Origin of the sequence: Ornithinimicrobium jinqii, assembly GCF_045032595.1 — a bacterium.
Classification (GTDB): Bacteria; Actinomycetota; Actinomycetes; order Actinomycetales; family Dermatophilaceae; genus Ornithinicoccus.
Genome location: NZ_JBJFZS010000031.1, coordinates 1 through 55785, shown reverse-complemented (window position 1 = coordinate 55785; position 55785 = coordinate 1). Strand labels below are relative to the sequence as shown.

Annotated in this window: 53 protein-coding genes, 2 tRNA genes and 1 other RNA gene (1 of these 56 only partly in view); 41 read left to right on the top strand and 15 right to left on the bottom strand. The window is 73.3% G+C overall.

Translation table 11 applies throughout. From position 1 onward, the window contains the following. From ACI3ET_RS14355 to ACI3ET_RS14325, 7 genes are all read left to right on the top strand, one after another. Window positions 1–226, top strand: partial view of a cellulose synthase operon protein YhjQ/BcsQ gene (locus tag ACI3ET_RS14355; protein WP_405033750.1) — the end only. Its footprint begins 542 nt before the window's first position; 226 of the gene's 768 nt are visible here — the last part of the coding sequence; its start codon lies beyond the left edge, outside the window; its stop codon occupies window positions 224–226. Next, window positions 223–1320 (top strand): TadA family conjugal transfer-associated ATPase, encoded by a 1098-nt coding sequence (locus tag ACI3ET_RS14350; protein ID WP_405033749.1) that lies wholly within the window; start codon window positions 223–225, stop codon window positions 1318–1320. The genes ACI3ET_RS14355 and ACI3ET_RS14350 overlap by 4 nt, the downstream gene beginning before the upstream one ends. Further along, complete coding sequence (locus tag ACI3ET_RS14345; RefSeq protein ID WP_405033748.1) at window positions 1313–2077, top strand: type II secretion system F family protein; 765 nt, start codon at window positions 1313–1315, stop codon at window positions 2075–2077. The genes ACI3ET_RS14350 and ACI3ET_RS14345 overlap by 8 nt, the downstream gene beginning before the upstream one ends. Beyond that, window positions 2074–2697 carry a hypothetical protein gene (locus tag ACI3ET_RS14340; protein ID WP_405033747.1) on the top strand — a complete coding sequence of 208 codons (624 nt, stop codon included), beginning with the start codon at window positions 2074–2076 and terminating at the stop codon, window positions 2695–2697. Before ACI3ET_RS14345 ends, ACI3ET_RS14340 begins: the two co-directional genes overlap by 4 nt. A 155-nt stretch (window positions 2698–2852) precedes the next feature. Continuing rightward, a complete protein-coding gene (locus tag ACI3ET_RS14335; protein WP_405033746.1) occupies window positions 2853–3050 on the top strand; it encodes a DUF4244 domain-containing protein in 198 nt (65 codons plus the stop codon). Then, a complete protein-coding gene (locus ACI3ET_RS14330) occupies window positions 3047–3412 on the top strand; it encodes a TadE family type IV pilus minor pilin (protein WP_405033745.1) in 366 nt (121 codons plus the stop codon). Before ACI3ET_RS14335 ends, ACI3ET_RS14330 begins: the two co-directional genes overlap by 4 nt. After that, window positions 3409–3807 (top strand): Rv3654c family TadE-like protein, encoded by a 399-nt coding sequence (locus ACI3ET_RS14325; protein WP_405033744.1) that lies wholly within the window; start codon window positions 3409–3411, stop codon window positions 3805–3807. The genes ACI3ET_RS14330 and ACI3ET_RS14325 overlap by 4 nt, the downstream gene beginning before the upstream one ends. 62 nt (window positions 3808–3869) lie before the next feature. Here ACI3ET_RS14325 and ACI3ET_RS14320 read toward each other — a convergent pair whose 3' ends face one another. Both ACI3ET_RS14320 and ACI3ET_RS14315 read right to left on the bottom strand, forming a co-directional pair. Beyond that, on the bottom strand, window positions 3870–4265 hold the full coding sequence (locus tag ACI3ET_RS14320) for a LapA family protein (RefSeq protein ID WP_405033742.1): 396 nt from the start codon (window positions 4263–4265) through the stop codon (window positions 3870–3872). Window positions 4266–4417: 152 nt separating this feature from the next. Next, complete coding sequence (locus ACI3ET_RS14315) at window positions 4418–6757, bottom strand: DEAD/DEAH box helicase (RefSeq protein ID WP_405033741.1); 2340 nt, start codon at window positions 6755–6757, stop codon at window positions 4418–4420. Between the two features lie 172 nt (window positions 6758–6929). On the opposite strand from ACI3ET_RS14315, the gene ACI3ET_RS14310 reads away from it, so the two are divergent. Then, window positions 6930–9257, top strand: coding sequence for a sodium-translocating pyrophosphatase (locus ACI3ET_RS14310; protein ID WP_405033740.1), 2328 nt, complete (start codon window positions 6930–6932; stop codon window positions 9255–9257). Between the two features lie 108 nt (window positions 9258–9365). After that, window positions 9366–10790, top strand: a complete 1425-nt coding sequence (locus ACI3ET_RS14305; RefSeq protein WP_405033738.1) for a DUF7059 domain-containing protein — start codon at window positions 9366–9368, stop codon at window positions 10788–10790. 18 nt (window positions 10791–10808) lie between these two features. On the opposite strand, the gene ACI3ET_RS14300 is transcribed toward ACI3ET_RS14305, so the two are convergent. Beyond that, window positions 10809–11525 carry a hypothetical protein gene (locus ACI3ET_RS14300; protein WP_405033737.1) on the bottom strand — a complete coding sequence of 239 codons (717 nt, stop codon included), beginning with the start codon at window positions 11523–11525 and terminating at the stop codon, window positions 10809–10811. 115 nt (window positions 11526–11640) lie between these two features. Between ACI3ET_RS14300 and topA the strand changes: the two genes are divergently transcribed. Further along, window positions 11641–14394, top strand: a complete 2754-nt coding sequence (gene topA / locus ACI3ET_RS14295; RefSeq protein ID WP_405033736.1) for a type I DNA topoisomerase — start codon at window positions 11641–11643, stop codon at window positions 14392–14394. 9 nt (window positions 14395–14403) lie between these two features. Here topA and ACI3ET_RS14290 read toward each other — a convergent pair whose 3' ends face one another. After that, window positions 14404–15573, bottom strand: a complete 1170-nt coding sequence (locus ACI3ET_RS14290) for a trans-sulfuration enzyme family protein (RefSeq protein WP_405033735.1) — start codon at window positions 15571–15573, stop codon at window positions 14404–14406. Between the two features lie 132 nt (window positions 15574–15705). Between ACI3ET_RS14290 and ACI3ET_RS14285 the strand changes: the two genes are divergently transcribed. From ACI3ET_RS14285 to ACI3ET_RS14260, 6 genes are all read left to right on the top strand, one after another. Then, complete coding sequence (locus tag ACI3ET_RS14285; RefSeq protein ID WP_405033734.1) at window positions 15706–16218, top strand: Lrp/AsnC family transcriptional regulator; 513 nt, start codon at window positions 15706–15708, stop codon at window positions 16216–16218. A gap of 34 nt (window positions 16219–16252) precedes the next feature. After that, window positions 16253–17038, top strand: a complete 786-nt coding sequence (locus ACI3ET_RS14280) for a MerR family transcriptional regulator (RefSeq protein ID WP_405033733.1) — start codon at window positions 16253–16255, stop codon at window positions 17036–17038. 105 nt (window positions 17039–17143) lie between these two features. Beyond that, window positions 17144–17839 (top strand): dTMP kinase, encoded by a 696-nt coding sequence (tmk, locus tag ACI3ET_RS14275; RefSeq protein WP_405033732.1) that lies wholly within the window; start codon window positions 17144–17146, stop codon window positions 17837–17839. Beyond that, a complete protein-coding gene (locus ACI3ET_RS14270; RefSeq protein WP_405033731.1) occupies window positions 17836–18996 on the top strand; it encodes a DNA polymerase III subunit delta' in 1161 nt (386 codons plus the stop codon). The genes tmk and ACI3ET_RS14270 overlap by 4 nt, the downstream gene beginning before the upstream one ends. A gap of 22 nt (window positions 18997–19018) precedes the next feature. Next, a complete protein-coding gene (locus tag ACI3ET_RS14265; RefSeq protein ID WP_405033730.1) occupies window positions 19019–20629 on the top strand; it encodes an alpha/beta hydrolase in 1611 nt (536 codons plus the stop codon). Window positions 20630–20714: 85 nt separating this feature from the next. Further along, a tRNA-Thr gene (locus tag ACI3ET_RS14260) sits at window positions 20715–20791 on the top strand. Between the two features lie 84 nt (window positions 20792–20875). Here the strand turns inward: ACI3ET_RS14260 and ACI3ET_RS14255 are convergent. Further along, complete coding sequence (locus tag ACI3ET_RS14255) at window positions 20876–22423, bottom strand: DUF3352 domain-containing protein (protein ID WP_405033729.1); 1548 nt, start codon at window positions 22421–22423, stop codon at window positions 20876–20878. Between the two features lie 153 nt (window positions 22424–22576). Continuing rightward, entirely contained in the window at window positions 22577–23095 is a 519-nt protein-coding gene (locus ACI3ET_RS14250; RefSeq protein WP_405033728.1) for an inorganic diphosphatase, read from the bottom strand. Window positions 23096–23188: 93 nt separating this feature from the next. Between ACI3ET_RS14250 and ACI3ET_RS14245 the strand changes: the two genes are divergently transcribed. The 12 genes from ACI3ET_RS14245 to ACI3ET_RS14190 all read left to right on the top strand — a co-directional run bounded on the left by ACI3ET_RS14245 (window position 23189) and on the right by ACI3ET_RS14190 (window position 36767). Then, entirely contained in the window at window positions 23189–24736 is a 1548-nt protein-coding gene (locus ACI3ET_RS14245; RefSeq protein ID WP_405033727.1) for a D-alanyl-D-alanine carboxypeptidase/D-alanyl-D-alanine-endopeptidase, read from the top strand. Between the two features lie 69 nt (window positions 24737–24805). Then, the gene (locus ACI3ET_RS14240) at window positions 24806–25951 is read left to right on the top strand and encodes a zinc-dependent metalloprotease (RefSeq protein WP_405033726.1); all 1146 of its coding nucleotides are present in this window, start codon (window positions 24806–24808) and stop codon (window positions 25949–25951) included. Between the two features lie 13 nt (window positions 25952–25964). Continuing rightward, window positions 25965–27047 (top strand): tRNA lysidine(34) synthetase TilS, encoded by a 1083-nt coding sequence (gene tilS / locus ACI3ET_RS14235; protein ID WP_405033725.1) that lies wholly within the window; start codon window positions 25965–25967, stop codon window positions 27045–27047. A gap of 52 nt (window positions 27048–27099) precedes the next feature. Next, window positions 27100–27651 carry a hypoxanthine phosphoribosyltransferase gene (gene hpt, locus ACI3ET_RS14230; RefSeq protein ID WP_405033724.1) on the top strand — a complete coding sequence of 184 codons (552 nt, stop codon included), beginning with the start codon at window positions 27100–27102 and terminating at the stop codon, window positions 27649–27651. Window positions 27652–27949: 298 nt separating this feature from the next. After that, window positions 27950–29941, top strand: a complete 1992-nt coding sequence (ftsH, locus tag ACI3ET_RS14225) for an ATP-dependent zinc metalloprotease FtsH (RefSeq protein ID WP_405033766.1) — start codon at window positions 27950–27952, stop codon at window positions 29939–29941. Next, window positions 29919–30593 (top strand): GTP cyclohydrolase I FolE, encoded by a 675-nt coding sequence (folE, locus tag ACI3ET_RS14220; protein WP_405033765.1) that lies wholly within the window; start codon window positions 29919–29921, stop codon window positions 30591–30593. Before ftsH ends, folE begins: the two co-directional genes overlap by 23 nt. Before the next feature lie 47 nt (window positions 30594–30640). After that, the gene (gene folP, locus ACI3ET_RS14215; protein WP_405033764.1) at window positions 30641–31465 is read left to right on the top strand and encodes a dihydropteroate synthase; all 825 of its coding nucleotides are present in this window, start codon (window positions 30641–30643) and stop codon (window positions 31463–31465) included. Continuing rightward, window positions 31455–32345 (top strand): dihydroneopterin aldolase, encoded by an 891-nt coding sequence (folB, locus tag ACI3ET_RS14210; protein ID WP_405033723.1) that lies wholly within the window; start codon window positions 31455–31457, stop codon window positions 32343–32345. Before folP ends, folB begins: the two co-directional genes overlap by 11 nt. Next, window positions 32342–32845 (top strand): DUF3180 family protein, encoded by a 504-nt coding sequence (locus ACI3ET_RS14205; protein ID WP_405033722.1) that lies wholly within the window; start codon window positions 32342–32344, stop codon window positions 32843–32845. The genes folB and ACI3ET_RS14205 overlap by 4 nt, the downstream gene beginning before the upstream one ends. Window positions 32846–32878: 33 nt before the next feature. Further along, window positions 32879–33526: a class I SAM-dependent methyltransferase gene (locus ACI3ET_RS14200; protein WP_405033721.1), complete on the top strand. Its 648-nt coding sequence runs from the start codon at window positions 32879–32881 to the stop codon at window positions 33524–33526. A gap of 95 nt (window positions 33527–33621) precedes the next feature. After that, window positions 33622–34401: a VOC family protein gene (locus tag ACI3ET_RS14195; RefSeq protein WP_405033720.1), complete on the top strand. Its 780-nt coding sequence runs from the start codon at window positions 33622–33624 to the stop codon at window positions 34399–34401. Further along, window positions 34398–36767, top strand: a complete 2370-nt coding sequence (locus tag ACI3ET_RS14190) for an ATP-binding cassette domain-containing protein (protein ID WP_405033719.1) — start codon at window positions 34398–34400, stop codon at window positions 36765–36767. The genes ACI3ET_RS14195 and ACI3ET_RS14190 overlap by 4 nt, the downstream gene beginning before the upstream one ends. Before the next feature lie 11 nt (window positions 36768–36778). On the opposite strand, the gene ACI3ET_RS14185 is transcribed toward ACI3ET_RS14190, so the two are convergent. Then, window positions 36779–37882, bottom strand: coding sequence for an NADH-quinone oxidoreductase subunit D (locus tag ACI3ET_RS14185; RefSeq protein WP_405033763.1), 1104 nt, complete (start codon window positions 37880–37882; stop codon window positions 36779–36781). 79 nt (window positions 37883–37961) lie between these two features. Next, window positions 37962–38942, bottom strand: a complete 981-nt coding sequence (locus ACI3ET_RS14180; RefSeq protein WP_405033718.1) for an SAM-dependent methyltransferase — start codon at window positions 38940–38942, stop codon at window positions 37962–37964. Window positions 38943–38960: 18 nt separating this feature from the next. Here ACI3ET_RS14180 and ACI3ET_RS14175 point away from each other — a divergent pair, with 18 nt between their 5' ends. The 6 genes from ACI3ET_RS14175 (at window position 38961) to ACI3ET_RS14150 (ending at window position 44419) form a co-directional block, all read left to right on the top strand. Beyond that, entirely contained in the window at window positions 38961–40076 is a 1116-nt protein-coding gene (locus ACI3ET_RS14175) for a calcium/sodium antiporter (RefSeq protein ID WP_405033717.1), read from the top strand. A 49-nt stretch (window positions 40077–40125) separates the two neighbouring features. Continuing rightward, window positions 40126–41715, top strand: a complete 1590-nt coding sequence (locus tag ACI3ET_RS14170; RefSeq protein WP_405033716.1) for an AlkA N-terminal domain-containing protein — start codon at window positions 40126–40128, stop codon at window positions 41713–41715. Next, window positions 41712–42221 (top strand): methylated-DNA--[protein]-cysteine S-methyltransferase, encoded by a 510-nt coding sequence (locus ACI3ET_RS14165; RefSeq protein WP_405033715.1) that lies wholly within the window; start codon window positions 41712–41714, stop codon window positions 42219–42221. The genes ACI3ET_RS14170 and ACI3ET_RS14165 overlap by 4 nt, the downstream gene beginning before the upstream one ends. Window positions 42222–42333: 112 nt before the next feature. Then, window positions 42334–43758, top strand: a complete 1425-nt coding sequence (gene lysS / locus ACI3ET_RS14160; RefSeq protein WP_405033762.1) for a lysine--tRNA ligase — start codon at window positions 42334–42336, stop codon at window positions 43756–43758. Beyond that, window positions 43755–43946 carry a hypothetical protein gene (locus tag ACI3ET_RS14155; protein WP_405033714.1) on the top strand — a complete coding sequence of 64 codons (192 nt, stop codon included), beginning with the start codon at window positions 43755–43757 and terminating at the stop codon, window positions 43944–43946. The genes lysS and ACI3ET_RS14155 overlap by 4 nt, the downstream gene beginning before the upstream one ends. Before the next feature lie 134 nt (window positions 43947–44080). Continuing rightward, window positions 44081–44419 (top strand): histone-like nucleoid-structuring protein Lsr2, encoded by a 339-nt coding sequence (locus ACI3ET_RS14150; RefSeq protein WP_405033713.1) that lies wholly within the window; start codon window positions 44081–44083, stop codon window positions 44417–44419. A gap of 149 nt (window positions 44420–44568) precedes the next feature. On the opposite strand, the gene ligD is transcribed toward ACI3ET_RS14150, so the two are convergent. Both ligD and ACI3ET_RS14140 read right to left on the bottom strand, forming a co-directional pair. After that, window positions 44569–45417 carry a non-homologous end-joining DNA ligase gene (gene ligD, locus ACI3ET_RS14145; protein WP_405033712.1) on the bottom strand — a complete coding sequence of 283 codons (849 nt, stop codon included), beginning with the start codon at window positions 45415–45417 and terminating at the stop codon, window positions 44569–44571. After that, complete coding sequence (locus tag ACI3ET_RS14140) at window positions 45414–46397, bottom strand: ATP-dependent DNA ligase (RefSeq protein ID WP_405033711.1); 984 nt, start codon at window positions 46395–46397, stop codon at window positions 45414–45416. The genes ligD and ACI3ET_RS14140 overlap by 4 nt, the downstream gene beginning before the upstream one ends. Before the next feature lie 17 nt (window positions 46398–46414). Here ACI3ET_RS14140 and ku point away from each other — a divergent pair, with 17 nt between their 5' ends. Then, on the top strand, window positions 46415–47332 hold the full coding sequence (gene ku, locus ACI3ET_RS14135; protein WP_405033710.1) for a non-homologous end joining protein Ku: 918 nt from the start codon (window positions 46415–46417) through the stop codon (window positions 47330–47332). A 2-nt stretch (window positions 47333–47334) separates the two neighbouring features. Here the strand turns inward: ku and ACI3ET_RS14130 are convergent, their stop codons facing one another. From ACI3ET_RS14130 to ACI3ET_RS14115, 4 genes are all read right to left on the bottom strand, one after another. After that, window positions 47335–47985 (bottom strand): hypothetical protein, encoded by a 651-nt coding sequence (locus ACI3ET_RS14130; RefSeq protein ID WP_405033709.1) that lies wholly within the window; start codon window positions 47983–47985, stop codon window positions 47335–47337. Window positions 47986–48016: 31 nt separating this feature from the next. After that, window positions 48017–48113: signal recognition particle sRNA small type (gene ffs / locus ACI3ET_RS14125), an RNA gene on the bottom strand. A 111-nt stretch (window positions 48114–48224) separates the two neighbouring features. Continuing rightward, window positions 48225–48314 (bottom strand) — tRNA-Ser (locus ACI3ET_RS14120). Between the two features lie 60 nt (window positions 48315–48374). Beyond that, a complete protein-coding gene (locus ACI3ET_RS14115) occupies window positions 48375–49424 on the bottom strand; it encodes a zinc-dependent alcohol dehydrogenase family protein (RefSeq protein WP_405033708.1) in 1050 nt (349 codons plus the stop codon). Between the two features lie 113 nt (window positions 49425–49537). On the opposite strand from ACI3ET_RS14115, the gene ACI3ET_RS14110 reads away from it, so the two are divergent. From ACI3ET_RS14110 to ACI3ET_RS14100, 3 genes are all read left to right on the top strand, one after another. Further along, window positions 49538–50773: an arginine deiminase gene (locus ACI3ET_RS14110; RefSeq protein WP_405033707.1), complete on the top strand. Its 1236-nt coding sequence runs from the start codon at window positions 49538–49540 to the stop codon at window positions 50771–50773. Window positions 50774–50818: 45 nt separating this feature from the next. After that, window positions 50819–51214: a sterol carrier family protein gene (locus ACI3ET_RS14105; protein ID WP_405033706.1), complete on the top strand. Its 396-nt coding sequence runs from the start codon at window positions 50819–50821 to the stop codon at window positions 51212–51214. Between the two features lie 258 nt (window positions 51215–51472). Continuing rightward, complete coding sequence (locus tag ACI3ET_RS14100; RefSeq protein WP_405033705.1) at window positions 51473–51913, top strand: hypothetical protein; 441 nt, start codon at window positions 51473–51475, stop codon at window positions 51911–51913. Here the strand turns inward: ACI3ET_RS14100 and ACI3ET_RS14095 are convergent. Next, window positions 51835–52776, bottom strand: coding sequence for a response regulator transcription factor (locus tag ACI3ET_RS14095; protein ID WP_405033704.1), 942 nt, complete (start codon window positions 52774–52776; stop codon window positions 51835–51837). The two genes, ACI3ET_RS14100 and ACI3ET_RS14095, sit on opposite strands and share 79 nt — an antisense overlap. A gap of 131 nt (window positions 52777–52907) precedes the next feature. Between ACI3ET_RS14095 and ACI3ET_RS14090 the strand changes: the two genes are divergently transcribed. The 3 genes from ACI3ET_RS14090 (at window position 52908) to purF (ending at window position 55674) form a co-directional block, all read left to right on the top strand. Further along, complete coding sequence (locus ACI3ET_RS14090) at window positions 52908–53810, top strand: LLM class flavin-dependent oxidoreductase (RefSeq protein ID WP_405033703.1); 903 nt, start codon at window positions 52908–52910, stop codon at window positions 53808–53810. Between the two features lie 14 nt (window positions 53811–53824). Further along, entirely contained in the window at window positions 53825–54082 is a 258-nt protein-coding gene (locus tag ACI3ET_RS14085; RefSeq protein ID WP_405033702.1) for a hypothetical protein, read from the top strand. A gap of 89 nt (window positions 54083–54171) precedes the next feature. Then, window positions 54172–55674 (top strand): amidophosphoribosyltransferase, encoded by a 1503-nt coding sequence (purF, locus tag ACI3ET_RS14080; RefSeq protein WP_405033701.1) that lies wholly within the window; start codon window positions 54172–54174, stop codon window positions 55672–55674. Window positions 55675–55785: the final 111 nt, after the last annotated feature.

Genomic DNA, 55785 nt, shown 5'->3' with positions numbered 1-55785 from the left:
CGTGTCCGACCTGCTGGGACTGCCGCTGCTCGCACGCCTGGACCACGACCCCTCGGTGGCGACGGCGCTCCTCGAGGAGGTGGCGCCGGGCCGGGCCGAGGGAGCGGTGCGCGACGCCGCCGTGGCGGTGCTCGCGCTGGCGACCGGCGCGCGTCGGGGACTCACGTCAGGCAGGCGCGCCGACAACGGCACCGGGGACGAAGGACGCGGCGGTGAGGTGGCATGACGTCACCCTCGTCCCCGGTGGGTGGGGTGCCCGGCGGCCTCGCAGCCTCGCTGGGTCCGCTCGCCGGGCTCCTGGACGACCCGCGCGTGACCGACGTGCTCGTCAACGGTGGCACCGGGGTGTGGGCGGACCGGGGGCAGGGCGTCGAGGCGGTCGACGTCGCCCTCACCGACGAGCGCAGCGTCCGACGTCTGGCGGTGCGCCTGGCCGGGCTCGCGGGTCAGCGGCTCGACGACGCCAGTCCCTGGGTGGACGGGTTGCTGCCGGGCGGCGTGCGCCTCCACGCCCTCCTGCCTCCGCTCGTCGTGGGAGGACCACACGTCAGCCTGAGGGTGCCGCGCCGCGACTCACCCACCCTGGACGACCTCGCCCGCTGGGGTGCGCTCGACGCCACCTCGGTCGCCGTGCTGGAGGCGGTGGTCGCCCGACGGGTCTCCTTCGTGGTCACGGGCGGGACCGGTTCGGGCAAGACGACGCTCCTGGGGGCACTGCTCGCGGGGTGCGACCCCACCGAGCGCATCGTGGTGGTGGAGGACGTGCGCGAGCTGCGGGTCTCGCACCCGCACGTCGTGCACCTGCAGGGGCGCTGCGCCAACGTGGAGGGTCGCGGAGAGGTGACGCTCACGACGCTCGTGCGCCAGTGCCTGCGGATGAGACCCGACCGGGTCGTCGTGGGCGAGGTCCGCGGGGCCGAGGTGCGAGAGCTGCTCGCTGCCCTCAACACCGGCCACGAGGGCGGGTGCGGGACCCTGCACGCCAACGCGGCGGGCGACCTCGTGAGCCGGATGGAGGCGCTGGGGGCGCTGGCCGGCATGAGCCCGGCGGCGGTGCACGCCCAGCTCGCCAGCGCGATCGAGGTGGTCCTGCACGTGGCGCGCGACCCGGACGGTGCCCGTCGTCTCGTGGAGGTGGCGGTGCTGACCACGGACGAGCGCGGTCGCGTCGTGGCCGACCCGGCGATCAGTGGGTCCCCGGGTGCCTGGGTGGAGGGGCCAGGCTGGGCACGGCTGAGCTCGCGGCTGGGGCTGGGGCGTGGACGCCCCTGGGACGTCGCCGCTGGTGGCGAGCCCGTGGGCGGGGGGAGCGGTGAGTGAGGCCCTCGGCCCCGCCGGCGGGATCGCCCTGCTCCTCGGGGGGGCCGCAGCGCTGGCCGTCCTGCTGTGGCCGGCAGGGGACCGCGTTCACGAGGGGCGTCGGCGAAGACGGGCGGGGCGCGGCGGGAGGCGTGCTGGGAGGGGTGCTCCTCGTGGCTGGAGGGGCGAGCTGGAGGACCGCGTGCGACGGCGTGCACGGCATACCCCGGACGCGGGCGCAGGCGAGGTGCTCCTGCTCGACGGGCTGGCTGCCGCCCTGGAGGCGGGGCTGCCCACAGCGAGGGCGCTCCACCTGGCCCTCGAGGTCTCGCCCGGGGTCGACGCCGCAGGTCGGGGGTGGGAGGACCTCCGACGGGCGGCGCGGCACGGCCATCCGCTGGCCCCCGCCTGGGCGCGGCTGGCCCGCCAGACCGGGCGCCCGACCCTCGGCTCGGTGGCCCGTGCCTGGGCGGTGGCGTCCCGGTCGGGGGCGCCGCTGGCGTCGGCGGTGCGGACCAGCGCCGGCGCGGCCCGGGAGCGACGTCGGCTCGAGCGGGTTGTCGACGTGGCCACTGCCGGCGCCCGCTCGACGGCCACCGTCCTGGGACTGCTCCCCCTGGCCGGCGTCGGGCTCGCGGCCGTCCTCGACGTGCCCCCCTCCCGGCTCTACGGCACCCCAGCAGCGCTGGTCTCCGCACTGTGCGGACTCGTGCTCCTGGGGGTCGGCCACCTGGTGGTGCGACGCCTGGTGCGTCGGGTGCTGGACGGCATCGCATGACGGCGACGGTCCTGGCGGTGGCCGCCGCCGTCGCCGTGCTGACGTGGCCGGTCGGCGGTCCGGAGTGGACACCGGGTCGGCTGCGCGGCTCGGGCGTCGGGGGCACCGGCGGCCCCGTGCCGAGATGGAGACGGTGGGTACCGGGCGCGCGACCCAGGCGGGCCCCGTCACGCGCGGACGGGTCGCCGACGGCGCTCATGCCCGAGGTGCTGGAGCTCTACGCGCTGGCGCTCCTGGGAGGAGGGTCCCTCGCGGGCGCCGCCCGGTCGCTGGGGGCCTCGGTCCCCGGGGAGCTGGGTGCGGAGCTGGTGCGGATCGGTCAGGCCATGGAACGAGGTGAGGATGCCGAGGCCGTGTGGGGGGCGGTGGGACCGCACTGGTGGCCGGCGCGGCGCAGTCTCGACCTCGCTGCGCTCGCGGGTGTGCCACCGGGCGAGGCGCTGGTGGGCGCGGCGCGGGACCTGCGGCGGGACGCCGTCTCCGCCGTCGAGGTGGCCGCGGCGCGTCTGGGCGTGCGGCTCGTGCTGCCCCTGGCGCTGGCCTTCCTGCCCGCCTTCGTCCTGACCACCGTCCTGCCCCTGGTCCTGGCTCTGGTGCAGGACATGGGAAGCCTCCGGTGAGGCGGCTGTGCACAGGGCCGGTGCTGCGGGCCCGCCTGTCCACAGGTCCGGGCGAGGGTCTGGTCGACGACCGGGCACGACCTCAGGGTGGTGGCAGGCGGGCCACCGGGTCCGCGACCACCGGAGAACGACTCCGGGGAGAGAGGAGAGAAGTGATGAGGATCCGACGGTTCAGGACGGCTCTGACCCAGTGGAGGCAGCGGGCGGAGGCCGGCATGTCGACGGCGGAGTATGCCGTGGGCACGATCGCAGCGTGCGCGTTCGCCGCGCTGCTGCTCACCGTGATCAGGTCGGGCGCGGTCGAGGGGCTGGTCTCCACGGTGATCACCACCGCATTGTCGGTGTCGCTGTGAGCGCGCGCGGGCACCGGCGCCAGGACGCGGGGATGGCGACGGCCGAGCTGGCCATGGCGATCCCTGCCGTGGTGCTGGTGCTCGCGCTGTGCCTCACCGCCATGGCCCTGGGGATCGACCAGGTGCGCTGCGTGGACGCGGCACGCGTGGGCGCGCGCGCCGCGTCGCGCGGCGAGCCCGCCCAGGTCGTGAGGGAGCTGGCCGAAGGACGCGCGCCCACAGGCTCCACGGTGACGGTCGAGGCCGGCCCGGCCACCGTCACCGTCGCGGTCGTCGCCCCGCCCCGGGTCCGGCTGCTCCCGGCGGTCCCGGCCGCAGCTGCGTCGGCCGTGGCGGTGTGGGAGCCGGGAGCCGGACCGTGAGGTCGCGCACGGCGACGAGGCTGGTGCCGACACCCGACCGGGGTTCGGGGACGGTGCTGGCCCTCGGGCTGCTGGGCGTCCTCGGGACCCTGCTGCTGGCTGGGGTGCTGGTCGTCGCGGTGAGCGTCGGTGGTCAGCACGCACGCACCGCCGCGGACCTGGCGGCGCTCGCAGGAGCCGGACGCGCGGTCTGGGGTGTGTCGCAGGTCGAGGTGTGCGGCGTGGCGGCACAGGTCGCGCACCAGAACGGAGGGCTGCTGACCAGCTGCGAGGTCTCGTTCGGCCACGACTCGTCACCGGTGCCGCGCGTCGACGTCGAGGTCGTCACGCAGGTGGCGGGGCGGTGGACGCTGCGCGCCACGGCTGCGGCCGGAGGGGCCGCCGCCGAGCAGTGAGGCGCGGGATCAGCCCCTCACCGCCCCTGGTCGAGGGCGGTGAGCCTTCCCAGCGACTCGCCTCAGGGCGTGGAGCGCGGCGGCGGAGGCGTGGACGACGAGGTGGTGGGGGTGGTGCCGCGAGGAGCGGTGGTGCCGGGTGCGGTGGAGGGGCGGTCGAGGCTCGAGCGGTCCTCGGTGCGCGTGGCACGGCGGTCGGCGTCCTTGGCCTGCTTGCGCAGCTCGCGGACCTCGCGCGAACGGCGGGCCTTGGTGCGGGCACCGGCACCGGCCATCCAGAGGCCGAGGGCGGCGACGGCCAGGGTCGCGACCCCCGCGAGGTAGAGCCACAGCGGCAGCATCTCGATGTTGAGGATGCCGTAGTTGATGCTGACGGGATCCATGCCGCCGGTCGCCAGCACCATGTAGGCGATCACAGCAGCGGCCAGGAGGATGAGGAGGAGGCCGAAGATCAACATGGCGGACCTTTCGTGTCAGTCGTCGCGCCGGGGCGAGTGCCAAGGACGGCCCGCGCGCGAGGCAACGGTGCTCGTCGCAGGCTAGCCCAGGTCGGCATACGCGGCGACCCGATCGGGGCACGCGGCGACCGATCGGGGCACCCCGCTACCGGTCAGATCACCCGCGCCACGTCGACCGGACGCTCGCTGAGCAGGTGGGCGAGCACGGCGACGGCCCCCGCCCGGTCGAGGGGCTCGTTGCCGCTGCCGCACTTGGGTGACTGGACGCACGCTGGGCAGCCGGCCTGGCACGAGCAGGCCTGCACCAGGTCGAGGGTCGCGGTGAGCCAGGACGCCGCCTCGCGGAAGCCCCGGCGTGCGAAGCCGGCGCCGCCCGGATGGCCGTCGTAGACCATCACGGTCGGCAGCCCGGTGTCGGGGTGCAGAGCCGTGGAGACCCCGCCGAGGTCCCAGCGGTCGCAGGTGGCCAGCAGCGGCAGCATCCCGATGCTTGCGTGCTCGGCGGCGTGGAGCGCACCCGGCACGGCGTCCTCCCCGAGCCCGGCGAGGGCGAGCTCGTCCTCCGGCAGCGTCCACCAGACGGCCTGGGTCAGCAGGCTGCGCTCCGGCAGCTCGAGGGCGTGCGTCCCGATCACCTCGCCGGTCGGCAGGATCCGCTGGAACGAGGTCACCCGCGTGGTGACCTCGACGCGTCCGGTGTGCAGCCGCGCCGCACCCCACACCTCCTCGCCCTCGCGGGAGCGGACGGTGAAGGTGCTCTCGCTGCGGGCTCGCGTGGACCACCCCGGGTCACCGGCGACGACGAGCGCGACCGCCGCCTCGAGGTCGAGGTCGGTCACGACGTGGCGCTGGCCCTGGTGGACGTAGACGGCGCCGGCGTGCACCGTCGTCAGCGCCCGGTCCTCGTCGACGGTCCCCAGGACCCTGCCGCTGCGGGCGTCGACGATCTGGACCGCCTGGCCCGCGTCGCGCAGCTGCAGATGGTCCGACGGCCGCTCGGGGCGAACCCAGAACCAACCGGTCGGCCGGCGGCGCAGCACCCCGCCGGCGACGAGCTGCTCGGTCAGCGCCGGCACCGTCGGTCCGAACCACTCGACGTCGTCGCGGGTCAGGGGCAGCTCGGCCGCGGCGGCGGCGAGGTGGGGGCCGAGCACGTAGGGGTTCTCCGGGTCGAGCACGCACGCCTCGACGGGCGTCTCGAAGATCAGCTCGGGATGGGTCAGCAGGTAGGTGTCCAGCGGGTCGTCGGCCGCGACGAGGACGGCCAGCGACGGTGCGCCGCGCCGCCCGGCCCGCCCGGCCTGCTGCCAGAAGGAGGCCCGCGTCCCCGGCCACCCCGACATCACGACCGCGTCCAGCCCGGCGATGTCGATGCCGAGCTCCAGGGCGCTGGTCGCGGCCAGCCCCAGCAGCTGCCGGCCGCGGAGCGCACCCTCGAGGGCTCGGCGCTCCTCGGGCAGGTAGCCGCCACGGTAGGCCGCCACCTGTCCTGGCACCCCGGCGCCGCGCGCGTCGAGCTCGTCCCGCGTCCGTGACGCCACGACCTCGACGCCCTGCCGCGAGCGTGCGAAGGCCACCGTCTGCACGCCGGTCTCGACCAGATCGGCCAGCAGCGAGGCCGACTCCGCCACCGTGCCGCGCCGGCGTCCGTCGTCCTGCTCCGGCGGCTGCCACAGGGCGACGACGGTCTCGCGCCGCGGGGAGGCGTCCTGGGTGACGGCGACGACCTCCTGTCCCAGGAGGGCGCGGCCCAGGACCTCCGGCTCCGCCACGGTCGCCGAGGCGAGGACGACGGTGGGACGTGCGCCATACCTCGCGGCCACGCGCAGGAGGCGCCGGAGGACGGCGGAGACGTGCGCGCCGAAGACACCCCGGTAGACGTGGCACTCGTCGACGACGACGTAGCGCAGCGCCCGCAGGAAGGTCCGCCACCGTTCGTGACCCGGCAGCAGCGTGTGGTGGAGCAGGTCGGGGTTGGTGAGCACGTAGTGGGCGTGGTCCCTGATCCAGCGCCGCTCCTCGGTGGGCGTGTCCCCGTCGAGCGTGGCCACCCGGACACCCGGCACCGCCAGGGTATGGAGACGCTCGGCCTGGTCCGCGCCCAGCGCCTTGGTCGGGGCCAGGTAGAGCGCGGTCGCCCCCCGGCCCGTTCCCGAGCCGGTGCCGTCGCACAGCGCGGTGAGCACCGGCAGCAGGAAGCCCAACGACTTGCCGGAGGCGGTGCCGGTCGCGACGAGCACGTGCCGGCCCTCGTGGGCGAGCTCGGCGACGCGGGCCTGGTGCTCCCAGAGCGTGTCGATGCCCTCGCCGAGCAGGGCGGCCGTCACCTCGGGCGCGACCCAGTCCGGCCAGGGCACGACCCGTCCCTCGCGGGCGGGCAGCGTCCGGACGTGGACGAGCCGTTCCGCGCGCTGCCCCCGGGTGAGGTGCGCGAGCGCGGAACGGGGGTCGAAGCCCGGGGGCTCCGGAGGGTCGGTGCGGTGCGCTGCCATGACCCCTCCACGGTACGACGGTGCACCCACACACCCTGCGACGCGACGACATGCCAGACCGCTGGTCCGACCCACCCGCCGCCATTCACTACAGTGACCCCAACCACACCGGGGGCGTCGAGTCCCCGCGTCGTCGCCCGCACGGTCGCGGGCCTGCTTCAGGAGGCTGCACATGCAACCAGTCCGTGCCGCGAGCGACATCTCGCTCGACACGGCGGACACCTCGATCGTGATCGTGGTGCTCTGCATCTCGCTCGTCGCACTCGTGATGGGCTTCATGTTCCGCAAGGAGGTCCTCAAGGCCTCTCCCGGGACCGAGGCCATGCAGGAGATCGGGGGCGCGGTGCAGGAGGGGGCCTCCGCCTACCTGCAGCGCCAGTTCAAGACGCTCGCCGTCTTCGCGGTGATCGCCTTCTTCCTGCTGCTCGTGCTGCCGGCGGACGACACGTTCGTCCGCATCGGCCGCTCGGTCGCCTTCTTCTTCGGTGCCCTGTTCTCCGCCACGATCGGCTACCTCGGCATGAACCTGGCGACCCAGGCCAACATGCGCGTCGCCGAGGCCGCCCGCTCGACCGGCCGGGACGCGGGGATGCGCATCGCGTTCCGCACCGGCGGCACGGTCGGAATGGCCACCGTCGGCCTGGGCCTGCTCGGCGCCGCCACGGTCGTCCTCGTCTTCCAGGGGGACGCCGCCAAGGTGCTCGAGGGCTTCGGCTTCGGCGCGGCGCTGCTCGCGATGTTCATGCGCGTCGGCGGCGGCATCTTCACCAAGGCCGCCGACGTCGGCGCGGACCTCGTCGGCAAGGTCGAGGCCGGCATCCCCGAGGACGACCCCCGCAACGCCGCCACCATCGCCGACAACGTCGGCGACAACGTCGGCGACTGCGCCGGCATGGCCGCCGACCTGTTCGAGTCCTACGCCGTCACGCTGGTCGCCGCACTCATCCTCGGCTCCGCCGCCCTGGGCGCCGAGGGCGGGCTCACCCTCCCCCTCGTCATCCCGGCCATCGGCGCGTTGACCGCGATCCTCGGTGTCTACGTCACCAAGGCCCGGCCCGGCGAGAACGGCCTGCAGGCCATCAACCGCGGCTTCTACATCTCCGCCGGCGTGGCCGCGGTCGCCTCGGTGGTCGCCGCGCTCGTGCTCGTCCCGCACAGCGCCGCCGAGCTCGTCCAGCAGCAGTCCATCCTGGGCGGCCCTGCCGCCGAGCTGGACCTCAACCCCGCCGTGCGGTCTGCCGCCGCGGTGGTCGTCGGCATCGTGCTCGCCGCCTTCATCCTGTGGCTGACGGGCCACTTCACCGGCACCGAGAGCAAGCCGACCAACGACGTCGCCCGGACCTCCCTCACCGGCCCCGCCACCGTGATCCTCGCCGGCATCGGCGTGGGCCTGGAGTCGGCGGTCTACACCGCCGTCACCATCGCCGCCGCCATCTTCGCCCTGTTCATCCTCGGCGGCGGGTCGCTGATCCTGTCGCTGTTCTTCGTGGCCCTCGCCGGCTGCGGGCTGCTCACCACCGTCGGCGTCATCGTCGCCATGGACACCTTCGGCCCCGTCTCGGACAACGCCCAGGGCATCGCCGAGATGTCCGGCGACGTCGACGGCGAGGCGGCCCAGATCCTCACCGAGCTGGACGCGGTCGGCAACACCACCAAGGCCATCACCAAGGGCATCGCGATCGCGACGGCCGTGCTGGCCGCCACCGCGCTGTTCGGCTCCTACTTCGACGCCATCCAGCAGACCATCGGCTCGGCGCTCGGCGAGAACGAGGACCTGCTCCAGTCCTTCCTCGTCTTCGACCCGCGCGCCCTCGTCGGCATCCTCATCGGCGGCTCGGTCGTCTTCCTCTTCTCCGGCCTGGCCATCAACGCGGTGACCCGCGCGGCGGGTGCGATCGTCTTCGAGGTGCGCCGCCAGTTCCGCGAGAAGCCCGGGATCATGAACTACACCGAGAAGCCGGACTACGCCCGAGTCGTCGACATCTGCACCCGCGACTCCCTGCGCGAGCTGGCCACCCCCGGCCTGCTGGCCGTCTTCGCCCCGATCGCCGTCGGCTTCGGTCTCGGCGTCGGTGCGCTCGCCGGCTACCTCGCCGGCGCGATCGGCACCGGTGTGCTCATGGCGGTCTTCCTGGCCAACTCCGGTGGTGCCTGGGACAACGCCAAGAAGATCGTCGAGGACGGCGCCTACGGCGGCAAGGGCAGCGACGCGCACGCGGCCACCGTCATCGGGGACACGGTCGGCGACCCGTTCAAGGACACCGCCGGCCCGTCCATCAACCCGCTGATCAAGGTGATGAACCTCGTCGCCCTGCTCATCGCCCCCGCGATCGTCGGTCTCACCTACGGCGACGGCGCCAACGACCTGGTCCGCTGGGCGATCGCCCTCGGCGCCACCGTCGTGATCGTCGTCGCGGTCGTGATCTCCAAGCGTCGCGACATCGCCATCGGCGACGCACCCGAGGCCGCGCACGCCCTCTCCGGCAGCCGCGAGGAGTAGGAGCCTGCCCTGCCGCACCCGACGGACGCACCGGCCGCCGCCCCACCGCACCTGACGGAGGGGGCGGCGGCCGCGCTGCGCGCGGACCTGCAGGACGCGGGGTATGCCGTGGACCACCTCGACACGCTGCTCGGCGAGGTCGCGGCGGGCGCCCTGCACCGCGAGCAGCCGTTCCTGGCCCGTCGTGCGCTGGTCGCCTCGAGCGACCCGGCGGCGGTGCTGGCCCGGCTCTTCGTGCTGGGCAGACCGGTCCCTGCGGCGGACGTCGACCGGGCGCTGCCCCGCACGGGCGCGACCGGGCTGCTGACCGGCGGGCTGGCGCGGACGGACGACCACGACGGCCTCGTCGCCCTGGTCGACCTGCGCCCCTACGGCGACGAACGGCATACCTGGTGGGTGGTCTCCGACCTGTCCGAGACGGTCCGGGGCGGCCCCCTGCCCACCGACCACGTGCTCGGCGTGGGCGGAGCCTCGATCACGCTCGCCTCCTGGACACCTCGCCCGCAGGTGGGCAGGGCCCTCGACATCGGGACCGGCTGCGGGGTGCAGGCGCTGCACCTGGCGGGGCACGCCGACCAGGTCGTCGCCACCGACCTGTCGCAGCGCGCCCTCGCCCTCGCCCGGCTCACCGCGTCGCTCGGCGGCCTCGCTCTCGACCTCCGGCACGGCAGCCTGCTGGGCCCGGTCGAGGGGGAGACCTTCGACCTGGTGGTCAGCAACCCGCCGTTCGTCGTCACGCCGCGCGGGGCGGGCGTGCCGGTCTACGAGTACCGGGACGGCGGTGCCGCGGGCGACAGCCTCGTCGCCGGGCTGGTCGGGGGCCTCGCGGCGCACCTGCGCCCGGGCGGCGTGGCCCAGCTGCTCGCCAACTGGGAGCTCGCCCCCGGCGTCGACTGGCGCGAGCGGGTGGGCGGCTGGCTGGACGGGACGGGGCTGGACGCGTGGGTGGTCCAGCGCGAGGTCCAGGACGTCGCGGAGTACGCCGAGACCTGGGTCCGTGACGGCGGCCAGCGACCGGGGTCGGCCGGGTTCGACCCGCTGTACGCCGCGTGGCTGGACGACTTCGCGGCGCGCGGTATCGCGCACGTGGGGTTCGGCGTGGTGACCCTGCAGCGCCCGGAGACCGACCGCGAGCCGTGGCGCGACCTCGTCGACGTGAGAACGCCGGTCGCCTCCCCGATGGGCCCGACCGTGCTCGCCGGTCTGCAGGCCAGGACCTGGCTGGCCGAGCACACCGCCAGCGAGCTGCTCGACGTGGCCTGGCAGGTCGCCGACGACGTGACCGAGGAGCGGGTCGGGCGGCCGGGGGCGATCGACCCGCAGGTCATCCAGCTGCGACAGGGGGGTGGGCTGCGCCGCGTGGTGCGGATGGACACGCTGTCCGCGGGACTGGTCGGTGCCTGCGACGGCGACCTCACCGCGCGTCAGCTGTGCGCCGGCCTGGCGGTGCTGACGGAGGTGGCGGCCGCCGAGGTCGAGGCACAGGTGCTGCCGGTGCTGCTCGAGCTCGTCAAGGACGGGCTGCTGCGCTGAGCCGGGTGGCCGGGGGCCTCAGCCGAAGCGGTACCCCGAGCGCGAGATCGTGAACGAGCGGCCCAGCGTGCTGCTCGTGCAGGTCACGCCGTCCTCGCCCGAGGTGCAGGTGGTCGGGCCGACCGTCAGGCTCGAGCCGTAGGGGAGCACTGCGAGCGTGGCGCCGTCGAGGTCCAGCGTCTCCCCGTCGACCTGCTCGACCCACCACCCGCCCGTCGAGACCTGGGCCTGGCCCGTGAGGGCCTCGGGCACGCACGTCCAGGCACCCCGCTGGTCGCTCATCGTCATCGCGTCCGCCTCGGCGGTCGTGCAGTCGCCGATCGAGGTGCCGACGAGCTGGTCCGCCGGGGCGGTGTAGGTCTTGTCCGACACCTGGCACACGGCCGTGACGGCGGTCACCGAGCACGCGATGTTGCCGGTCGGGGAGACGAAACCGGCATGCTCGCCGTCGATCGAGATGTCGGTGCCGCCGCTGGCCGAGCGGTCGCCCCCGGCCACCGGGAGGTCGGCCGGGGCGGTCGGCGGCCCGGTCGGGGCCGCGCTCTCCTGCCCGGCGTCCCCGCCGTCGCCCTCGCCGCCTGTGCCCCCGCCGTCCTCGACCGTGCTCTCCGGGTCGCCGGGCGTGTCGCCCTCGTCGCTGCACCCGGCCAGCACCAGCCCCCCGGCCAGCACGAGGGCGGCCAGCGGACGCACCCGGCCGCGGCGCGGCACACCTGCTCTCGTTCGGACGGTCATAGCACGGCAGCGTAGTCGTTTCCCCGCCATGGGCTACCGTGACTGCCCGAGGTCCCGTGTCGGAGTCGCGACGAATCCGCGGCACACGGTGGTCCTTCGAAGGAGGTTGGACGCCATGGCAGGTGGGCACAAGCTGGTGATCGTCGAGTCGCCGGCCAAGGCGAAGAAGATCGGGGAGTTCCTCGGCAGCGGCTACCAGGTCGACGCCAGCGTCGGCCACATCCGCGACCTGCCCAACCCCTCCGAGCTGCCGCCGGAGATGAAGAAGGGTCCGTTCGGCAAGTTCGCGATCAACGTCGACGAGGGCTTCGAGCCCTACTACGTCGTCGATGCCGACAAGAAGAAGAAGGTCGCCGAGCTCAAGAGGGCCCTCAAGGGTGCCGACGAGCTCTACCTGGCCACGGACGAGGACCGCGAGGGCGAGGCCATCGCCTGGCACCTGCTCGAGGTGCTCAAGCCCACGGTCCCGGTCAAGCGGATGGTCTTCCACGAGATCACCAAGGAGGCCATCCAGCGCGCCGTCCACGAGACGCGCGAGCTGGACACCGACCTCGTCGACGCGCAGGAGACCCGCCGCGTCCTCGACCGCCTCTACGGCTACGAGGTCTCGCCGGTGCTCTGGCGCAAGGTCAAGCAGGGGCTGTCCGCAGGGCGGGTGCAGTCGGTCGCGACCCGTCTGGTCGTGGAGCGGGAGCGGGAGCGTATGGCGTTCCGCTCGGCCTCGTACTGGGACGTCGAGGGGGACTTCGCGCCCGCGGGGGCGGGGCGGTCCGCCAGCGACGCCTTCACCGCCCGCCTCTCCGCGCTCGACGGGCGCCGGGTCGCCACCGGTCGCGACTTCGCCGACGACGGGACGCTGCGCGGCAAGAACGTCGTGCACCTGGACGCCACCGGTGCGCAGGCGGTCGCCGACGGCGCCCGGGAGGCCGACGTCGCCGTCAGCCAGGTCGCCGAGAAGCCCTACACCCGCCGACCCTCGGCCCCGTTCACCACCTCGACCCTGCAGCAGGAGTCCTCCCGCAAGCTGCGGATGAACAGCCAGACGACCATGCGCACCGCGCAGCGGCTGTACGAGAACGGCTACATCACCTACATGCGGACCGACTCGACGACGCTGTCGGGGTCGGCCATCGACGCCGCGCGCTCGCAGGCGCGGGACATGTACGGCGCGGACTACGTCCCCGAAGCGCCGCGGACCTACGGCAAGAAGGCCAAGAACGCCCAGGAGGCGCACGAGGCGATCCGCCCGGCCGGCGACCGGTTCCGCACCCCGGCGCAGGTGGCCGGCGAGCTGCGCGGCCAGGAGTACGCCCTCTACGAGCTGATCTGGAAGCGCACGGTCGCCTCGCAGATGGCCGACGCCAAGGGGTCCACCGCCACCGTGCGGCTCGAGGCCGGGCTGCCGGACGGCACCCGCAGCGGGGACGGGGTGGCGTACGCGGTCGCCGAGTTCTCGGCCTCCGGCACGGTCATCACCTTCCGCGGCTTCCTCGCCGCCTACGAGGAGGGCCGGGACGAGGGCCGCTACTCCGGTCCGGAGGCCGACGAGGGCGTAGGTCGACGCCTGCCGAGGCTGAGCGAGGGGGTGGCGCTGGAGACGCTGCGCGCCGAGGCGCAGGGCCACCAGACCTCCCCGCCCGCCCGGTTCACGGAGGCGACGCTGGTCAAGGCGCTGGAGGAGAAGGGTATCGGCCGTCCGTCCACCTACGCGGCGACGGTCGGCACGATCCAGGACCGGGGGTACGTGCGCACCCGCGGGTCGGCACTGATCCCGACCTGGCTGGCGTTCGCGGTGACCCAGCTCCTGGAGCGGCACTTCCCGACGCTGGTGGACTACGACTTCACCGCGTCGATGGAGGAGGACCTGGACCGTATCGCCCGTGGCGACGAGCAGCGGGTCACCTGGCTGCGGCGGTTCTACTTCGGACCCGAGGGCACCGACGGCGCCGGTCTGCGCGACCTCGTGCAGGACCTCGGTGACATCGACGCCCGTGGGGTGTCGACGGTCGAGATCGGTGAGGGCGTCGTGGTCCGGGTCGGACGCTACGGCCCCTACGTCGAGGTCGAGGGCGCCGAGGGAGAGGCGCGCCGCGCGACCGTGCCCGACGACATCGCGCCCGACGAGATGACCCCGGAGAAGGGTCGCGAGCTGCTCGAGGTCGCCGCCGACGACGGCCGCGTCCTCGGGCAGGACCCGGAGACCGGGCACGACGTCGTCGCCCGGGCCGGCCGCTACGGTCCCTACGTGACCGAGGTGCTCCCGGAGACCGACGAGCCCGTCAAGCGCGGAGCCAAGAAGCCCAAGCCGCGCACGGGAAGCCTGTTCCAGGGGATGGACCTGGCCACGATCGACCTGGAGACAGCGCTGCGCCTGATGTCGCTGCCCCGCGTCGTCGGCGTCGACCCTGAGTCGGGCGAGGAGATCACGGCCCAGAACGGGCGCTACGGGCCCTACCTGAAGAAGGGCACCGACTCCCGCTCGCTGACCGGTGAGGACCAGATCTTCGGGATCTCGCTGGAGGAGGCCCTGGCCATCTACGCCGAGCCCAAGCAGCGCGGACGGGCGGGCGCCAAGCCGCCGCTGGCCGAGCTCGGGGCAGACCCCGTGTCGGGCAAGCCGGTCGTGGTCAAGGAGGGCCGCTTCGGGCCCTACGTCACCGACGGCGAGACCAACGCGACCCTCCGCAAGGACGACGACCCCGAGTCGATCACCCCCGAGCGCGGCTTCGAGCTGCTCGAGGAGAAGCGGGCCAAGGGCCCCACCACCCGCAAGCGCGCCGCCCAGAAGACGACGGCGAAGAAGACGACGGCGAAGAAGACGACCGCCAAGAAGACGACCGCCAAGAAGACGACGGCGAAGAAGGCCTGACCCGCGCGGTCAGGTCCGCAGCGCCTGCTCCAGGTCGGCGATGATGTCCTCGGCGGACTCGAGCCCGACCGACAGCCGCAGCACGCCGGCCCCGGGCTTCGCCTCGTCCACGACCGGGCGGTGGGTGACCGCCGCTGGGTGCTGCACGAGGGTGTCGACCCCGCCCAGGCTCACCGCGTGCACGATCATCCGGACGCTCTCGGCCACCCCGGCCGCGCGCTCGAACGACCCGAGGTCCATCGACAGCACCGCTCCCGGCCCGGCCATCTGCGTGCCGACGAGACCGGCGGGGTCGGCCCCCTCCAGCCCGGGGTAGTACACGCGCCGCACGTCGGTGTGCGCGTCCAGCCAGTGAGCGACGACCTGGGCGCTGTCCTGCTGGGCGCGGACGCGCACGGGCAGGGTCTGCAGGCCGCGGTGCGCCAGGTAGGCGGACAGCGGGTGCAGGATAGCGCCGGTGATCGCGCGCACCGGGCGGATGTGCTGCGCCGTCTCCTCCGAGCAGGCCACGACCCCGCCGAGGACGTCGCCGTGCCCCGCGAGGAACTTGGTCACCGAGTGCAGCACGATGCTGGCTCCCTGCTCGAGCGGACGCTGCAGCACCGGGGTGGCGAAGGTGTTGTCGACGAGCACCGGCACGTCGGCGGCCTGCTCGCACAGTACGCGCAGGTCGACGAGGTCGAGGGTGGGGTTGGCCGGTGTCTCGACGACGACGAGCCCGGTGTCGGGCTCGATCGCTGACGCGACGTCCTCCGCCGTCGCCCAGGTGACGCGGGTGCCGAGCAGGCCGCTGGCGAGCAGGTGGTCGCTGCCACCGTAGAGCGGGCGGATCGCGACGACGTGCGGCCTCCCCGCCGAGACGCACGACAGGAGCGTCGCGGTCAGCGCGGCCATCCCCGACCCGAAGGCCACCGCGGCCTCGGCGCCCTCCAGCCCCGCGAGCGCCCCCTCGAAGCGCGCGACCGACGGGCTCCACAGCCGCTGGTAGACGGCGGTCTGCCCCGCCTCGCGCGCGAACCCACCACCCATGTGCTCGTAGGCCTCGCCCCCCTCCCGCACCGTGGGCAGGGGATAGGTGGTCGACAGGTCGATCGGCGGGACGTGGACCCCCAGCGTCGTGAGGTCGTCCCGCCCGGCGTGCACAGCGCGGCTGTCGAAGCCAAGATGTTCGGTGCTCATGATCATATGGTGCAGACCCTGCGTGAAAAGATCAACTTCCACGAAGTATGCGGCCACATGGGCCATCCGCGACCGTAGACGGTGCGGTCGCGCACCTCCCCAGGCTGCGCGGGCACGGCATACCCTCGTCCCGTGCCGAAGAATCCTCAGCCCGACCGCAAGCCGCTCGACCCGACCGACCTCGCCCTCGTCCGCCTGCTCGAGCAGGACGGGCGCATGTCCAACGCCATGCTGGCCCGCGAGGTCGGCATCGCGGAGTCCACCTGCCTGGTGCGCGTGCGCTCGCTGCGCGACCGGGGGGTCATCCGCGGGATCCACGCGGACATCGACCCAGTGGCCGTCGGCAGACCCGTCGAGGCGATGATCGCGGTCCGCTTCGGCGGCCACCGCCGCAGCCACTTCGAGCAGTTCACGGAGGAGGTGCCCCGGCTGCCCGGCGTGCTCGGGGCCTTCCACGTGTCGGGGGCCATCGACTACTACGTGCACGTGGCGACCGAGTCGGCCGACGCCCTGCGCGACTTCGTCCTCGACCACCTCACCAACCGTCCCGGCGTGCTGCACGCGGAGACCTCGCTGATCTTCGAGTCGTTGCGCGGCCGGGGCACGATGACCCGCACGGGTGACGCGCCCGAGCAACCGGCTTGACCCTCACGCGACGGGAGGCCCCAGGATCGGGAACGTGATCGAGAACCTGCTGATGAGCGACGAGCTGCTGACCGTGGGCCAGGTGGCCGAGGCCCTCGGCGTGACGGTGCGCACCCTGCACCACTACGACGAGATCGGGCTGGTCGTGCCCTCGGAGCGCAGCCGCGCCGGCTACCGCCTCTACACGGAGGCGGACCTGCGGCGGCTGCAGCACGTCGTCGTCTACCGCCGGCTCGGCTTCCCGCTGGAGGAGATCGGGGAGCTGCTGGACGGCGCCGGCAGCGACACGGTTGTGGAGCACCTGCGTCGTCAGCGGGAGACGGTCACGCACCGGGTCGCCGAGCTGAGCCAGCTCGTGGCCGCCATCGACGCAGCCCTGGAGGCAGAGATGAACGAGGACCGGATCAGCCGCGAGGAGCAGCGGGAGCTGTTCGGCGACTCCTTCGACGACGACCACGCGGCCGAGGCGGAGGAGCGCTGGGGCGGCAGCGACGCCTGGGCCCAGTCCCAGCAGCGCGCGCGGAGCTACAGCAAGGAGCAGTGGCGGCAGCTCAAGGAGGAGGGCGACGCGGTCAACGCGCGCTACGTGGACCTGATGCAGGCCGGCGCGCCGGCCACGTCGGTCGAGGCCATGGACGCCGCCGAGGAGGCCCGCCAGCAGATCTGTCGCTGGTTCTACGACTGCCCGCGCGAGCTGCACGCCGGCATCGCCGCGATGTACGTCGCGGACCCGCGCTTCACGAAGACCTACGAGGACGTCGCCCCGGGCCTGGCGCAGTACGTCCACGACGCGGTCGTCGCCAACGCCGCCCGGGGCTGAGCGGGCCCGGTCGCGGTGGTCCTCCCGGTGGCCGACACCTCCCGACCAGCCGCCGCTGTGGACGAGCAGGTAGGGGGCGTCGGTCCCCTCGCGTAGGCTGCCGACGTGAGCCAGCAGACCCCGCCCGAGACCGCCCCGAGCGGTGCAGGGCGGGGGCTGTTCGTCGCCTTCGAGGGCGGTGACGGGGCGGGCAAGTCGACCCAGGCGCGGCTGCTGGGGGAGTGGCTGAGCGAGCAGGGACGCGAGGTCGTGCACACCCGCGAGCCGGGCGGCACCACGCTGGGCCGCACGCTGCGCGAGCTGGTGCTCCACGGGGAGGACGGTTCCGTGTCGCCGCGGGCAGAGGCGCTGATCTTCGCCGCCGACCGCGCCCACCACGTCGCGACCCTCGTGCGCCCGGCCCTGGCGCGCGGTGCCGTGGTCCTCACCGACCGCTACCTCGACTCCTCGGTGGCCTACCAGGGAGCCGCGCGCGAGCTGGGTCACGAGGAGGTCCGCGATCTGTCCCTGTGGGCGGTCGAGCGGCTGCTGCCCGACCTGACCGTCCTCCTCGACGTGCCCACCCGCGAGGGCCGGGCACGCCGGGGCGACGTCCACGACCGTCTCGAGCGCGAGGCCGACGACTTCCACGACCGGGTGCGCCGGGGATTTCTGGACCTCGCGGCCCGCGACCCCGACCGCTATCTCGTGCTGGACGCCACCCGGCCCGCCGACGAGCTGACCGCGGCGGTGCGCGCCCGCCTGGGGTCGCTGGACGCCCACCCCGGCGGGACGTCCGGCGTGCCGGGGGCGGGCCGTTGAGCGTCTTCGACCAGCTCGTCGGACAGGACCGCGTGGTGGCCACCCTGCGGCACACGGTCACCACTCCCGGCGCCATGACCCACGCCTGGCTGGTGACCGGCCCGCCGGGGTCCGGCCGCAGCGTCGCGGCCCGCGCCTTCTCCGCCGCCCTGCAGTGCGAGCGCACCGACGACCCCGGGTGCGGCGTGTGCCAGGCGTGCCGCACGTCGATGGCCGGCAGCCACCCCGACGTGACCGTCGTGGCCACCAGCGAGACGTTCATCAAGGTGGCCGAGGCCCGCGACCTCGCCCTCCTCGCCCAGACCCGCCCGTCCATGGGGCGCTGGCGCGTCATCGTGGTCGAGGACGCCGACCGCCTCAACGAACCGGCCGCCGACGCGCTCCTGAAGTCGCTCGAGGAACCGCCGCCCCGCACCGTCTGGCTGCTGTGCGCCCCCTCGCTGGAGGACCTCATCGTCACCGTGCGCTCGCGGTGCCGGCACCTGCGCCTCGGCACCCCGCCCGTCGAGGCGGTGGCCGACCTGCTGATCGCACGGGACGGCATCGACCCCCCGATGGCCCACTACGCGGCGCGTGCGGCGCAGAGCCACATCGGCATCGCCAGGCGGCTGGCCACCGACGAGCACGCCCGGGCTCGTCGCCGCGAGGTCATCGGCATACCGCTGACGCTCACCGGCCTCGGCCCCGCGCTCGGGGCCGCCCAGGACCTCGTGGCCGAGGCGGGCGAGGGCGCCGAAACCCTCTCCACGGACCGGGCCGACGCCGAGCGCCGCGAGCTGCTCGCCCAGCTCGGCGCCGACCCGGGCGCCCGCAGCCAGCCGCCGGCCGTCCGCTCGCACCTGCGCGACCTCGAGGCCCGACAGAAGCGCCAGACCCGCCGTCAGCAGCACGACAGCATCGACGCGGCGCTCACCGACCTCTCCTCGGTCTACCGCGACGCCCTGATCGTGGCCTCGGGGGCCCGGGTGGAGCTCGTCAACGCGACCGAGCCGGAACAGGTCGAGCGGCTCGCCCGTTCCTTCCCGGTGGAGGGTCTGCTCGGTGCGCTCGAGACGATCGGGCTCGCCAGGCAGCGCCTCATCGCCAACGGCGCCCCTCTGCTCGTGCTCGAGGCGATGATGATCGGCCTGACCGTGCCGGCCGGCAACCGTGGCTAGACGACACCGGAAGGACCACCCCGTGGCCAGACCGCTCACCATCCCGACGCGCCTCCTGGCGGTGACCACCGCCCTCGCGCTGCTCGCCGGGTGCACGCCGCCCGGGGCCGACGACGGGGCGACGCCGACCACGGGCGGCGCCGCCGGGACCGCCTCCACCGCCACCACCGGCGTCGAGAGCACGTCCGACGACACCACGACCGACCAGACAGGCTCCTCCGCGGAGGACACCCCCGAGGGTCTCGAGGACTTCTACTCCCAAACCCTGGCGTGGACCGAGTGTGAGATCGCCTTCGAGTGCGCGACGCTCAGCGTGCCGATCGACTACACCGACCCGTCGGCCGCCAGCATCGAGCTGGCGCTCCTCCGCTCGCCCGCCCCCGGCGACGCCCGGGGCTCGCTCGTCGTCAACCCCGGCGGTCCGGGCGTGTCCGGTGTCGACTACGCCATGGCCGCGCCGGCCGTGGTGCCCGAGGAGATCCTGTCCGCCTTCGACGTCGTCGGCTTCGACCCCCGGGGGGTGGCCCGCTCCGCGCCGATCACCTGCTACACCGACCAGCAGCTGGACGACTACCTCGGCGCGGACCCCTCGCCGGACGACGCGGCCGAGGAGGACGAGGCGGACGCGCGGCTCCAGGACTTCGCCGAGGCGTGCGACGACAACGCCGGCGAGCTGCTGGGTCACGTCTCCACGGTGGAGGCGGCCAAGGACATGGACGTCCTGCGCGCCGCCCTCGGGCAGGAGCAGCTCACCTACCTCGGGGCCTCCTACGGCACCCTGCTCGGCGCGACCTACGCCTCCCTCTTCCCGGAGAGGGTCGGCCGGTTCGTCCTCGACGGCGCCGTCGACCCCGGGCTCAGCGAGCTCGAGATGGGTCTCGGTCAGGCCACCGGCTTCGAGCGGGCGACCCGCGCCTACGTCGAGGACTGTGTCGCGGTCGGCGGCTGCCCGCTGGGCGACGACGTCGACACGGCCATGCTCCGCATCCCCGCCTTCCTCGAGGAGCTGGACGCCGACCCACTGCCGGTCCAGGGCGACGTCGTCGACGAGCTGACCGAGGGGTGGGGGGTGCTCGGCATCGTCATGGCCATGTACGCACAGGACTACTGGCCCATCCTCACCCAGGCCCTCGAACAGGCCGAGCAGGGGGACGGCACGCTGCTGATGTTCCTCGCCAACACCTACGTCACCCGCAGCGCCGACGGCGACTACCGCGGCAACCTCATGCAGGCCATCAGCGCGGTCAACTGCCTGGACCGCCCGGGGGACACCGGCGGTGAGGACCTGGACAGCGACGCGGTGCAGCGCCGGTTCGAGGAGGTCTCCCCGACCTGGGGTCGCTACCTCGCCGGTGAGGGCGCCTGCCAGTACTGGCCCGTGGAGGCTGTCGAGAGGGTCGACGACTACGCCGCCGAGGGCGCCGCCCCGATCCTGGTCATCGGCACCACCCGCGACCCCGCCACCCCGCACGAGTGGGCGGTCGCCCTCGCCGAGACGCTCGACTCCGGTGTGCTCATCTCCTACGACGGCGACGGCCACACCGCCTACGGACGCTCCAACGAGTGTGTCGACGACGCGGTCGACGCCTACCTGCTCGAGGGCACCGTTCCCGAGGACGACCTCACCTGCTGAGCGCGCCCCCGCGCGTCGGGGGAGTTTTGCCGTCACCTGCGGTGTCGGGTATCCTCGCTGCGGTCGTCATCACCGTGACGACCGTGCCGCCTTAGCTCAGTCGGCCAGAGCAATTCACTCGTAATGAATAGGTCATCGGTTCGATTCCGATAGGCGGCTCCACCACAGCAGCGCAGGTCGACGACCTGCGCTGCTGCCGTGTCCGGGGTCGTCCCCGTGACGGTGGGGCCCCGGGGGCCCGCAGGGTCATCCTGCGTCGGCGACGAACCTCAGGGTGAAGTGACTCTCGGTCTCGCTGTCCACCACGGTCGAGAAGCCGAGAGCGCCGAGCAGCTCGAGGGCCTCCCGGGCGTTCTCGTCGTCGACCTCCTGCAGGTAGTACTCCTCGAAGGGGTTGACGTCGACGAACAGCACCTGCGACGCGTCCTCGGAGTCGGCGACGGCCGAGCGGTAGGTCGCGTCCTGCCCGAGCGCACCCTCCGGCGCGGCGAGCGAGTCGACGTAGGCCCGGTCGACGCCGATGGTGAGGACCCCGTCGTCGGTGCGCTGAGGCAGCATCGTGAGCGGCGGCCCGGCCTCGGTCAGCAGCGTGCTCATCGCGGCGGCGTCGGTGCGCACTTGGTAGCCGATCGGCAGCCCCAGGGGGCCGGTGGACGCCGGGCTGCCCGTCTGGAGCGCCTCGGCGACGCCCGGCCCGACGGACAGCGCCATCGACTCGCCCAGCACCGTCATGACGTCGTCCGGCAGCGTGAACCCGCTGGCCGCGGCCTCCTCGACGACCGCCGCGACCTCGTCGGGGTGGGCGGTCGCGTAGTGGTCCCACAGCGTCTGAGCCCAGGCGGCGCCGTTCTCCAGGGACAGGGCGCCGGCGGTGTCCGCGGGCAGCTCGGCGACCAGGTCCGCGCCCTCCGAGACGGGCATCGTGAGTCCGTCGGCGCCCCGCGAGATCCCGTAGACCTCGATCGCGTCCGGGGAGAGGCGCAGCGTCGCGGCGGTCCGTCCGGTCAGCAGGTCGCCGTCGTCGAGCAGCCCAGCCCCCGGACCGGCCGACGGCACCCCGCCGTCGACCATCGCGTCCTCCAGCGCGGCGGCCATCCCCCCGGCGCGACCGGCGTCCACCCACATCGAGGCGATGCCGGCCTCCCCGAGGTCGTCCATGTCGGAGCGGTAGGCGTCGTGGTCGTCGAGGGTGCCCTTCTCCGCCTCGGACCGCACCTGGTCGATGGTCGTCCTGCTGGAGAACACCACGTAGTCACCGTCGAGGTAGTACGCGGCCTGCTCCTCGACAGGACGGGTCGACTGCTCGGCCATCAGGCGGTCGAGGGTCTCCTTCGCCTGCTCGCCGTCGCTGACCTGCAGCGCGAGCGCCGCCACCGGCTCCGCGGCTCCGTCGGCGATGACGACCGCACCGAGCCGGTCGCCCAGCCACGGCTCGACGTCCGTCTCGAAGTCGACGCCCTCGGGGGTCTTCCCGTCCGCCTGCAGCTGCTCCCACACCCACTCGCGCCACTCGCCGTCGTCCAGGCGCGCCCGGGTCTCCTCGTCCAGGCCCTGGAAGAAGCGGACCGCAGCGACCTTCTGACCGACCGAGGGGTCGACGTCGACACCCACATAGGCCGCCGCGCTGGCGGGCAGCACGCTGTCCGGCTGGTCCCCGGCGCCTCCCAGCAGCTGCGTCGCGGCATACGCCCCGCCTCCGATGAGCAGCACTGCGCCCACGGCGGCGCCGGCCATCACCATCCCCCGCCCCCCGCGGGCCTCCACCACGTCGCCACTGGAGCTGATCACGCTCATGTCTGTCCTCTTGTCCGGGGCGGTCCTGCCGCCCCACGGGTACGCCGTCACCGAGCAGCGCGCTGCCTACCAGCGTAGCGCCGGGTCATCTGAACAACGAGACCCCGGACCGTTCGGTTCCGGGGTCTCGCGAGGTAGGGCGTGCGCCCCGGCTCAGTGCTCCGTCGGCATGGGCCAGCGGGCGGTCGTCATGCCCGCGTCCTTGGCCCGCTGCAGCGCCTCGTAGTAGCACTGCTCGGCCTCCTCGCGGCCCGCCCAGTGCGCGCCCTCGACGGACTTGCCGGGCTCGAGGTCCTTGTAGACCTCGAAGAAGTGCTGGATCTCCAGCCGGGTGTGCTCGCCGATGTGCTCGAGCTCGCGGATGTTGCTCTTGCGGGGGTCGTCGGCGGGCACGCAGATGATCTTGTCGTCCCCGCCGGCCTCGTCGCGCATGTGGAACATCCCGATCGGGCGCGCCGCCACGAGGCACCCGGGCCAGGTCGGCTCGTCGAGCAGCACAAGCGCGTCCAGCGGGTCGCTGTCCTCACCGAGGGTCTCCTCGATGTAGCCGTAGTCGGCCGGGTAGCGGGTGGCCGTGAAGAGCATGCGGTCCAGTCGGATGCGCCCCGTCGCGTGGTCCACCTCGTACTTGTTCCGGCTACCCTGCGGGATCTCGATCGTCACGTCGAACATGCGCGGTGCTCTCTTCTCTCGGGACGGGCATAGTCTTTGTGGCCCAGTGTTCCCTATCCGGGACTTCGACCACGACCGAGGGGCGGCAGCACCGTGCGCGAGACGCGTGGGCCTGACGGGCACCGCCGTGCCCCACTCAGGTATGCCGTGGCGCTCGCCGTGGTCCTGGGGGTCGCCACCTCGGGCGCGCCCGTCCAGGCAGGGACCGACGGGGCGGGTGCGACGACCGACCCGTCGGTGACGACGACGGCACCGTCGCAGCCTCGGACGCAGGCCGAGGCCCGGCCCCGGATCGCCACGCTCGCCACCCCTCTTGGCCAGGTCAGCGACGGTCGGCTGCCCGAGGCGGACCGCCTCGCGTCGGCGATCTCGGACGAGCTGGAGAGCGAGTGGCTCGGTCCGGAAAGCCGCCGGGCGGTGACGGTGCGCGACGCCCTCACCGGCGAGCACCTGGTCGACGCCAACGCCGACACCCTCGTCACCCCCGCCTCGACCACCAAGATCCTCGCGGCTGCCGCCATCGTCACCGGGCTGGACCCGGCCCACACCTTCACCACCCGGGTGGTCGCGGGCGACGCCCCGGGCGAGGTGGTGCTCGTCGCCGGGGGCGACATGCTGCTGGCCCGGGGCCGCGGTGACCACGAGGCCGTCGCGGGGCACGCCGGCGTCGCTGACCTCGCCGCCCAGACGGCGGCGTCTCTCGAGGGTGTGCCGCTCGACGGGCCGGTCAGCGTCCGGCTCGACCTTGACCACGTCACCGGCCCGGCGGCGCTGGACACGTGGAGCGACGTCTGGGTGGATGCGGGCTACACCGGCCGGATCGTGCAGCTGGGCCTGGAGGAGGACCGTGCGCTGCCTGACGTCCCGTCCCCCGCGGAGCCGGAGGAGGAGGTCGCCGGGGCGTTCCGCGAGGCGCTGGCGGACGAGGGGCTGGAGGTCGCCGGTCTCGAGGAGGCCGACGCCGAGGACGGTGCGGATCCCGCCGAGCAGACCCCCGCCGACGGGATCACGGAGGGGGCGACGACCGACGCCGCCTCGGTCACGGCCCCGGTCCCGGCCACCGAGCTGGCCAGCGTCACCTCGGCGCCCGTGCGCGACGTCCTGGCCCTCGCGCTGGCGACGAGCGACAACGCGATGGTCGAGCAGCTCGCCCGCCAGGCCGCGGTCGCCGACGGTGCCACCACCGACCAGGACGCCGTCACCGCCTGGGTCGTGCGGGCGGTCGCCGAGGACTACGGCGTCGACGTCACCGGCGTCGAGATCGCCGACACGAGCGGCCTGTCCGACGGCACCCGCATCCCGGTGGGGGTGGTCGCCGACCTCCTCGTCGCGGGTGCCGACGGCTCGCACCCGCACCTGCAGGGGGTCCTCGCGGCAGGGGGCCTGCCGATCGCCGGCTACACCGGCACCCTCTCGACGCGCTTCCACCTTCCGGTGCACGAGGAGGCGATCGGGACCGCCCGTGCCAAGACCGGCTCCCTGCCAGGGGTGACCTCGTTGGCCGGCACCGTCGTCACCCGCGACGGCCGGCTCCTGGTCTACGCCGCCACCGCCGACCGCATCGGTGAGGACGGGGCTGTCATCGAGGCACGCTCTGCCCTGGACGAGCTGGTCGCCCAGCTCGCCCGCTGCGGCTGCTGACGGCGGGAGCACGGTCGCCCGCGGTGTCCTGGTTCGCGTGGACCGGCGCGCACCGCATACCGTCAAGCCATGACCTCCAGCCCCACGCCCGCCGAGGCCCGCCCGCCCGAGCAGCCCGCCGACGACCTGCACGGCAGCGCACTGGTGGACTGGGACTTCGCCGCCGCCGCCGCGAGCCGACTGGTGCCCCCCGGCCCGAAGGCCGCCCGGGGCGAGATCGAGACGCTGGTCACCGAGCTGCGGAGCGCGGGCGCCCGGGCCGTGGACCCGGTCGCGACCACGGCTCGCCTCTCGACGCCCCCCGGCACCCCACCGGCGCTCGTCGTCGACCGGCCGGGCTGGATCCGCGTCAACGCGGCGTCGATGGGGGCGATGGTCGCGCCCGTCCTCGACGACGTCGTGGCCCGCAAGCGCGAGGCAGACCGGGTCAAGGCCGAGGCGGCGGGCAAGACGCTCGCGACCGTCGGACCGACCATGCAGAAGGTCGGCTCCACCATCACCGGCACCGAGGTCGCCGGGATGCTGTCGTGGCTGTCGACCAAGGTGCTGGGGCAGTACGACCTGGCACCCCAGGGCACGCCGCGGCTGATGTTCGTCGCCCCCAACATCCTCGGGGCCGAGCGCGAGCTGGACGTCGACCCGACCGACTTCCGCCTGTGGGTGGCGATGCACGAGGAGACGCACCGCGTGCAGTTCACCGCGGTGCCCTGGCTGCGCGAGCACGTCATCTCCCAGGCCCGCGAGATCGGCACCGCACTGATGCCGGAGCCGGACCAGGTGACGCAACGGCTGACCGAGGTGCTCGCCAAGCTGCCCGGCGTGCTGCGCGGCGACGTCGACATCACGCAGGTGATGGCCACCCCCGCCCAGCGCGAGAAGCTGGCCGAGATCACCGCGGTGATGTCGCTGCTCGAGGGGCACGCCGACGTCGTCATGGACGAGGTCGGCCCGCAGGTCATCCCCAGCGTGGCGCAGATCCGCGCCCGCTTCACCGAGCGGCGCAAGGGGGCCGGCAACGTGGACAAGATCCTGCGTCGCCTCCTCGGGATGGAGGCCAAGATGCGGCAGTACAAGGACGGTGCCGCCTTCGTCCGCGGCGTCCAGGAGCACGTCGGCGTCGACGGGTTCAACCAGGTCTGGTCCTCGCCGGAGACCCTGCCGCTGCCCACCGAGATCGTCGACCCGGCCGCCTGGGTCGCCCGGGTGCACGGCTGAGCCGTCGCCTCCGGTGCCCGGCCCGCCCCCTGCCGTCGCCGCGGTCCGCGCGGAGGTCCGCCACGCGCTGACCGGGCTCGACCTCCCGGACCACGCGGCGGTCGTCGTCGCCTGCTCCGGCGGCGCCGACTCGCTCGCGCTGGCTGCCGCCACGGCCTTCGTCGCCCCTCGGCTTGGCCTGCGGGCAGGTGCCGCGGTCGTGGACCACAGACTGCAGGAGGGCTCCGCCCAGGTGGCGCACCGGGCGGCAGCCCAGTGCCGAGAGCTCGGGCTGGACCCCGTCGACGTGGTGCCGGTGGAGGTCGCGGTGTCCGCCGAAGGTCCGGAGGCCGACGCCCGCACCGCCCGGTATGCCGCGCTCGCCGCCTCCGCGCACCGGCGCGGGGCTGCGGCTGTGCTCCTGGGGCACACCCTCGACGACCAGGCCGAGCAGGTGCTGCTCGGCCTGGTCCGGGGCTCGGGGAGCCGGTCGCTGTCGGGCATGCCGCGGGTCCGGCCCCTGGGTGCCGAGACGGGCGACGCGCCCTCCGGCACGACGACGCTCCTGCGCCCCCTGCTCGGTGTGGGCCGCCGCACGACGGCCCGGGCCTGCGCCGAGCTGGGCCTGATCCCGTGGCAGGACCCGCACAACGAGGACGAGCTCTTCCTGCGGGTGCGGGCCCGCCGCGCCCTGGCCGACCTCGAGGCCGACCTGGGCCCCGGGCTCGTCGTGGGCCTCTCCCGCACCGCCGACCTGCTCCGGGACGACGCCGACGCCCTCGACGAGGAGGCGCGCACGGCATACCTGCGGCTGGGTGGACCTCCGTGGCCCGCCGACGCGCTGGTGGAGCTGCCGCGCGCTGTCCGCACCCGCCTGTGGCGGCGGGCGGCGCTGGACGCGGGCAGCCCCGGGACCGACCTGACGTCGCAGCACCTGCTCACCGTCGACCGGCTGGTCACCGCCTGGCGTGGCCAGGGGCCTCTGCACCTGCCGGGTGGTGTGCGCGCGGGGCGCTCCGGTGGCCAGGTGTGGGTCGGCGCCGGCCCGTCCGCCCGTCGCGCCACGGCGTCGGCACCTGCGTCCGGGACCGGTGTCGTCCCGGCGCCCGACTGCTAGTTGAATGGGCCCCGATGGGCCCCGACCATCCCCGAAGTCGAAGGAGCAGCGCGTGGACGCCGAGCACATGGGTGCGGACCTGGACGAGATCCTCTTCACCGAGGAGGACATCCGGCAGCGGCTGGGGGAGCTGGCCGAGCAGGTGTGGCAGGACTACGCGGACAAGGACGTCCTCCTCGTCGGCGTGCTCAGGGGGGCGATCATGGTGATGGCGGACTTCATGCGCGCGCTGCCCGGGTCGGTGGAGATGGACTGGATGGCGGTCTCCAGCTACGGCTCGGGCACCAAGTCCAGCGGCGTCGTGCGGATCCTCAAGGACCTCGACACCGACATCTCGGGCCGGCACGTGCTCATCGTCGAGGACATCATCGACTCGGGCCTGACGCTGAGCTGGATCCGGACCAACCTCCTCTCCCGCCGACCGGCGTCCGTCGAGATCTGCACGCTGCTGCGCAAGCCCGAGGCCGCCAAGGTGGAGATCGACGTGCGCTACGTGGGGTTCGAGATCCCCAACGCCTTCGTCGTCGGCTACGGGCTGGACTTCGACGAGAAGTACCGCAACCTGCGCGTCATCGGCACCCTGGCCCCGCACGTCTACTCGTAGGGAGAGGTGAGGCGCCCCGCCGAGCCTGACGTGGTGCACGGGACGCCGTCGTGCTGTGCGACCCACCCGGGCCCGCCCGGCCCCGCTCTGATGCGCCCCGCGACGCGGCGCGTGGGGGACGCACGGTCATACCCTGCAACGGACGTGGAACACTGGCCCCCTGCCGCGCGTTGTCGGCAGCAGACCCGTGCCGGACAGAACCGATCAGGAGGAAACGGGGTCGGGCACACGTGTCCGCCCCCGAACGCACCCCACCATGAGCACCGCCAAGCGGCCCCGCCCCAAGCCCAGTCCCTGGATGTGGATCTTCCTGTTCCTCGGACTGGGGATCCTGTGGTTCTCCCTGCTCTCGCCGAGCGACTACAGCCGGATCGACACCTCGGACGCGATGGAGCTGATCACCTCCGAGCGCGTCGCCGAGGCGACCGTCACCCCCGAGCGCATCGACCTCACCCTCAAGGAGGGCGAGACGTTCACCGCAGAGGGGGTCCGCGAGACGAGCAAGGTGCAGGCCTTCTACGTCGAGGCACGCGGTGAGCAGATCATCACCGCGATCGACGAGCACCCGCCGAGCGTGACGTGGACCGACGACCCGGCGCGCCCCAACGTACTGGTGACGATGCTGGTCAACTTCCTGCCGCTGCTGCTCATCCTGGGGCTGTTCCTGTGGCTGATGACCCGCATGCAGGGTGGGGGCCGCGGCGTCATGCAGTTCGGCAAGTCCAAGGCCAAGCTGGCCACCAAGGACATGCCCAAGGTGACCTTCGCCGACGTCGCGGGCGCGGACGAGGCGGTCGAGGAGCTCGAGGAGATCAAGGAGTTCCTCTCCGAGCCCCGCAAGTTCCTCGAGGTCGGCGCCAAGATCCCCAAGGGCGTGCTCCTCTACGGGCCGCCCGGCACGGGCAAGACCCTGCTCGCGCGCGCCGTCGCGGGCGAGGCGGGCGTGCCGTTCTACTCGATCTCCGGCTCCGACTTCGTCGAGATGTTCGTCGGTGTCGGCGCCTCGCGCGTCCGCGACCTGTTCGAGCAGGCCAAGGAGAACGCGCCCGCGATCATCTTCGTCGACGAGATCGACGCGGTCGGTCGCCACCGTGGTGCCGGCCTCGGCGGCGGGCACGACGAGCGCGAGCAGACGCTCAACCAGCTGCTCGTCGAGATGGACGGCTTCGACGTCAAGGCCAACGTCATCCTCATCGCGGCCACCAACCGTCCCGACATCCTCGACCCGGCCCTCCTGCGTCCCGGGCGCTTCGACCGGCAGATCGCCGTCGAGGCCCCCGACATGCTGGGCCGCCTCCACATCCTGCAGGTGCACGGCAAGGGCAAGCCGCTCGCCGACGTCGACCTCATGACGATCGCCCGCCGCACCCCCGGGTTCTCGGGCGCCGACCTGGCCAACGTCCTCAACGAGGCGGCACTGCTCGCGGCCCGGCAGAACCAGAAGGTCATCACCGACCACGACCTCGACGAGGCGATCGACCGCGTCATGGCCGGTCCGCAGAAGCGGACCCGCGTGATGAGCGCCAGGGAGAAGAAGATCACCGCCTACCACGAGGGCGGCCACGCCCTGGTGGCGGCGGCGATGAACCACACCGACCCGGTGAGCAAGGTGACGATCCTGCCCCGCGGTCGCGCGCTGGGATACACGATGGTGCTGCCCGCCGACGACAAGTACTCCACCACCCGCAACGAGCTGCTCGACCAGCTCTCGTACGCGCTGGGTGGGCGCGTCGCCGAGGAGCTGGTCTTCCACGACCCGACCACCGGAGCCGCGAACGACATCGAGAAGGCGACGGGCCTGGCGCGCAAGATGGTCACCCAGTTCGGGATGAGCGAGCGCGTCGGCGCGGTCAAGCTCGGGTCCGGCAGCGGCGAGGTCTTCCTCGGCCGCGACATGGGCCACGAGCGCGACTACTCCGAGAACCTCGCCGGCATCGTCGACCAGGAGGTGCGCCGCTTCATCGAGGCGGCCCACGACGAGGCCTGGCACGCGCTCAACGACAACAGGGACATCCTCGACACCCTCGTCCTGGAGCTGCTCGAGCGCGAGACCCTCAACGCGGCCGCCCTCGCCGAGCTCTTCAAGGACGTGCGCCGGCGCCCGGTCCGTCCCGTGTGGCTGTCCTCGGACGACCGGTCCGTGCACGACGCCGGGCCGGTGCTCACCGACGCCGAGAAACGGGCGATGGCCAACGGCCACAGGCCTCCCGCCGGTCCCGGCGAGGAGCACCCGCCGGAGAAGGTCATCGAGGTGCCGGAGGGTGGGTATGTCGATCCCGGGCACCTCTGAGCCGGACGGGATCGTGCTGGACGACGGGGTCGCGCTGGACACGGTCGACGAGGGTGACGCGCCCGGCGCGCCCGTCGCCGCACCCGTGGACCACGCCCGGATCGAGGCGGCGGTGCGCGAGATCCTGATCGCGATCGGGGAGGACCCCGGTCGCGACGGGCTCGTGAAGACCCCGTCCAGGGTGGCCCGCGCCTACGCCGAGATCTTCGGCGGTCTGGCGCAGTCGCCCGGCGACGTCCTCGGGACGACCTTCGACGTCCAGCACGAGGAGATGATCCTCGTCCGCGACATCGAGCTGCACAGTGTCTGCGAGCACCACCTCGTGCCGTTCCACGGGGTGGCCCACGTCGGCTACATCCCCGGCGCGGACGGCCGCGTCGTGGGCCTGTCCAAGATCGCCCGCCTCGTGGACGTCTACGCCCGACGCCCCCAGGTGCAGGAGCGGCTCACCACCCAGATCGCCGAGGCCCTCGTCGAGCACCTCGCCCCCGGTGGCGTCATCGTGGTCGTCGAGGCCGAGCACCTGTGCATGTCGATGCGCGGCATCCGTCGCCCCGGCGCCCGCACCATCACCTCTGCCGTCCGGGGACAGCTGCGCGACCCGGCCACCCGCGCGGAGGCCATGAGCCTGGTGATGGGTCGGAGCGGCTGACCGTGCAGCTCCTGGACGACCTGCTCGCTGCCGCCCCGACCCGCATCATGGGCGTGGTCAACGTGACCCCCGACTCCTTCAGCGACGGCGGTCGCTGGTTCGAGGCCGACGCGGCGGCCGAGCACGGGCGGGCGCTCGCCGCGGCGGGCGCCGACCTGCTCGACGTCGGCGGCGAGTCCACCCGTCCGGGCAGCGCCCGACCCTCCGCCGAGGAGGAGCTGGCGCGCGTGCTCCCGGTCGTGACCGCGCTGGCCTCCGACGGCCTGGTCGTGTCCGTCGACACGATGCGGGCCGAGGTGGCCCGGGCCGCGCTGGTCGCCGGTGCCCGCGTCGTCAACGACGTGTCCGGAGGGCTGGCCGACCCGCGCATGCCCGAGGTCGTCGCCGCCAGCGGCGTCCCCTTCGTCGTCATGCACTGGCGAGGGCTGCTGAGCGACCCGCACGAGCAACCGCACTACGAGGACGTCACGGGCGAGGTATGCCGTGAGCTCACCGCGCGCGTCGAGGTGCTCCTCGCGGCGGGGGTGGGGGAGGACCAGCTGGTCCTCGACCCCGGGTTCGGCTTCTCCAAGGACGCGGCCCACAACTGGGAGCTGCTCGGCGGTCTGGCGCAGGTGGTCGCCCTGGGGCTGCCGGTGGTCGTGGGCACGTCGCGCAAGCGCTTCCTCGGCCGACTCCCTCAGCGCACGGGCGCCGCGCCGCTCACGGACGCCGAGCCCACCCCACCGACCGCCCGCGACGCGGCGACCGCCGCCACGAGCCTGCTGGCCGCGCAGGCCGGTGCCTGGGCTGTCCGCGTGCACGAGGTCGGCCCCACCCTGGACGCGCTCGCGGTGTGGGAGCAGACGCAGAGGTGGCGCCGTGCGCGGTGACCTGATCCGGCTCACCGGTGTGCGGGCCTACGGCCATCACGGGGTGCTCGAGCACGAGCGCCGCGACGGCCAGGACTTCGTCGTCGACGTGGTGATGGCCCTCGACCTGCACCCGGCCGGCACCACCGACGAGCTGCGCCGCACCGTCAACTACGCCGAGGTCGCCGCCGACGTGGTGGCCGTGGTCACGGGCGAGCCCCGGGACCTCATCGAGACCGTCGCCGAGGAGATCGCCGCCCGCGTCCTCGCGCGTCCCCTCGTGGAGTCCGTCGAGGTCGTCGTGCACAAGCCGTCCGCCCCGGTAGGGGTGCCGTTCGGCGACGTCGAGGTCGTCGTGCGCCGCGAGCGCGACGTGCCGGTCGTCATCGCCCTCGGCGCCAACCTCGAGGGCGCCGACGGCACCAGCCCGACCCGGACGCTGCAGGACGCGGCGCGGCGGCTGCACCGCGTGCGCGGACTCCGGGCGGTGCGGGTCTCCGCGCTCCACGGCAGCGCCCCGGTCGGCGGACCGGCCCAGCCCGACTACGTCAACGCCGTCGCCGTGGCTCGCACCCGTCTTCCGCCCGCGTCCTTGCTCGCGTCCCTGCACCGCGTCGAGGACGACCTGGGCCGGACCCGGGACGTCCGCTGGGGGCCGCGCACCCTCGACCTCGACCTGGTCCAGTACGGCGACCCGGCCAGCGGCACCGACGTCACCAGCGACGCCGCCGACCTGCTCCTGCCGCACCCGCGCGCGCACGAGCGAGCCTTCGTGCTCGTGCCCTGGCTCGACGTCGACCCGCGGGCCAGCCTGCGCCTGGGCGAGGACGTCGTCCCGGTGCGCGACCTCATACCCTCCGTCGTGGACCAGTCCGTGCACCCGCTGGAGGTGCGGCAGTGAGCCCGGCGCAGGGGGTGCGGGTCGGGTCGGGGCTGCTGGTGGCCGTCCTGACGGCGATGGGCGGCTGGCTGCTGCTCGAGCTCGTCCACGCCGCCACCGGCTCCTATCCCCAGATCTCCTGGCTCGGGCTGGTGCCCCTGGTGGGCGTGACCGTCCTCGTCCTGGTCATGACCTGGCAGGTCCGCCGCTACGTGGCGGGCAGGGGCACCTGGCGCCCCACCCCGCAGCGGGCGCGGGCCACGCTCGTCGGCGCGCAGGCGGCGGCGCTGGGCGGGGCGGCGCTGCTGGGCTGGTATGCCGCGAACGCGCTGGTCCACCTGCCCGACGTCGACGTCCCCAGCGAGCGGACCCAGCTGGTCTGGGGGCTCGTGCACGCGGGGGCCGCGCTGGCGCTGGCGGTGGCCGGCTACGTCGGTCAGGCGTGGTGCCGCATCCCCCCGACCGAGGGTGACGACGAGGACGGCGGCGCCGTGCCGGACGGCGACCTGGCCTACGGGTGAGGGCCGTCGGCGCCACCTCCTAGGGTGGTGTGCATGACCCGCGAGCACGCCAACGAGGCCGTCGAGCCGACCGGGAACGCGCACCCGACCAGCCTGTGGCCCGGGCTCGCGGACCCCGAGCACTCCCGGTGGTACGCCGAGCGCTTCCGGGTCCTCGGCGCCCGCGGGGAGGACATCGAGGGGGAGTCGCGCCTCGCGGACGTGCTCGCGCCGCGACGTGCCCGGCTCCTCGACGCCGGGTGCGGCCCCGGCCGGCACGGGGCACACCTGGCTCGTCTCGGGCACACCGTCGTGGGTGTGGACGTCGACCCTGCGCTCGTCGACGCCGCCCGGGAGGACCACCCCGGGGCGACCTGGCTGGTGGGCGACCTGGTCACGCTCGACCTGGCTGCCCTCGGCGAGCCGGAGCCCTTCGACGGGGTCCTGGTCGCGGGCAACGTCATGGACTTCGTCGCCGAGCCCTACCGGGCCGAGGTCGTGCACCGGCTGGCGGCGACCCTGCGCCCGGACGGGTTCGTGCTGCTGGGCGGGCGGGTCACCCGTGGTTTCACCCCGCAGGACCTCGACGCGGCACTGCCTGCTGCCGGACTGCGCCTGGAGCACCGGTTCGCGACCTGGGACCTGCGCCCCTGGACGCCCGGGGCCGCCTTCTGTGTCAGTGTCCTGCGCAAGGATGTCTGATCCGGACCGATGAGTTCGCAGCGCTGCAGGGGTCTGCACTCCTGTTCCACCCCACTCCTCCCTCCGTCCGTCACCTGCCACCAAGGAGCCCCGAGATGACCGATCACAGCACCCCCTGGCCCGTCGGCGCCCCCGCCTGGGTCGACATCTCCGTCACCGACATCGAGCGCAGCAAGGCCTTCTACAGCGCGGTCCTGAGCTGGGACTACGACGGTGGCGGCGAGGAGTTCGGCGGCTACCTCAACGCGACCGTCGACGGCCGCAGGGTGGCCGGGATGGCGCCGCCCATGGAGGGCATGCCGGAGCCGCCGCACGTCTGGACCGTCTACGTCGCGGTCGAGGACAGCGCGGCGGCCGAGCAGGCCATCACCGGGGCCGGTGGCACCACGCTGATGCCGCCCATGGAGGTCGGCCCGTTCGGGACGATGGCCCTGTACGCCGACCCGACCGGCGCCGGCTTCGGCACCTGGCAGTCCGGCACCCACCAGGGCTTCGAGCGCACGGGCGAGCACGGCTCCCCGTCCTGGATCGAGGCCATGGTCGGCGACTACGAGCGCGGCACGGAGTTCTACACCCAGGTGTTCGGCTGGCACTACCAGGACATCTCCGCCGGCACCATGAAGTACGCCATGTTCGGGGTGCCCGGCGAGGAGCCGCCGATGAGCGGAGGCATCGGTGAGGTCGAGGCGGGCCAGCCGCCGGCGTGGACCCTCAACATCGAGGTCGGCGACGTCGACGCGGCAGCCCAGCGGGTCAAGGACGCCGGCGGTCAGGTGACCACCGAGCCCTTCGACTTCGAGTTCGGCCGCCTCGCCCTGGTGACCGGACCTGACGGGGAGGCCTTCGGCCTGGTCACCAGCTCGCCCGCCGCATGACCCGCGACCCGGCCCCGCACCCGGCGGACAGCCACGACGTCATCAGCGTGCACGGTGCGCGGGTCAACAACCTGCGCGAGGTGAGCGTGGAGCTGCCCAAGCGTCGGCTCACCGTCTTCACCGGTGTCTCGGGGTCGGGCAAGAGCTCACTGGTCTTCGGCACGATCGCGGCCGAGTCGCAGCGGCTCATCAACGAGACCTACAGCGCCTTCGTCCAGGGCTTCATGCCGACGCTGGCCCGACCCGACGTCGACGTCCTCGACGGGCTCACGACCGCGATCATCGTCGACCAGGAGCGGATGGGCGCCAACCCCCGCTCCACGGTCGGCACGGTGACCGACGCCAACGCGATGCTGCGCATCCTGTTCAGCAGGCTGGGTCGGCCGCACATCGGCTCCTCCCAGGCGTTCTCGTTCAACGTCGCCTCCATCAGCGGCGCGGGCGCCGTGACGGTGGAACGAGGCGGGGAGTCGGTGCAGGAACGCCGGAGCTTCTCGATCACCGGGGGCATGTGCCTGCGCTGCGAGGGCATGGGTCGGGTCAACGACATCGACACCTCGGCCCTCTACGACGACAGCCTCTCGCTCAACGAGGGTGCGCTGACCATCCCGGGCTACACCATGGACGGGTGGTACGGCCGGATCTTCCGGGGGTGCGGGTTCTTCGACCCGGACAAGCCCATCCGGGAGTTCACCAAGCGGGAGCGGCAGGACCTGCTCCACAAGCCGCCGACGAAGATCAAGGTCGAGGGCATCAACGTCACCTACGAGGGGCTGGTCCCCCGGATCCAGAAGTCGATGCTGTCCAAGGACCGCGAGGCGATGCAGCCCCACATCCGCGCCTTCGTCGACCGGGCCGTCACCTTCGACACCTGCCCCGAGTGCCACGGCACGCGTCTGTCCGAGGCGGCCCGGTCCTCCAGGGTCCTCGGCGTCAGCATCGCCGACGTCTGCGCCATGCAGATCAGCGACCTGGCGGGCTGGGTCCGCCAGCTCGACGAGCCGTCCGTCGCCCCGCTGCTGGCCACCCTCCAGCACACCCTCGACTCGTTCGTCCAGATCGGTCTGGGCTACCTGAGCCTGGAGCGACCCTCGGGCACGCTGTCCGGCGGGGAGGCGCAGCGCACCAAGATGATCCGCCACCTCGGCTCCAGCCTCACCGACGTCACCTACGTCTTCGACGAGCCCACGATCGGGTTGCACCCCCACGACATCCAGCGGATGAACTCCCTGCTCCTGGAGCTGCGCGACAAGGGGAACACGGTGCTGGTGGTCGAGCACAAGCCCGAGGCCATCGTCATCGCCGACCACGTGGTCGACCTCGGCCCCGGGGCCGGGACCGACGGGGGCACGATCTGCTTCGAGGGCAGCGTCGAGGGGCTGCGGGCCAGCGACACGGTCACCGGTCGGCACCTCGACGACCGTGCGCGACTCAAGGAGGACGTGCGCACCGCGACCGGCACGCTGCCCGTCCGGGGCGCGTCCAGGCACAACCTGCGCGCCGTCGACGTCGACGTCCCGCTCGGCGTGCTCGTGGTCGTCACCGGTGTCGCCGGGTCGGGCAAGAGCTCGCTGATCCACGGTTCGCTCCCGGGGGGTGCCGACGTCGTCTCCATCGACCAGGGCGGGATCCGGGGGTCGCGCCGCAGCAACCCCGCGACCTACACCGGGCTGCTCGAGCCGATCCGCAAGGCCTTCGCCAAGGCCAACGGTGTCAAGCCGGCCCTGTTCAGCGCCAACTCCGAGGGTGCCTGCCCGACCTGCAACGGTGCCGGTGTCATCTACACCGACCTGGCGATGATGGCCGGGGTCGCCACCACCTGCGAGGAGTGCGAGGGCAAGCGGTTCCAGGCCGCCGTCCTGGAGTACACCCTCGGCGGACGCACCATCGCCGAGGTCCTGGCGATGCCGGTGACCGAGGCAGAGGTCTTCTTCTCCGACGGCCCGGCGCGCACGCCCGCGGCCCACCGCATCCTCGGGCACCTCGTCGACGTCGGGCTCGGCTACCTCACGCTCGGGCAGCCGCTGACCACCCTCTCGGGCGGCGAGCGGCAGCGCCTCAAGCTGGCCACCCACCTCGGCGAGAAGGGCGGCATCTACGTCCTCGACGAGCCGACCACCGGGTTGCACCTCGCCGACGTCCAGCAGCTGCTGGAGCTGCTGGACCGGCTCGTCGACGGCGGGAAGTCGGTCGTCGTGATCGAGCACCACCAGGCGGTCATGGCGCACGGGGACTGGATCATCGACCTCGGCCCGGGCGCCGGGCACGACGGTGGCCTCGTCGTCTTCGAGGGCACGCCGGCGCAGCTCGTCGCCGACCGCTCCACCCTGACCGGCCAGCACCTGGCGGCCTACGTGAGGGCCTGACCCACCTCGCGCTACTTGTCGACGTCGCCGACGACGAAGAACATCGAGCCCAGGATGGCGACCATGTCGGCCACCACCGTCCCGGGCAGCATGTCGCGCAGCACCTGCACGTTGTTGAACGACGCCGACCGCAGCTTGAGCCGGTGCGGGGCCTTGTCCCCCCGGCTGACGAGGTAGTAGCCGTTGAGCCCCAGCGGGTTCTCGGTCTGCAGGTAGTGCGCGCCCTCGGGCACCTTGAGGACCTTCGGCAGCTTGGTGGCGTAGGGCCCGGGGCCGAGCTCGCGCAGCCGTTCGGTGCAGGCGCGCGCCAGGTCCAGCGAGACGTGCACCTGCTCGGCCAGCACCTCCAGGCGGGCGTAGCAGTCGCCGGCGTCCCGGGTCACGACCCGGCCTGGCCCGTCGTCGCCGAAGAGCTCGCCGTAGGCGAGGTAGGGCTCGTCGCGTCGCAGGTCGAGGTCGAGCCCCGAGGCCCGCGCGATCGGGCCGCTCACGCCGTACCCCAGCACCTGCTCGAGGTCGAGCACCCCGACGCCGCGGGTGCGGGCGTGGACGATCTCGTTGCCGATGACCATGCCCTCGAGCTCGGGCATCCGGCCCCGGACCGTCTCCACGGCGGCGTCGACCCGGTCCAGCCACCCCTCGGGCAGGTCGTGCAGGAGCCCTCCGACGCGCGTGGCCATGTAGTGCATGCGACCGCCGGAGAACTCCTCCATCACCGCCTGCAGCTCCTCGCGCTCGCGGAAGGAGTAGAACATCGGGGTGATCGCGCCCAGCTCCAGGGGGTAGGAGCCGAGGAACATCAGGTGGTTGAGCACCCGTCCCAGCTCGGAGAGCAGGGTGCGGGCCCAGGTGGCGCGCTCGGGCACCTCCATGCCCAGCAGGTGCTCGGCGGCGAGCGCGACACCGACCTCGTTGTTGAACGCGGAGAGCCAGTCGTGCCGGTTGGCCAGCACGATGATCTGACGGTAGTCGCGGACCTCGAAGAGCTTCTCCGCCCCCCGGTGCATGTAGCCGATGACCGGCTCGGCGGCGACGATCCGCTCGCCGTCCACGGTGACGCGCAGCCGGAGCACGCCGTGCGTGGCCGGGTGCTGCGGGCCGATGTTGAGCACCATCTCGGTGGTGCTCAGCCCGCCCACGCCGCTGCCGGCGCCGAGGGTCACGTCCAGGTCGCGGGTGCTCACCCGGCCCACCCTACTGACGCGTCGTGACGACCCACCGGAAGCTGCCCAGGCCGCCGGGCGCGGCGAGCACGCCCAGGGCGGCGCGCTGCGCGAGAGCCTGGAGGTATGCCGTGGGGTCCCGTCGCGCGAGGTCGTGCGGGACGGGCCGGGGGTCGGCTGCGTCGGGCAGCAGGTGCAGGAGGGCGGTGCGCTGGTCCGTGACGTCGCAGCGGTCCACCGGGTGGACCGTCCTCAGGTGCGCGACGAGGCTGTCGACCGCCACGTGCGCGGTGAGGTCGCAGGACCCGTCGGGCACCGGCGGGACCTGCCGTCCGGAGCGGAACCCGGTGAGGGTGCCGTCGGCGGGTCGCGTGCCGCGCTCGTGCCCGTAGTCCACGACGAGCAGCACCCCGCTGTCCAGGCGGCCGAGCAGGTCGGCGGCCGCCAGGTCCCGGGGAAGGCCGACCTCGGCCCGTCGCACGTCCGCGCCGACCCAGGTCTCCAGCCAGCCGAGGGCCTCGCCCTCGACCACCCCACCGGGGTGCTCCGTCCCGTCGGGCGCGACGGTGACCGCACGCCATACTCCTCGGGTGTCGCGCCCGACCACGGGGCAGGGGACGACGTCGAGCCACTCGTGGGCCACGACGAGGGTGTTCCTCAGGTGCTCCAGCCCCTCCGGGAGGGCTGCCCCGCCGGGGGAGACGTGCCAGGCGTCGACGAGCAGGTCGGCGGGCCGGCCGACGACGTCGACGCCGGCCAGGTGGAGGCCGGGGTCGAGCCGGCGCAGCTCGGCGAGCAGCTCCCCGCGTCCGGCCCCGACGTCGACGACGCGGTCGCAGCCGTGCCGGCGGGCCAGCTCGGCGACCGCCAGGGCGAGCACCGCACCGGCCGCGGGGACGCCCTGGGTCGAGGTGGTGAAGTGGCCGGAGGGGGCGTGGTGGCGGTAGAACCCGTCCGGGCCGTAGAGCGCGTCCCGCCACGCCTGCTCCCACGGCTGCCGGTCGGGGTGCATGCCCTAGTGTGCCTGCTCGTGGAGCCCCTTGACGTCGGTCGTGTCCTCGTCGGTCTCGTGCTGCTGGTGGGTGGTGGTGAGCTGCTCGTGCGGGGTGCCTCGGCGCTGGCGAGCCGGGCCGGGATCTCGCCGCTGGTCGTGGGGCTCACCGTGGTCGCGTTCGCCACCTCGGCCCCCGAGCTGGCCGTCACCGTCGACGCGGTGCTCGGCGGCCAGACCGACCTCGCGATCGGCAACGTCGTCGGGTCCAACATCGCGAACGTGCTGCTGATCCTGGGCATCTCGGCGGTGGTCGTCCCCCTGGTCGTGCACACCCAGGTGGTGCGGGTGGACGTCCCGGTCATGGTCGGGCTGTCCGGGCTGGCGCTGCTCCTGGCCCTCGACGGGTCGCTGGGCCGCCTCGACGGTCTGCTGCTGCTCTCGCTGCTCGTGGCCCACTCCGTCCTCGCGGTCGTGGTGAGCCGGCGGGACGCGGACGAGCCGGCGACGGCCAGGGCGTCCCGCGGGCCCGGCGTCGTCGTGTCGGTCGTGCTCGTCGCCGTCGGCGTCGCGCTGCTGGTCCTGGGCGCCCGGCTGCTCGTCGCGGGCGCGGTGAGCATCGCGACCGCGCTGGGCGTCAGCGGGCTGGTCGTCGGTCTCACCGTCGTGGCCGTCGGCACCTCGCTGCCCGAGCTGGCGACCTCGATCATCGCCGCGCTGCGGGGGGAGCGGGACATGGCCGTCGGCAACATCGTCGGCAGCTGCATCTTCAACATCGGGGTGGTCCTGGGGCTGCCGGCCCTCCTCGTCCCCGGAGGGGAGGGGCTGGAGGTGCCCGGCGCGGCGCTCGCGCTCGACATCCCGCTGATGATCGCCGCCGCCGTGGCCCTGGCGCCGGTGGCGTTCACCGGGTTCACGGTGGCCCGGTGGGAGGGGACCCTGTTCGTGCTGCTGTATGCGGCCTACGTCGGGTACGTCGTGCTGGACGCCACCGGCCACGACGCCCTCGAGGGCTTCTCCCTGGCGATGGCGGTGTTCGTGCTGCCGCTGGTCGGGGTCGCGCTCGTGGCCACCACGTCGTACGAGCTGGGGCGGTGGGCCCAGCGCCGCGAGCTGGCCGGTGGCGGACGCTCGTCGGGCGGGGCTGCACCGTGATGTCGTTTTCCTGCTAGACCATGCCGGGTCGGTGGCGGAGGATGGGGACATGAGCACGGTCCCCCAGCACACCGACCACGTCGCCTGCGCGGCGGCGGTGCGCAGCAGGGACCCCCGTTTCGACGGCTGCTTCGTCACCGGGGTGCTCACGACGCGCATCTACTGCCGCCCCAGCTGTCCGGCGATGACGCCGCGCAGCGACCACATGCGGTTCTTCCCGACGGCCGCCGCGGCGCAGGGGGCCGGGTTCCGCGCCTGCAAGCGCTGCCGTCCCGACGCCACGCCGGGCTCGCCCCAGTGGCACGTGCGCGGCGACCTCGTGGCCCGGGCGGTGCGGCTGGTCGACGACGGGGTCGTGGAGCGCGAGGGGGTCCCCGGCCTGGCGTCGCGGCTCGGCTACTCCACCCGCCAGCTCCAGCGGCTGACGCTCGCGGAGCTGGGGGCCGCGCCGCTGGCGCTGGCCCGCGCCCGCCGCGCCCAGACCGCGCGGATCCTCGTCGAGACCACCGACCTGCCGATGGCCGACGTCGCGTTCGCCGCCGGCTTCGCGAGCATCAGGTCGTTCAACGACACCGTCCGCACGGTTTTCGCGACCACGCCCAGGCAGCTGCGCGAGCAGGCCGGGCGCACGGGGGACGGCGCCGGACCGGCGCGGGCACGGCACACACCCGGGGCGCCGGGGTCGTCGGTCAGCCCCGTCCCGGTCAACCTCCGGCTGCCGCTGCGCACGCCGTTCCACGCCCCCAGCCTCTTCGGCCACCTCGTGGCCACCGCCGTGCCGGGCGTGGAGGAGTGGGGGGACGGACGGCTGCACCTCGCGCTGCGACTGCCGCACGGACCCGCCACCGCGCACCTGAGCCCGCCGACCGACCAGCGGCACCTGGCGGCCACCCTGCGGCTCACCGACCTGCGTGACCTGACCGCGGCCATCGGGCGCTGCCGCTCGCTGCTCGACCTGGACGCGGACCCCGTGGCGGTCGATGCGGACCTGAGCGCCGACCCGGGGCTGGCGCCGCTCGTCACCCAGGCCCCAGGCGTGCGGATCCCGGGCGGCACCGACCCGCACGCCCTTGCGCTGCGGGTGGTGCTGGGGCAGCAGGTGTCCACCGCAGCCGCCCGCACCCACGCCGCCCGCCTGACGCGGGTCCTCGGCGAGCCGCTGCCCGGACCGCTGCGCCACCACGGGCTGACGCACCAGTTCCCCACCGCCCACGCCGTCGCCGAGGCCCCGGAGGACGCGCTGCCGGCGCTGCCGGCCAGCCGACGGCGAACGCTGCGGTCGCTGGCCGTCGCGCTCGCCGAGGGCACCGTGCGTCTGGACCCGGGCGCCGACCGTGCCGACGCCCGGGCGGCCCTGCTCGAGCTGCCCGGCGTCGGTCCGTGGACCACCGAGATGATCCTGCTGCGCGCGCTCGGGGACCCGGACGCGTGGCCGGGCTCGGACCTCGGGGTCCGGTCCGCCGCCACCGCGGCCGGGCTGCCCGGGGACGTCCGGACGCTCGAGTGGCGCGCGAGCGGGTGGCGGCCCTGGCGGGGCTACGCGGCAGCGCTCCTCTGGGCCTCCTCCGACCACGCCGCCGCAGGCACCGGCCTGCGGCTCGACCACCCCGAAAGACCCCTGCTGAGAGAGCGACCATGAGCATCACCTACCTCCTCACCGACAGTCCTGTCGGGCCCCTGCGCCTCGTCAGCGACGGCGAGCACCTGACCGGACTCTTCTTCGCCGAGCACCGCCACGCCCCCGAGCGGGCCGGGACGGAGGTCGGGCTCGGGGAGGCTCCGGCCGTCCTGCGGGAGGCGGTCGTCCAGCTCGCCGACTACTTCGCCGGGCGCCGTACCGACTTCGACCTGCCGCTGGCCGCCGAGGGCACGCCGTTCCAGCAGCGGGTCTGGGCGCTGCTGAGGCAGATCCCCTACGGCCGGACCCGCTCCTACGGCCAGCTCGCCGCCGAGCTCGGCCAGCCGGGGGCGTCCCGGGCGGTCGGGCTCGCCAACGGACGCAACCCGCTGTCGATCGTGGTGCCCTGCCACCGCGTCGTCGGGGCCGACGGGTCGCTGACCGGCTACGGCGGCGGGGCGGAGCGCAAGCGTGCCCTGCTGGACCTGGAGCGCGGCAGAGCGTCCGTCGGGGACCAGCTCTTCTAGGACCGGCGGATACCCTGTCCCGGTGACCGACACCGCACCGCCTCCTGCCCCCGAGGCCCACGAGGCCGACGTCCCCGAGCAGGTCCGGGTCCGCCAGGGCAAGCGTGAGGCCATGCTGGCCGCCGGTGTGCAGCCCTACCCGGAGACGGTGCCGCTGACGCACACGATCGGGCAGGTGCGCGCGTCGTGGGAGCACCTGGCGGCGGGCGAGGAGACCCAGGAGACCGTCGGCCTCGCCGGGCGCGTGGTCTTCGTCCGCAACACCGGCAAGCTCTGCTTCGCCACCCTGCAGGCCGGGAACGGCACCCGCCTCCAGGCGATGCTCTCCCTGGCCGAGGTCGGCGAGGAGCTGCTGGCCAGGTGGAAGGCCTGGGTCGACCTCGGCGACCACGTCTTCGTCCACGGACGGGTGATCTCCTCCCGGCGCGGCGAGCTCTCCGTGATGGCCGACGAGTGGCGGATGGCCTCCAAGGCGCTGCGGCCGCTCCCGGTCCTGCACAAGGACCTGTCCGAGGAGCAGCGGGTGCGGCAGCGCTACGTCGACCTCGTGGTGCGCGACGAGGCGCGGCAGATGGTGCTCGACCGGGCCGCGGTGACGCGCGCGGTGCGTGCCGTGCTCGAGGACGAGGGCTACGTCGAGGTCGAGACGCCCGTGCTGCAGTCGTTGCACGGCGGCGCCGCCGCGCGCCCGTTCACGACCCACCTCAACGCCTTCGACATGCCGATGACCCTGCGCATCGCCCTCGAGCTGCACCTCAAGCGAGCCGTCGTGGGCGGGATAGAGCGTGTCTACGAGATGGGCCGGATCTTCCGCAACGAGGGGATCGACTCCTCGCACAGCCCGGAATTCACGATGCTCGAGTGCTATCAGGCCTACGGCGACCAGTTCACGATGGCCGACCTGATGCAACGGATGATTTGTGCGGCCGCCGACGCGGTCGGCTCACGGCAGCTCCAGACCTCCCACGGGGTGATCGACCTGGACGGGGAATGGCGTTGGCTGCCCTTCTACCAAGGTCTTTCCGAGGCCGTCGGGAATGTTATCGACGTCACCACAGAACGGAGCGTCCTCGTGGCGCTCGCGCACGAGCACGGAGTGCCCGTGAAGGCGGAGTGGAATGCCGGCAAGATCGCCATGGAGATCTTCGGCGACGTGGTCGAGCCGACCCTGGTCCAGCCGACCTTCGTCTGCGACTATCCCGAGATCGCCCAGCCGCTCGCCCGGCAGCACCGCACGCACGACGGTCTGGTCGAGGCGTGGGACCTCATCATCGGGGGCGTGGAGCGGGGCACCGCCTTCACCGAGCTCGTCGACCCGGAGGTCCAGCGTGTCCGGCTCACCGAGCAGTCGCTGCTGGCGGCCGGCGGGGACGTGGAGGCGATGCAGCTCGACGAGGACTTCCTCCGGGCCCTGGAGTATGCCGCGCCGCCGATGGGTGGTCTGGGGATGGGCCTGGACCGCGTGCTGATGCTGCTGACAGATGCAGGAATCCGAGAGACCATTCTCTTCCCCTTCCTCAAGCCGGAGACGTCATGACGGGCTTTCTGCAGGACGGGTGGATGGTGCTCGCCGCGCTCCTGCCCTCGATGGGTCTTCTCTTTCTCTTCTGGGTGATCCTCAAGCACGTCATCGAGGGCGACCGCAGAGAGCGTGCCGCCTTGCGGAGGTGGGAGGCGGAGCAGGACGCCAAAGAGCGGGCGGCTGACGATTCGTCGGCACCCTGAGAAGTGATCTGCCGCACGTCGGGAAATTCCCTGTGGACAAGACTTCCGTCGGCGACCTCGGAGCGGTATTGTTTCTGGATGTGCGGTAATCCGTGTTTCGCACACCCAGCGACAACCCCCTAGTAGGAGCATCCATGGTTCAGCGTGTGCAGGTTATTCTCGAGGACGACTTGTCAGGTGGCTCGGCATCCGAGACCGTCGAGTTCGCGCTCGACGGCGTGACGTACGAGATCGACCTGAACGACGACAACGCGGCGAAGCTGCGCGAGACCCTCGCGCCGTGGATCGCGGAGTCCCGGCGTTCCGGCGGGCGTCGTCAGACGCGCCGTCGCACGCAGGGCAGCGGCAGCGCCAGCCCCAAGTCCGACGACCTCGCACAGATGCGCGAGTGGGGCCGCGACAACGGCTTCAAGGTCAGCTCCCGGGGGCGCGTCTCCCAGGAGCTGCAGGACGCCTACGCGGCGGCCCACTGACCTCTGCCGCATCTGCTGTGCCGGCCGCTCGTGGCCGCCACAGTCTCGACCACTCGCACGGGCCGACCCCTCGGGGCGGCCCGTGCGGTGCGTCCCGGGTCGTCCGGTCCGGGGGGCGGCAGGCCGGCAGGCCCCCGTCCGGCGGGCTCTCAGACTTCGGCGATCGTGCGCTGGGTCAGCGGTTCCTCGCCGGCTGCGGCGGCCTCCACCTCGGCCCACCGGCGTGGCAGCGCCACCTGCGGACGGTCGCGGCCGCGCAGCGACCAGGGGCAGACGGTGGTCTTGGCCCCGTTGTTCTGGCTCCAGTCGAGGAAGACCTTGCCCGGGCGCAGCGCCTTCGTCATCTTCGCTGTGACCAGGTCGGGTCGCTCCTGCGCCAGGTGCTCGGCCAGCGACCTCGCCACCGCGCTCACCTCGTCGGCGGTCCGGGTGCCCTCCAGATCGGCATACAGCTGCATGCCCTTGGACCCGCTGGTCACGGGTCGGGTGCGCAGTCCCACCGCCTCGAGGCGCTCCCGCACGAGCAGCGCGACCTCGGCGCACTCGGCCAGCCCCGCGCCCGGCCCCGGGTCAAGGTCCACGACGAGGCGGTCCGGGGGCAGGGGGTCGCCCTCCGCTCCGACCCGCCACTGCGGCACGTGCAGCTCGAGGCTGCCGAGGTTGACCAGGTAGACCAGCGCGGCCAGGTCGGTCACCAGCGGGAACGTGATGGTCTCACGCCCCCGCGAGGAGCCGGGCGTGGGCACCGTGACCCGGGGCAGCCAGTCGGGCGCGCCGGGCGGCAGGTTCTTCTCGAAGAAGTGGGCGGCGGCGACGCCCTCCGGCCAGCGGATCCGGGTCACCGGCCGGTCGGCGAGCTCGGGCAGGATCTGGTCGGCGTGCGTGACGTAGTAGGTGAGCACCTCGCCCTTGGTGGTGCCGGTGGCGGGGTAGAGCACCTTGTCGAGGTTGGTCACCCGCAGGGTGCGGCCGGCGACCGACACGGACTGGCTGGTCACAGCTCCTCCAGGAGGTCGTCCGGGGTCAGGTCGGTGCGCACGCCCTGGTAGGACGGCTGACGCAGCCGTCCGACACCGGGCGTGATGCCCAGGGAGGCGACGTCGACCACGACCTGGGGCTCCAGCCAGGTCGACCCTGCCGCCTCCGGACGCGGGATCTGCGTGGTGAAGGGGTATGGCGCGACCGGCACCGCGGCGAGCAGCGCCTGCAGCCGGGAGCCGGCCCGACCGGCGAGCCCGCTGCCCACCCGACCGAGGTAGGTCAGCCGCACCCGGCCCGCTTCGTCGCGGGCCGCCCGGCCCGAGCCGTCGTCGACCGGGAGGCCGACGTGGACGGCGCCCAGCCGCCCCGCCGTGCCCGTCTGCACCCGCCACCCGCCGACGACGACGCTGAGGTGGTCCCGGTGCGGGAACTTCAGCCAGTCGGCGGAGCGCACCCCCGCCTGGTAGGTGGACGATCGTCGCTTGCTCACCACCCCCTCCAGGCCCTGCTCCGACGTCGCGGCCAGCAGTTGCCGGCCGTCGTCGTAGACGGGTGAGACCTGCACGCCCGGCACGTCGTGCAGCAGGTCCTCGAGCGCGGCCCGGCGCACGGACCACGGCAGCCCCGCGAGCTCCATACCGTCCAGGCGGAGCAGGTCGAAGGCGAGGTAGGTGACCGGGCGGGTGCGGGCCAGGTGGTCCGCGACCGTCGTGGAGGTGGTGTGCACGCGGTCCACCACGTGGCTGAAGGAGGGCCGCCCACCGGTCATCACGACGGCCTCGCCGTCGAGCAGCAGGTCGTCCGCGACCCGCGCCAGCCCGCGCAGCTCGGGCAGCGCCACGGCGATGTCGCGCTCCCCCCGGGTGAGCAGCCGGAGCCGGTGGTCACGGACGTCTGCGAGCAGCCGGATCCCGTCCCACTTGATCTCGTGGGCCCACGCCGGCCCGGCGGGCGGGCCGGTGGCCTGGTCGCCGTGGGTGGCGAGCATGGGGCGCATGGGTCCATCCTTGGTCAATGCGAGCCATCTGGAAGGGTGCGGTGTCGTTCGGGCTGGTCAACGTCCCGGTGCGACTCTACTCAGCGACCGAGAACCACGACCTGAGCTTCCACCAGGTGCGGGCCAGCGACGGCAGCCGGATCAAGTACAAGAGGGTCGCGCAGGCCGACGGCGAGGAGGTCGCCTACAAGGAGATCGCCAAGGCCTACGAGACCGAGGACGGCAAGACCGTCATCCTCACCGAGGAGGACCTCGCCTCCCTGCCGAACAGGTCCAGCAAGGAGATCGCGGTCGAGCGGTTCGTGCCCGTCGCCCAGATCGACCCCATGCTCTACGACAAGGCCTACTACATCGAGCCCGACGCGATGGGGGCCAAGGCCTACGGGCTGCTGCGCGAGGCCCTGCGCGAGTCCGAGCGCGTCGCGGTCGTCACCGTCTCGGTGCGCACCCGGATGACGATGGCGGTGCTGCGCGTCGTCGAGGACGCCATCGTCCTGCAGACCCTGCTGTGGCCCGACGAGATCCGAGACTCCTCCCAGCTGGACCACCTCGACGAGGTGAGCGAGCCGAAGGAGGCCGAGGTCGCGATGGCCCGGATGCTCATCGACTCGATGTCCGGCGACTTCGAGCCCGAGGGGCACGTCGACGACTTCAAGGAGGCCGTCGAGGCGCTCGTGCAGAACAAGATCGCGGGGGGCGACGTCACCGAGTCCCCCGACGCGGAGGAGGAGGCCGACTCCGGCGAGGTCGTCGACCTGCTGGCGGCCCTCCAGCGCTCGGTCGACCGGGCCAAGGCTGGTCGCGGGGAGGGGGCCGGGACGACGCCCGCCAAGACGACGCCCGCCACGACGACGCCCGCCAAGAAGACGGCCGAGAAGAAGACTCCTGAGAAGAAGACGGCCGAGAAGAAGACGGCGGCCAAGAAGGCCGGCTGACCTCAGGGAGCCGTCGTCGTCGCGGCGTCCTCCGCGAGCGCGGCCTGGGGGCTGCACCCAAGACCCTGGTCGAGGCTGCGCGCCGCCTCGCCCAGGGTCGCGCGCAGCGCGTCGGTCGCGTCCTCGCCGGTCTCCGCCAGCGACTCCGCGACCAGCGTGTAGGGGATGCGGTCGTCAGACCGTGCGGCGACGGGCGCGGTGCACAGGGTCAGGCCGGTCACCAGGCCGGGCGACAGGAAGGAGACCCCGAGGTAGGCAGGGCCGGGCTCCGCGCCGTCTGCCGACTCCGCCCTCGCGCGGGCGGCGTCCCGATACTCCTCGCCGAGGAGGACGGAGACGGTCAGAATCGTCTCCTGCTCACCGGCCCCGCCGACAAGCACCTGGCAGACCCAGCCCTCCGCGTCGTCCTGGACCACGAGCTCACGCACCGTCGTCGGCTCCTCACCGGCGACGGCGGAGACGGCGTCCGGGCTGGCGTACTGGCACATCCAGCCGTTCGTGCCTGGCCCGCCCTCCAGGCCGTCGTCGGTGGTGGTCCCCCCGGAGGAGGTCGCCTCGTCGGTGGACGGGGTCGGGGTGGGCTCCTCGGAGGTGCAGGCGGTGAGGCCGAGGACGGCCACGAGGGCGGTGGCGGTGAGGGTGCTGCTGCGCATGGGGCGTCATCGTAGGTGGTCACCCTGGGGTGCAGAGAACCCCTCGCGCACCTGGAAGAGCTCACCTGCCCTTGCTGCATTCCTGCCCTGGGGGAGTTCAGTGAGGTACCACCGCACGAGGGGTCCGGGGTCAGTCTAGGCGGTGGTGCCGGGCAGGTCCAAGCCTGGTCCCCACCGGCGAGCGATCGGCACGCGGGCACGACGAAGGGCCCCCGACCAGGTCGGGGGCCCTTCGAGGGTGGCGGAGGATGCGGGATTTGAACCCGCGAGGGGTTTCATCCCCAACACGATTTCCAATCGTGCGCACTAGGCCACTATGCGAATCCTCCGCCGCAGAGAATACCCGAGTCGGCGGGTGGTCCCTAACGCGTCGGCCCTCGCCGTCGGCGTCAGGGCGTGAGCATGACCTTGATCGCGCGCCGCTCGTCCATGGCGGCGTAGCCCTCGGCGACCTCCTCCAGGGGGAGCGTGAGGTCGAACACCAGGCCCGGGTCGATCTCGCCGGCGAGCACGTCGTCCCGGAGCTGCTCCAGGTAGTGCCGCACCGGCGCGACCCCGCCGGCCAGGGCGACGTTGCTGCGGAACATCTGGCCGATGGGGACCTCGACGCCGTGCGGCACGCCGACGAAGCCGACGGTCCCGCCCGGCCGGGTGGAGTCGAAGGCCTGCTTCATCGACTCGCCGGTGCCCACGCACTCCAGCACGCGGTCGGCCCCCAGCCCGTCGGTGAGCTCGCGGATGCGCTCGGCCCCCTCCGGGCCCCGCTCGACGACCACGTCGGTGGCGCCGAAGTCGCGGGCGACCGCCTGCCGGGTCTCGTGCCGCGACATCGCCACGACCCGTCCGGCCCCCAGCCGTGCGGCGGCCAGCACGGCCGACAGCCCGACCGCACCGTCGCCGACGACCACCACGGTCTCGCCCTCCCGGACACCCGCGGACACCGCGCAGTGCCAGCCGGTAGCCATCACGTCCGACAGCGAGAGCATCGAGGGGAGCATGGACGCGTCCGGCACCTCGGGGGTGGCGACGAGCGTCCCGTCGGCGTAGGGCACGCGCACGATCTCGGCCTGGGTCGCCGGTGTCGGCTCCCCGTCGCCGTCGAGGCCGCCCCACCCCTCGCCGCCCAGGACGCAGGAGGTCTGCACCCCGAGCCGGCACGGCGCGCACTCGCCACAGGAGTAGCGGAACGGCGCGATGACGAACTGGCCGGGACGCACCGTCCGCACGTCGGCCCCGACCTCCTCCACGATGCCGACGAACTCGTGCCCGATGGCACGCGGCTCCTTCACCTCGTTGATGCCGCGGTAGGGCCACAGGTCCGACCCGCACACGCAGGTCGCGGTGACGCGGACCAGGGCGTCGGTGGGGCGCAGGAGGACGGGGTCCGGGACCTGCTCGAGTCGGATGTCGCCAGGGGCGTGCAGGATGGTGGCTCGCATGGGCCCCATCCTGCCAGCGCTCTCGTCCCTGCCGGGGCAGGTGGTGGCGTGCGAGGATGGAGCGCACCCTGCGCGACCGACAGGGACCCCGCTGCAGGAAGGACCGTGAGGGTATGCCGTTCCACGTCGGTTCCGAGGTGGGTCGCCTGCGCGAGGTGATCGTCCACCGTCCGGGTCTGGAGATGCACCGCCTCACCCCGGACAACAAGGAGCAGTACCTCTTCGACGAGATCCTGTGGGTCGAGAAGGCGCAGGAGGAGCACGACCATTTCGTGAAGGTCATGGAGGACCGCGGGGTCGTCGTGCACCACTTCGACCAGCTGCTGCGCGAGACCCTCGCGATCCCGCAGGCGCGCAACCAGGTCCTCGACCACTCCCTCGACGAGCGCCACGTCGGCCCGCTCGGGGCGGAGGAGCTGCGCACGATGTTCGAGGGCATGGACGACGCCCAGCTGGCCCGGCACCTGGTCGGGGGGATCACCAAGACCGAGGTGCTCGACCGCATCCCTCACCCGCAGTCCCTGACCATCGAGCAGCTGGACCCGCACGACTCCGTCCTGGCCCCCCTGCCCAACCATCTGTTCACCCGCGACACCTCGGCGTGGGTCTACGGCGGCGTCGCGGTGAACGCGATGCACAAGAAGGCCCGTCGGCGGGAGACGGTGCACTACAACGCGATCTACCGCTACCACCCCCTGTTCGCCGACGCCGACGTGCAGTGGTGGACCGAGGGGGTCGACGACGGGCCGGCGACGGCGGAGGGCGGCGACATCCTCGTCCTCGGCAACGGCGTCGTGCTCGTCGGGCTGTCCGAGCGGACGACCGCGATGGGTGTCGAGCGGCTGGCCCGCAAGCTCCTCGCCTCCGACCAGGCGACGACGATCATCGCTCTCGACATGCCCAAGGCGCGCTCGGTGATGCACCTCGACACCGTGATGACGATGGTCGACCAGGAGACGTTCACCCGCTACCTCGGCCTGCCCGACCTGCCGTCGTGGTCGATGACGGCCGGGGACGAGACCGTTGGCGTGGTCGACGTCGTCATCGAGCGCCACGACCCCGAGGACATGATGAAGGTCGTCGCGCACGCGCTCGGTGTGCCGAGGCTGCGGGTCCTCGCCGCCGACCAGGACCCCCGGGCCGCCGCGCGCGAGCAGTGGGACGACGGGTGCAACGTGCTGGCCGTCGAGCCCGGCGTGATCATCGGCTACGAGCGCAACACGGTGACCAACGACTACCTGCGGTCCCAGGGCGTGGAGGTGCTGGAGATCGCCGGGTCCGAGCTCGGCCGTGGCCGCGGAGGACCCCGCTGCATGTCCTGCCCGGTCCTGCGCGACCCCCTCGACTGACACCCACCTCCCCCCTCGACACCCGCCGACCGACACCACCGCCCCGTGCCCCCTCGTCGCCGCGTTGATCTCGCCTCCGGGGAGGAGGCCCTGGGGGTATGGCGTGCGGCGCTGGTCGAGGGGCAGGGCTTCTCGGCGGCGGGCGTGGCGGCCGTCGACCGGCGCACGGTCGCGACGGCGGTGCGCTACACCCTCGAGGAGCTCGCCACCCGCGCCCCCGGGCGGTCGGTCGAGGTGAGGGTGCCGCCGTACGCCGCCGTGCAGTGCATCGAGGGGCCGCGCCACACGCGGGGGACACCCACCAACGTGATCGAGACCGACCCCCAGACGTGGCTCGCCCTGGCCACCGGTGCGCTGTCGTGGGTCGAGGCGGTGGCCTCCGGGGCGGTGCGGGCGTCCGGCCAGCGCGCCGACCTCACGCCTCACCTGCCGGTGGTCTGAGGGTCGCTTCCTCGCCTCCTCGCGTCCGGCGCACCCCCCTGGCGCACTGCCGCCGCCGCGTGCGCGCCGTGGGAGCTCCGCTGCACGGAGGATCTGGGCTGCCCCGACGACCCAGGACCTCCGCAAGGACTCGGACGCTCCGCAGTGTGCGCGCGGTCCCGAAGATACGCACCAGTGCGTATGGCGTGCACCGGGTCCACGCAGCCACGCTGGTGCGGGGTGCTCCGTCGGGGGCACACGACATCGAAGGAGATGACCATGGGTGCACGTCTGCGTCACCGCGCCGTCAGCGCTCTCGCAGCCGGGGCGACGCTGTCGCTGCTGGGGTCCACGGCGGCGTCGGCCCACCACTGCTACAAGGTGGACTGGCAGGAGCGGGCCTACGAGAACCTGGCAAGGAGCGGGACGGCCTGGATGGCCGTCAGCGACCTGGCGATCATGTTCATGGTCGCACCGGGCGAGGACGGGTGCGCGGCCGTCGTCGACGACGCCGTCGCCGCGTGGGTGACCTCCGAGGGCTTCGACCAGGAACCGCCCATCCACAGCAAGGCGACGATCGGCTCCGGAGCGTTCTACAAGAAGGGCAAGGCCCCACCGCCGATCACCTACCTCAGCGACGCTCAGTTCGAGAGCCTCATCGGAGAGTACGTCCTCCCGGCGATGGTGGCAGCAGAGTGCACGCTGCCACCGGAGGAGTAGGCGCGGACGGCGACGGGTCCAGCGTGCGCCTCCGGGGCCGGCAGGGTGACGACCGGCACCGGCACCGGCACCGGCACCGGCACCGGCACCGGCACCAGCCCCAGCTGCTGGGCAGCGAGAACGGCCGAGAGCCGGTCGACCGCGCCAAGCTTGCGGTAGAGGTGCTCCTGATGCTTGTGGACGGTGCGCGGGGAGATGGCCAGACGGGTCGCGATCCCGACCGCCGTGCGCCCCTGCGCCAGCATCGTGAGGATGATCCGCTCGCGGGCGGTCAGGGACGGGCACGAGGGGTCACGAGGGCGCTGCGCCCGGCCGAGCAGCGCAGGGGACAGCCCGGCCAGGAGCCCCAGGTGCCGGTCGGCACCCACGATCGTCGGCATCGCCGACGCGACCCGTTCGACGACACGTGGTCCGAGGTCGTGCTCGGCGACGATGACCCAGCCCAGCCAGGTCCCCGTCCGCAGGACGGCTGAGCTGTCCACCGTCGGCACGGTCATCTGGTGCTCGGTCAGGTGCAGCCGGTCGATCTCCTCGCGGTCGCTGTCGTCGAGACGCCAGCCGTGGGACTCGACGTCCCGGAGCACGGCGGGCAGCAGGCATCCGGTGGCCCGGTGGAAACGGCTCAGCGGGTGCTCCCGCAGCAGGTCCGGTCCCGGCCACTCCGAGGGCGGAGGCAGCTCGATGCGCAGGACGGGCATGACCTCTGCCACGTCACCCACAGCCGCCCCGAGGCGGACGCGCAGAGCCACGACGGCCCCGGTCACCTCCAGCAGCCAGTCGCCCAGCACACCCGCGGCCGCGGGCACGTCCTGCGCGTTCAGCATCTGGACCGCCAGGTCGGCGGGTGTGGGAAGAGCGACCACCCGGAGCTCCTTCGCACCGATCGAGCCGCGCGGCTGGCAGCGCGTCGATGGCTGTCGCGAGACTACTCCCGGCGGCGGTCCAGGGCGAGGGAGAAAGGGCGTCCGGGGTAGGCAGCGGCTACGGTGGCCCGGTGAGGATCGGTGTCGTCATCCTGCCCGAGCACCCGTGGCGGGAGGCCGCGCCGCTGTGGCGGGCGGCCGAGGAGCTGGGGCTGGCGCACGCCTGGACCTACGACCACCTGGTCTGGGGCGGACTGCCAGACGCGCCCTGGCACTCCACGGTCGCCACGCTCGCCGCCGCCGCGGCGGTCACCGAGCGGGTCCGGCTCGGGACGTGGGTGAGCTCGCCGAACTTCCGCCACCCGCTCCTGCTGGCCAAGGACGCCGTGACGATCGACGACGTGTCCGGCGGCCGCTTCCTGCTCGGGCTCGGTGCCGGGGGCGACCGGGACAGCGAGATCCTCGGCGCCCGGCACACCCGCGCCGAGCGGACGCGCCGGCTGCAGGAGTTCGTGCCGCTGCTCGACCGGTTGCTCACCCAGGAGCACGTCGACCACGCCGGCGAGTTCTTCACGACCGTCGACGCGCGGGGGCTGCCGGGGTGCGTGCAGCAGCCCCGGGTGCCCTTCGTCGTCGCGGCCAACGGGCCGCGAGCGATGCGGCTGGCGGCGAGGTATGGAGAGGGCTGGGTCACCACCGGCGCCGCCGCTGGTCCGGCCGGGCTGGGGGACGACCCGTCCGGCGAGGTGGTCGAGGGGTGGTGGGCGGGGCTTGCGCAGTCCGCCGCACGCATGGACGAGCACGAGGACGAGCTGGGCCGTGGCACGGCGGGGAGGCCACGTCTGGACCGCTATCTCTCGCTCGACTCGGCCGGGGCGCCGACCCTGACCGGCCTGGGACTCGCGGAGGAGCGGCTCGGGCGGGCGGAGGAGCTGGGCTTCACCGACGTGGTGGTCCACTGGCCACGGCCGCAGCCGCCCTACGCCGGGAACCTCGCGGTGCTCGAGGAGCTGGCCGCCCGCGTCCGCACGTGAGGGATACTGGACGGGTGCCAGACGACCCCCGCGAGACGACCAGCACCCCCGGCCCCGGACGCGCACCGGTCCGCCGTCGCCCCGACCTCCGCCGCTTCCTCGGCGTCGGGCTCGTCGTCGGGGCCGTCCTCGGCGGCATCTACGGCTACTACAGCCCGGACGCCACCTCGAGCTCGCTGGGCCAGGAGGTCGTGATGATGGCCGCGGTCGCCGCGCTCCTGGGCCTGCTCCTCGCCTCGGTCGCCTACCTGGTCGCCGACCGGCGTTCCTGAGCCTCGCCCCACGACCGCTCCAGCGAGTCGGGTCCGCTGGCCCGCCCGACGGCATACCCCCCGGGTGTGCCTGTGGGAGGATGGATGCTGTGGCACGCGCTGACGGACGGCTCTCGCACGACCTCCTGCCCGACGAGCGCCTTCCCCAGGACGCCTGCGGGGTCTTCGGGGTCTGGGCGCCCGGTGAAGAGGTCGCGAAGCTCACCTACTTCGGCCTCTACGCGCTGCAGCACCGCGGCCAGGAGGCGGCGGGCATCGCCACCAGCGACGGCCAGCGGCTCGTCGTCTACAAGGACATCGGCCTGGTCAGCCAGGTCTTCGACGAGTCGGCGCTCGCCTCCCTGCCCGGGCACCTCGCGGTCGGCCACTGCCGCTACTCCACGACCGGCCGCAACTCCTGGGAGAACGCGCAGCCCACGCTCGGCGGCACCGCCGACAACACGGTTGCGCTGACCCACAACGGGAACCTCACCAACACCTCGGCGCTGCGCGACCTGCTCGCCGAGGCCTACGGCGGCGACCTGTCGACGCAGGGCGGCGAGGTCGGGCGCGGCAACACCACCGACACCGCCGTCGTCACCGGCCTGCTGACCGCCGACGAGGACCTGCCGCTGGAGGAGGCTGCGGTGCGCGTGCTGCCCCTCCTGCGCGGCGCGTTCAGCCTCGTCTTCTGCGACGAGACCACGCTGTATGCCGCTCGCGACCCCCAGGGGGTCCGTCCCCTGGTCCTGGGTCGGCTGGAGCGCGGCTGGGTGGTGGCCTCGGAGACCGCGGCGCTCGACATCGTCGGCGCCTCCGTGGTGCGCGAGGTCGAGCCCGGTGAGCTGATCGCCGTCGACGAGAACGGTCTGCGCAGCCGCCGGTTCGCCGAGCCGGCGCCCAAGCGCTGCGTCTTCGAGTGGGTCTACCTCGCCCGTCCCGACACGAAGATCGCCGGCCGGGAGGTCTACGACTCGCGGGTCGAGATGGGCCGCCAGCTCGCGCGCGAGCACCCTGTCGAGGCGGACATGGTGATGCCGACGCCGGAGTCCGGGACCCCCGCCGCGATCGGGTACGCCGAGGCCTCCGGGATCCCCTACGGCCAGGGTCTGGTCAAGAACGCCTACGTGGGGCGCACCTTCATCGCCCCCAGCCAGACCATCCGGCAGCTTGGCATCCGGCTCAAGCTCAACCCGCTGCGCGACGTGATCAAGGGCAAGCGGCTCATCGTGGTCGACGACTCGATCGTGCGCGGCAACACCCAGCGGGCGCTGGTCCGCATGCTGCGCGAGGCTGGGGCGGCCGAGGTGCACGTGCGCATCTCCTCCCCACCGGTGCGCTGGCCCTGCTTCTACGGCATCGACTTCGCCACCCGGGCCGAGCTGATCGCCACCGGCCTGGACACCGACTCGATCCGCGCCTCGATCGGGGCCGACTCGCTGGGCTACATCAGCGAGGAGGGCATGGTGGAGGCCACCCACCAGACGCCGGACACGCTGTGCACCGCGTGCTTCTCGGGGGTCTACCCCATCGAGGTGCCGAGCGCGGACAAGCGCGGCAAGGACGTCCTCGAGCTGCCGCTCGAGGACGTCCTGCCCGTCCTGCGCGCCTGACGTCCGCGTAAACCCCTGGCGCCGGGCAGCGTGCGGGGAGGACGCTCGTGACATGGACATCCACCACGTCGATCCCGACGGCGACCTCGTCCCCCGGCTCGCGCGGCTGGG

What these genes read in the sequence shown, in the direction of transcription:
- folP (WP_405033764.1), top strand. Translation starts at nt 30,641, where the DNA reads ATGGGCGTGGTCAACGTGACCCCCGACTCCTTCAGCGACGGCGGTCGC.
- ACI3ET_RS14180 (WP_405033718.1), bottom strand. Translation starts at nt 38,942, where the DNA reads ATGCACCCCGACCGGCAGCCGTGGGAGCAGGCGTGGCGGGACGCGCTC.
- ACI3ET_RS14185 (WP_405033763.1), bottom strand. Translation starts at nt 37,882, where the DNA reads ATGGTGCTCAACATCGGCCCGCAGCACCCGGCCACGCACGGCGTGCTC.
- ACI3ET_RS14240 (WP_405033726.1), top strand. Translation starts at nt 24,806, where the DNA reads ATGACCTCCAGCCCCACGCCCGCCGAGGCCCGCCCGCCCGAGCAGCCC.
- ACI3ET_RS14290 (WP_405033735.1), bottom strand. Translation starts at nt 15,573, where the DNA reads ATGAGCACCGAACATCTTGGCTTCGACAGCCGCGCTGTGCACGCCGGG.
- ACI3ET_RS14165 (WP_405033715.1), top strand. Translation starts at nt 41,712, where the DNA reads ATGAGCATCACCTACCTCCTCACCGACAGTCCTGTCGGGCCCCTGCGC.
- ACI3ET_RS14200 (WP_405033721.1), top strand. Translation starts at nt 32,879, where the DNA reads ATGACCCGCGAGCACGCCAACGAGGCCGTCGAGCCGACCGGGAACGCG.
- ku (WP_405033710.1), top strand. Translation starts at nt 46,415, where the DNA reads ATGCGAGCCATCTGGAAGGGTGCGGTGTCGTTCGGGCTGGTCAACGTC.
- ACI3ET_RS14340 (WP_405033747.1), top strand. Translation starts at nt 2,074, where the DNA reads ATGACGGCGACGGTCCTGGCGGTGGCCGCCGCCGTCGCCGTGCTGACG.
- ACI3ET_RS14150 (WP_405033713.1), top strand. Translation starts at nt 44,081, where the DNA reads ATGGTTCAGCGTGTGCAGGTTATTCTCGAGGACGACTTGTCAGGTGGC.
- ACI3ET_RS14335 (WP_405033746.1), top strand. Translation starts at nt 2,853, where the DNA reads ATGAGGATCCGACGGTTCAGGACGGCTCTGACCCAGTGGAGGCAGCGG.
- ACI3ET_RS14255 (WP_405033729.1), bottom strand. Translation starts at nt 22,423, where the DNA reads ATGAGCGTGATCAGCTCCAGTGGCGACGTGGTGGAGGCCCGCGGGGGG.
- ACI3ET_RS14310 (WP_405033740.1), top strand. Translation starts at nt 6,930, where the DNA reads ATGCAACCAGTCCGTGCCGCGAGCGACATCTCGCTCGACACGGCGGAC.
- ACI3ET_RS14140 (WP_405033711.1), bottom strand. Translation starts at nt 46,397, where the DNA reads ATGCGCCCCATGCTCGCCACCCACGGCGACCAGGCCACCGGCCCGCCC.
- ACI3ET_RS14115 (WP_405033708.1), bottom strand. Translation starts at nt 49,424, where the DNA reads ATGCGAGCCACCATCCTGCACGCCCCTGGCGACATCCGACTCGAGCAG.
- ftsH (WP_405033766.1), top strand. Translation starts at nt 27,950, where the DNA reads ATGTGGATCTTCCTGTTCCTCGGACTGGGGATCCTGTGGTTCTCCCTG.
- ACI3ET_RS14195 (WP_405033720.1), top strand. Translation starts at nt 33,622, where the DNA reads ATGACCGATCACAGCACCCCCTGGCCCGTCGGCGCCCCCGCCTGGGTC.
- ACI3ET_RS14300 (WP_405033737.1), bottom strand. Translation starts at nt 11,525, where the DNA reads ATGACCGTCCGAACGAGAGCAGGTGTGCCGCGCCGCGGCCGGGTGCGT.
- ACI3ET_RS14315 (WP_405033741.1), bottom strand. Translation starts at nt 6,757, where the DNA reads ATGGCAGCGCACCGCACCGACCCTCCGGAGCCCCCGGGCTTCGACCCC.
- ACI3ET_RS14100 (WP_405033705.1), top strand. Translation starts at nt 51,473, where the DNA reads ATGGGTGCACGTCTGCGTCACCGCGCCGTCAGCGCTCTCGCAGCCGGG.
- ACI3ET_RS14350 (WP_405033749.1), top strand. Translation starts at nt 223, where the DNA reads ATGACGTCACCCTCGTCCCCGGTGGGTGGGGTGCCCGGCGGCCTCGCA.
- ACI3ET_RS14250 (WP_405033728.1), bottom strand. Translation starts at nt 23,095, where the DNA reads ATGTTCGACGTGACGATCGAGATCCCGCAGGGTAGCCGGAACAAGTAC.
- ACI3ET_RS14110 (WP_405033707.1), top strand. Translation starts at nt 49,538, where the DNA reads ATGCCGTTCCACGTCGGTTCCGAGGTGGGTCGCCTGCGCGAGGTGATC.
- ACI3ET_RS14320 (WP_405033742.1), bottom strand. Translation starts at nt 4,265, where the DNA reads ATGTTGATCTTCGGCCTCCTCCTCATCCTCCTGGCCGCTGCTGTGATC.
- lysS (WP_405033762.1), top strand. Translation starts at nt 42,334, where the DNA reads ATGCTGGCCGCCGGTGTGCAGCCCTACCCGGAGACGGTGCCGCTGACG.
- ACI3ET_RS14155 (WP_405033714.1), top strand. Translation starts at nt 43,755, where the DNA reads ATGACGGGCTTTCTGCAGGACGGGTGGATGGTGCTCGCCGCGCTCCTG.
- ACI3ET_RS14130 (WP_405033709.1), bottom strand. Translation starts at nt 47,985, where the DNA reads ATGCGCAGCAGCACCCTCACCGCCACCGCCCTCGTGGCCGTCCTCGGC.
- topA (WP_405033736.1), top strand. Translation starts at nt 11,641, where the DNA reads ATGGCAGGTGGGCACAAGCTGGTGATCGTCGAGTCGCCGGCCAAGGCG.
- folE (WP_405033765.1), top strand. Translation starts at nt 29,919, where the DNA reads ATGTCGATCCCGGGCACCTCTGAGCCGGACGGGATCGTGCTGGACGAC.
- ACI3ET_RS14190 (WP_405033719.1), top strand. Translation starts at nt 34,398, where the DNA reads ATGACCCGCGACCCGGCCCCGCACCCGGCGGACAGCCACGACGTCATC.
- ACI3ET_RS14170 (WP_405033716.1), top strand. Translation starts at nt 40,126, where the DNA reads ATGAGCACGGTCCCCCAGCACACCGACCACGTCGCCTGCGCGGCGGCG.